The following is a 57,671-nucleotide window of genomic DNA, read 5'->3' on the forward strand; positions in this document are numbered from 1 at the left end:
GTATCGACAGAACCGGGTCGTCGGTTTTCACACCTATGGTGAACAGTTCGGCTCGATGCATGTGAACCAGACATTCACAGGCGTCGCCATCGGCAGGCGGCAGGCGTGACCGAGGCGTGGCAGGATCCTGCGACGGTTGAGCAGCTGCGGCGCGAGACCGCGAAGCTGAAGAAGATCAATGCAGCGCTGATGTCGCGCGTCGAGCGCTCGATGGACCAGCAGCTCAACGCCTTTTCATTGTTCGAAACCGCCATTGCGCTCGACCACAAGGTTCGCGACCGGACCTATCAGCTGCGTGAGGCCTTGCATTCGATCGAACGCGCCAACGAAGGCCTGTATCGGGCCAAGCAGCAGGCGGAGGCGGCAAGCTCGCTGAAATCCTCGGTGCTGATCTCGGTCACCCACGATCTGCTGCAGCCGTTGAACGCGGCGCGCCTGACATTGTCGGCGCTGACGGAGATGATGGAATCGCAGGATGCCGGCCTGCTGATCGATCAGGTCGACCGCTCCCTGCTGACGCTGGAAGACCTGCTCCGCTCTTTGCTGGAGATCGCCAAGCTCGATGCTGGCGCACTCAAGCCCGACATACGCGCGATTGCACTGGCGCCCCTGTTCGAGCAGCTGCGCAACGAATTCGAGCCGATCGCCGCGCGGCAGCGCCTGGCTTTGCACATCTGCACGACGGACCTCGCGGTATCCTCGGATGCGATGATGCTGCGACGGATCCTGCAGAACCTGATCGCGAATGCAATCCGCTATACGCGGATTGGCCGCGTCACCATGGACTGCGGGCATCGCGCAAATCGGGTCTATGTCGAGGTTTCGGATACCGGGCCCGGAATTCCACAAGCGCAGCAGGAGGCGATCTTCCGCGAATTCCAGCGCGGCGACGCCAGCGCCACCGACCAGGCCGGATTCGGGCTTGGCCTCTCCATCGTGCGCCGTTTCGCAACCGTGCTCGGGCACGAGGTGCGCCTGTCATCGCAAATCGGCCAGGGATCGACCTTCACGATCGAGATGGAGCTGGCCGAACGCACCGAGGTCAGCGACGAGGCCCATGCAATCAAGCTCGCGGACCGGCAATATGGCGGGCTCGAAGGTGCCAAGATCCTTCTGATCGAAAACGACCCGTCGGGCTCGGAAGCGATGGCTGCCTTGCTCGAAGGCTGGGGCTGTGATGTCGCCACCACGCGCTCAGGCGCGGACGCGTTGCTGCGCCTCAGCGAGCTCGGCGGCGCGCCGGACGCAGTCATCGCCGATCTCCACCTCGATCACGGCGAGAGTGGCCTGTCGGCCATCGCGGACGTCCGGGAGCATCTGAAGCTCGACACACCGGCGATGATCATCACGGCCGACTACTCCGAAAAGGCCGCGAAGGAAGCGAGCCTGCACGGGCTCGAAGTGCTCAAGAAGCCGATCAAGCCCGCCGAAATGCGGGCCCTGCTGTCATTCCTGCTGAGCTAGGCAGCGCGGGTGATCTTCGCCTCATCCCGCTTGTGGAGGGCCTATCGGCTTGGCCAAGACAAAAATGTCGAAAACAACCCCATGCAAAGTAGGCAGGGCCTGTCACTCCTCCTCCATCGCCTTGATTAAATTGTCGCGGAGCCTGACGACGGTTTTCTGCAACTGCGCGAACTCATCCGGCTTAAGTCCGCTCGATTTCACGAGATTCATGTGCATGCCCTTCTCGCGGAGGCGGCGGCCGGCGTCGGTGAGGCTGACGCGCACCTGCCGCTCGTCGGCGGGATCGCGCTGGCGGCGCAAATAGCCCATCGCCTCGAGCTTCTTGAGGATCGGCGTCAAGGTGTTGGATTCCAGGAACATCTTGTTGCCGAGTTCACTCACGGTTTGGTCGTCCTGCTCCCACAGCGCCACGATCGCGATCCACTGCGGGTAGGTCAGGCCGAGCTCATCGAGGCCCGGCTTGTAGGCTCGTCCATAAGCGAGGTTGGCCGAATAGATCGCAAAGCACAGGAAATCGTCGAGGCGACGTTCGCCCGCAGCCGGGGTCGGCTTCTGTTTGGTCGTTGAATCGTCTCTGGAATCGTCTCTGGAACCGTTTTGCAGGCTCATTGGTGGCAGTCCCTTCCGACACGGACATGTGAAGTCCCGCATGCATATATATCGCATCCGATTAAATCGGAAGGGTTGACATTGACAGCCGGCGGGACTTTATACAGCGCATCCGAATATATCGGACACGATCTAATTCAGGAGAGAGCCATGCCTGCCAAGAATGCAAACGAGACCACCAGAGCGCCGGCGATCGACATGAAGCTCGAGCTCGTCGTCATCCCTGTTTCCGACGTCGATCGCGCCAAGGAATTCTATGCGACGCTCGGATGGAGGCTGGACGCCGATTTCGCGGGGCCTGACGACTACCGCGTCATCCAGTACACGCCGCCCGGCTCCCCCTCCTCGGTCATCTTCGGCAAGAACGTGACCGCGGCGGCACCCGGCTCCGCCCAGGGCCTGTACCTGATCGTCTCCGACATCGAAGCCGCGCGAAACGATCTGCGCGATCGCGGTGTCGAGGTCAGCGAGGTCTTCCACGCCGAAGGCGACGTGCACACCGGACCGGACGAGCCCTATCTGTTCGGGCGACGTCGGATCAGCGGCCTCGATCCCGCGCGCACCAGCTACCGCTCATACGTCTCGTTCAGGGATCCGGACGGCAACGGCTGGCTGTTCCAGGAGATTACCGCGCGATTGCCGGGACGCGTAGAGCCGGCAGGCACGACATTCACCTCCTCGACTGAACTGGCGAGCGCGCTCCGACGTGCGTCCGCCGCACACGGCGAGCACGAGAAGCGGAACGGCGGTCAGCACGATGCGAACTGGCCGGACTGGTACGCCGATTACATCGCCCGCGAGCAGGCGGGCCAGCCGCTGCCGGCCTGAGCCGCGGCCGCGACGTCACCCAATCGAACCAGTGAGGGAGAGTCCAATGCGTGCGCAGTCAAGTTCCAAAGTCATCAACCCGGACCGCCGCCAGCTGTTGCGCTCCGCCGCGATGGGAATTGCCGCGGCGGCTGCCGCAAGCCTTTTCCCCGCGCATCTGGCGCCGGCGGCGACAAGTGACGACATCCACCCCTTCCGGATCAACGTTCCGGAAGAGGCACTGATTGACCTGCGCAGCCGCATCAATGCGACGAGGTGGCCGGAGCAGGAAACCGTCGCCGACGAATCGCAGGGCGTACAGCTTGCGACCCTTCGGGACCTCGCGCGCTATTGGGCAACGGACTATGACTGGCGGAAGATCGAGGCAAAGCTCAACGCCCTGCCGCAGTTCATCACCGAGATCGACGGACTGGACATTCATTTCCTTCATGTCCGTTCGCGGCACGAAAATGCGTTGCCGCTCATCGTCACCCATGGGTGGCCCGGTTCGATCATCGAGCAGTTGAAGATCATCGATCCTCTCACCAATCCAACGGCGCATGGCGCGAGCGCATCGGACGCCTTCCATATCGTGATCCCGTCCGTTCCCGGCTACGGATTTTCTGGCAAGCCGGCCACCAGCGGCTGGGGCCCCTCTCGCGTCGCGCGCGCCTGGGTCCAGCTGATGAAGCGCCTTGGCTACACCCGCTTTGTCGCGCAGGGCGGAGACATCGGTGCTCTCATTTCCAATGCGATGGCCGAACAGGCGCCGCCGGAACTGCTGGGCATCCACACCAACTTCCCCGGCACGATTCCGCCTGACATCACCAAGGCGTTGCAGAGCGGTGAGATGCCATCCGGTCTCTCAGCCGACGAGCAACGCGCCTTCGACCAGGTGAAGGATTTTCGCGCCAAGCATTTTGCCTACGCCGCAATGATGGCGACGCGGCCACAGACGCTCTACGGCTTGGCAGATTCTCCGGTCGGCCTCGCCGCCTGGATTCTCGACCACGGTGACGGCGATGCGCAGCCGGCGGCGGCGATCACTTCGGCTGTGCTCGGACGCACCATCAATGGGCACTCCGCAGGCGACGTCACGCGCGACGACGTCCTCGACGACATCACACTCTATTGGCTGACGAACACCGCGATCTCGGCGGCCCGCTTCTATTGGGAAAACAAGGGAATGAGCGCACTGAACGCGGTCGACATCTCGATTCCCGCTGCTGTGAGCGTCTTTCCAGGCGAAATCTACCAGGCCCCGCGCAGCTGGACCGAGCGGGCCTATCGCAAGCTCATTCACTACAACAAGGTCGACCGAGGCGGACACTTTGCAGCCTGGGAACAACCGCAACTTTTTGCGGAAGAGGTCCGCACAGGCTTCCGTCCGCTGCGCAAATCGATCTGAAAATTCTGACCAAGGAGCACGAAGTGACCAAGCATCAAGTGAAGAGGAAAATCCTGGCGATCGCGGCGCTTGTCGTCGGAAGCGTTCTGGCCTCCAGCGCGGCGCAGGCTCAGCAAGCGGGCGTGACGCGCACCGATCTGCAACGGCACGATCTCTCTGCGCCCGGACGCGAAGCCGTCCAGGTACGCGTCGACCTCGCCCCGGGGGTCGCGTTCGGCAAGCACACGCATCCCGGCGAAGAGATCATCTATGTCCTCGAGGGTTCGCTCGAGTACCAGATCGAGGACAAGCCGCCGATTACCCTGAAGGCCGGCGACGTCCTGTTCATTCCGGCCGGAACGGTTCATGCGGCAAGGAACGTCGGCAACGTCACTGGCAGCGAACTCGCGACCTATATCGTCGAAAAAGGCAAGCCGCTGCTCGCATTGGTGAAGTGACGGCGGCGAGCGACAAAAAGGACCTGACCACCTACGTTCATCGAGGAGCTAAAATGAGCAAGCGGCTCGACTACAATCAGATCGCACCAGCAGGCGTGAAAGCGCTGGGCGGCGTCTACGGCCATGTCATGCAGAGCAACCTTTCGCCTGCGCTGATCGACCTGATCTATCTGCGAATTTCCCAGATCAACAACTGCGCGTACTGCCTCGACACGCACACCCGTGACTTGCTCAAGAAGGGAGTGACGATCGAAAAGCTCGCGCTGGTACAAGCGTGGAGAGAGGCCGGCAACGTCTTCGATGAGCGCGAACGCGGCGCCCTGGTATGGGCCGAAACGGTGACGCGCGTTGCGGAGACCAACGTGCCGGACGAAGCGTATCAAGCCGCCCGTACCGTGTTCGACGAACGCGAACTCGTGGATCTCACGATCGCGATTGGCTTGATGAACGCCTACAATCGCCTGGCCATCAGCTTTCGGAGCACGCCGCAGGCCGTACTCGAGCATCAGGCGTAGCAGCAGTCCGAATTCGTCTCCGCCGGACCTCCTTGGCCTCCAGATCACCTCGACCCGCACGCCGACTCGTAACGGGATGAAAGGACACTGACCATGTCACACCGGACCAACGACAACTCGATCGGCTTCTTCGAGATCAGCGAAGATATCACGCTTCGAAGGATGGTTCTGCGCAGCGCGAGACCGAGGGGGACCGTCCTCTTTCTGCACGGCTTTCCAGAGACCCTTTATGCGTGGAAGGATATCGGCGCGGCCCTCGCCGGGGACTACGAGGTCCATGCCTTCGACTGGCCGGGCTACGGTCTTTCATCGAGGCCCGCGGTCGACAGGTTCTCCTACGCGCCGACGGACTACGCGCATGTTCTGGATCGGTACATCGCGAAAGCAGACATCGACGCATCCAGGCTCACGATCTACGCAACGGACATCGGCGCCCTGCCGGCACTCCTGCTGGCGGTGGAAAAACCCGATATCGCAAGGGCCATCATCGTTGGCGACTTCGCCCCGTTCAACAGGCCGCAGTTCATGGCCGAGAATCTGCAAAATCTGAAGGCGGGGCCTGCCATGGCGCAGGTCCGCGCTATCATGAACAGAAATCGCGACGAGATCCTGGAAAACGTCTTCACAAGAGGCTTGCCCAAGGAGGCGCGGTTCGACGTTTCGCAGGAATTCAGGGACGACATGTCCCGCGGATGGAGTCACGGCGCCATGACGACCGTCGACGCATTCTCCCACTACTACTCGCACTTCACACGAGACCAAGACCACTTCGAAACGCAACTGGCTCGGCTCAAAACTCCGTTGAAGGTGATTTGGGGTGAGAAAGATCTCTACATCAAGAAGGAGATGGGAGCGGAGCTCGCTGAAAGGGTACGCGCGGAATTCACGCTTCTCCCCGGCATTGGGCACTACCCTCACCTCCAACATCCGGAGGGAACCGTCGATGAGGTGCGCGCCTCGTTCCGATGACTGACGTCTGGCTATCCCGAGGGCGGATCGGCCTGCGAACGCTCCCGCTTCGGGCCGGTCCCCTCGGCAGCCAGCGTCGCGAAATCGATCCTGGACATTTCGACGATGGCCTTGGTGCGACTAATCACGTTGAGCTTGCGCAGGATGTCCGAGACATGGACCTTCACCGTAGTCTCCGAGATCTTCAGCTCAAAGGCGATCTGCTTGTTCTGCAGGCCGCGCTTGAGCATTTCGAGCACGCGCAATTGCTGCGGCGTCAGCTCGTGCAGGCGTTTGATCAGATCCTGCGCCGGGCCGGACCCGCGCTGCGGGCGGACGGGCGCGCGATAGGCGGCGGGCACGCAGATCGAGCCGCGCAGCACCTCGCCGATCGACTGCGCCAGATCCTGCTTGGACGACGATTTGAGGATGTAGCCGGCCACGCCGAGCGACAGGGCGCCGGAGATGATCTGCGGATCCTGATGGCCTGATACGATGACGATTGGAATCTTGGGAAACGACTTGCGGATGCGGATGATGCCCGAAAGACCCGTCGTGCCCGGCATCGACAGATCAAGCAGGATGAGATCGAGCTCCGAAGTCGCCGCGACCAACTCGAGCGCCCCGTCGATCGAAATCGCCTCAAGGATCTCGGCCGTCGGCGCCACCATCTGGAGCGCGCCTTCGAGCGCCTCGCGAAACAACGGATGATCTTCGACAATCAAAAATCGCATCGCGCGTGAGCCACTGTGAAGGTCTTGCGGGAAACCTCGCCCGGGATGTGACCGGAACGGATGTTGAATTGCCTCACGTGAGAATGTCCCAGCCGGGCCGGGCCGGCTTGACCCAGGTCAAGAACGACGACCGCGTCATTGCGGCTTCCCGCGATCGACCCGCGCATAGGGACGCCCCTTGGGATCGGGCAGGTCCATCTTGCCGATCTCGATGACCGCCTTGTTGCGGCTGAACAGCCCGAGCTTGCGCAGAATCTCGGTGATGTGCGCTTTGACCGTGGATTCGGCCAGCGCAAGCTCCTGCGCGATCTGCCGGTTCGGGAAGCCTCGACGCAGCAGATCAAGCACGCGCAGCTGCTGCGGCGTGAGCTCGCGCAGCTTGACCTCGAGCGCCTTGCTGGCGTCGGCCCGGCGCAGCCGCGGCCCCGCCACGAAATCCTTCGGCACCGACACCGAGCCGCTGAGCACGCCCTCGATCGATTGCGCGAGCTCACGCTTCGACGTCGACTTCGGAAGATAGCCGGCGGCTCCCAGCGCGAGCGCCTCACGAACGATGTGCTGGTCCTCCTCGCTCGACACGATGGCGACGGGCAGGCGCGGATAGGCCTCGCGCAAACGCAGAAAGCCGGAGAAACCGGTCGCATCGGGCAGTGACAGATCGAGCAGGGCGAGGTCGATGCCCTGCTCGGCCAACAGGATATGCAGCGCGTCCTCGATCGACATCGCCTCGAAGATCCGCGCCTCCGGCAAGGCCAGCCGCACGGCATTGCCGAGCGCTTCGCGAAACAGCGGATGATCGTCGATGATCAGGAAGCTGGTCATGGCGCCTTCCCAGGATCGCGCCGCACAGGCATCCTCCGCGAGAGCGGAAGCGACATATCGATGCGGCACCCGTCCGGCGCCTGGATGATGCCGGACGGAAGCTAGCACATCCTCCCGATCGCGTTTGGTCAAGATCGTTCAGTCGTTGGATTCGGTCTGGACCGTCAGCAGGAAGGAATAAATGTTGTCGAACTGGTCGTCGGTGAAGACCTCTTTCCAGGCCGGCATGCCCTTGGTCGGCCGTCCTTCATGCACGGTCGTCCAGAATGTCTGGCGCATGTCGTCGCCGTAGCGGTGACGCAGCAGCCGCAGGTCGATCTTCCGCTCGCTCTGGATCGCGTCGGGGCCGTGACAATGCGCGCAAGTTCCATTGAAGATTTCCTTGCCCGCACCGACCGCCTCGGCGGCTGGCGCAGCCGCATCGCCCTTGATCTCGGTCGCGGCGACCTTGGCGATCTCAGTGACGTGAACGCCGGTCTGGGCTCCGCTTCCCATGCCAGTCGTTGTTCCCGCAGGCACCGCTCCGTTCACGCCGAAGCGAACCGGCTTGCCGCTCGGCAAGCCGTATTTCACCGCGAGTTCGCCGATCGTCCGTTGAAGCTGTGGCAAGACAGCATCGACGCGATCACGAAGCTCAGTGGACGTCTTCGCGAAGCCGATGGCCGCATCCCATGACAGGCCTTCGCCCTCGGTGAGCTCAATCTGGTAGCGGTCATTGTAGCCGGTCTTGTTCAGCCAGCCGGCAACCGGCCCCCAGATGAAGGCGACGTCGGCCTTGCCCTGGTCGAGCGCCTGCATACCCTCCTCCGGTGACAGCACGGTCACCATTTGGACGTCGTCGCGGCTCGCGAGCAGGTTTTGCGGCGTGCTGGCGTACTGCACGGCGACCCGCTTGCCCCTGAGGCCGTCGATGCCGCCGAGCGCCGGGCCCTTCGCGGCCACGAGGGCATAGCCTTCCTTCGCGAACGGGCTGGAGAAGATCACGGCCGGTCCCATGAAGTCCTCGGACCGCGGCAGCCCGATCATGGCGTCGCATTGCTTGCCGAGCAGCGTGACGCGCACGGTGCGCTTGCCGAAATAGGATTTGTACCAATCATAGGTGATCGGCCGGCCGAGCGCCTGCGCCAGGGCCTGCCCGATCTCGACATAGAAGCCCGGCTGCGACGGACTATCGCTGGAGAACGGAAGATTGGTCGGATCAGCGCAGAGACGAAGCGGCTGCTGCGCCTCGTCGGCGTGAGCCGTGATAACAGGTGCGACCATCGCGGACGCGGCGGCCCATGCGACGAGCCCGGCAATGCTACGGTTTCGCGTCTTGCCACTTCCAAGATGATTCGGACGCATCCTCATCTCCCGCAGTTGGGAATTGTTGGACCGAAGCGCGATGAGATCAGGGTGAATCGTCATCGCGCTTTAGGTTGTTGTTTTGAGCATGACCTATTCGGGAAACCGCTGCGCACTTTTCCGGATCATGCTCCAGGCGTTGCGGCGCGCATCAGCCGAGCCGCAACGATCGTCTGGAAAAAGCGCGCGCGTATCTCGTCACCTCTGAAAGATACGCGCGCGAGTGGTCACTGGACGGAGAACACGAAGAGCGAACCGCCCTCGGGAGCTGCGGCCGTCATCTTCTTGCCCACGTCGCCCAGGAACGCCGGTAGCGAAGCCGTGCGGCCGACGACGATGGCCACGTATTGCTTGCCGTCGACCTGATAGGTCACCGGGCCCGCACCGATGCCGGAGCCGAGATTCTTGCTCCACAGCACCTTGCCGGATTTCGCATCGATGGCCCGGAAGTCGCCATGGATGTTGCCGGCAAACACGAGGCCGCCGCCGGTGGTCAGCGTGCCGCCGTTGAACGGCAGGTCTTCCTTGATCGACCAGACCTTCTTCTGCGCCACCGGGTCCCAGGCCACGAGCTCGCCGAGGAATCCGCCGGGGCCCTCCTTGGTCGGGAATTCGGCGCCGAGATAGAACACGCCGCGCTTGTAGGAGACGTCGCCGACCGACCAGTCCATGCAGACATTGTTGGACGGGATGTAGACGAGGCCGGTCTGCGGGTTGAACGACATCGGCTGCCAGTTCTTGCCGCCAATCAGGTTCGGGCAGATATCCTTGGCAGGATGACCCGGCCCCGGCCGCTTGTCGGGATCCTCGACCGCGCGCATCGTCGCGATGTCCCACTTCTTGGCCCAGTTGGAGAACACGTATTTCTCCGCCGACAGCACCTTGCCGGTCTCGCGATTGGCGACGAAGAAGTAGCCGTTGCGATCCGCCTTCATCAGCGCCGGAACGGTGCTGCCGCCGATCTTGAGATCCGCAAGCACCGCCTCGTTGACGCCGTCATAGTCCCAGGCATCGGCGGGCGTGGTCTGGATGTGCCACTTGATCTTGCCGGTGTTGGGATCGAGTGCGAGCGTCGAGGCGGTGTACAGGTTGGTCAGCTTGCCGAAATTGCCGTCGCCGGTCGAGCGCACCGCAGTGTTCCACGGGCCGGGATTGCTGGTGCCCCAATAGACCGTGTCGCTCTTCGCATCGTAGGAGCCGACCAGCCAGGCGGCACCACCGCCATGCTGAGCCGAGTCACCCTTCCAGCTGTCGCCGCCAGGCTCATCCGGCGAGGGAACGGTATAGGTCTGCCAGACCTGCTTGCCGGTGTTGATATCGAAGGCCTGGAGCGAACCGCGAACACCATATTCGCCGCCGCCGAAACCGGTGATCACCTTGTCGCGTACGACGAGCGGCGGCGACGTGATGACCGAGCCCTGCTTGTAATCGACCACCTTCGACGTCCACAGCACCTTGCCGGTCGCCGCATCGAGCGCCGTCAGCTTGCCGTCGAGACGGCCGACGAAGATCTTGCCGTCGGCATAGGAGACGCCGCGGCTGTTCACGTCGCAGCAGGCATATTGCAGCACATCATCGGGAATGTCGGGCTCATAGGTCCATTTGCGTGTGCCGGTGGCCGCATCGAGCGCGTAGACGTATTTCGGACCCCATGAGCTCGAGACGTAAAGCGTGTTGCCGATCACGATCGGCGAGGATTCGTTCGAGCGCAACGACGCCAGCGAGAACGAGTAGGCGAGCGTCAGCTTGCCTGCGTTCTCGGTGTTGATCTGCTTGAGCGGGCTGAAGCGCGTGTTTCCGTAATCGTGACCGGCAACGGCCCACTGGTTGGAATCGGATTGCGCCCTGATCAGGGAGTCGTTGGCGCGAACGCCTGGTGTCGCGGCGGCCAGCATCGCAATCATCGAAATGCCGGCCAAGAAGCCCTTTGTAGCAAAGGTCATGTATTCCCTCCGATGTTGTTGTGTGCACCGCGTTGGGCGCTCGTGATGCGCAGTTTGTCTGCGACACCATCGACCGGAATTACAACATCGCCGCGCAGCGCTTAGTATGGGCGGAAGGTAGTAGTGCAAATCATTGGCGACTTTCGCTGTGCATCTCCTTGTTGAAGCTTGCGTCTTTGGCTTGTTTTACAGCTCGAAATGGACGTTCGGATTTTTGCAAGGCACAGGACTCGACCGTCGTCCCGGACAAGCGGAGCGAAGCGACGTGCAGATCCGGGACGACGGATGAGTTCCTAGCGATCTTGCATCGTCGGGTGCAGCGATGCTGCGCATCGATCACGATGATGGCGCTACCACAGACGCAAAACTCTCGAAGAAGTTCGCGGCGAGTTTGCGCGACGTCGAATCGATCAGCCTCGAGCCGAGCTGCGCAAGCTTGCCGCCGATCTGCGCCTCGGCCTCGTAGTGCAGGATGGTGACGCCGGGAGATTCCTCTTCCAGCCTGACCTTCGCACCGCCCTTGGCAAAGCCCGCGACGCCGCCGGCGCCTTCGCCGATGATGCGGTAACCATTGGGCGCGTCGATATCCGTGAGCGTCACCTTGCCGCTGAATGTCGCCTTCACCGGGCCGACCTTCAGCACCACGGTCGCGACCATCTCCGTCGGCGACGCCATCTCGAGCGATTGGCAGCCGGGAATGCAGCGCCTGAGAATGTCGGGATCGTTGAGCGCGGCCCACACATCGGCTTTCGACGCGGGGATACGCTGACTGTCGTTCATCTGCATCGCTTCCACCCCTTGGCTGTTGCTTGTACAGCTCGACTAGGCGCGCGCGCGGGTGCGATCAATCGCCAGGAAGTACTAGGGCTGCTTTGCTGCGGCTCATTCATTCGATGTCATTCCGGGGCGCGACGAAGTCGCGAGCCCGGAATCCATTCATCCACCAACCTGCCGTTCGAAGGATTCCGGGCTCCCTCGCGCCGCTCGGGCCCCGGAATGACGTTCGAGTGTTGCGACGCCGACGGCCGTTCCACGCCCCCCAAGCTGGCGGCGGCGCGCTGCATCGCAGCTAACAAAATCAATGACTTAGATCGCCGTCACCTACTACCAAGATCGCGATTACAACGGGCATGGAAGGGTGCTCCTATTCGCACAACGAACAAGGCAGCAAAGGGAGAAACGGCGCGCGAGGAGCCCGACGTCCAAGGCGTGCTTCGCGCGATAAGGTGAGCACGGCAGCCACCGACGAAGCAGCCATCGTTCTCGAAAGCTTCTTGTACGGCCACGCCACGCATTGGCGGCGGCACGGAACATCGTGACCGAATCGCGCACCTGCGGCGACAGTCACAATGACCTTTCCATGACGCGCGATGACTAAAATCCCAGTTGCAAAGTTCCGTTCGCGCTGTCTCTAATTGGAATAACGACAAACATTCGGGAGGTATCACGTGTCTACAGTCAAACTGACGGTGAACGGCAAGGCCGTTGCTGTCGAGGTCGAGGACCGCACGCTGCTGGTCCATCTCTTGCGCGATCACCTCAACCTCACCGGAACCCATGTCGGCTGCGACACCAGCCAATGCGGTGCCTGCGTCGTGCACTTGGACGGCCGTGCGGTAAAATCCTGCACCATGCTGGCCGGCCAGGCCGACGGCGCCAGCGTCACCACCATCGAAGGCATCGCCAAGGGCGACGAGCTGCACCCGATGCAGGCCGCCTTCCGCGACAATCACGGCCTGCAATGCGGCTATTGCACGCCGGGCATGATCATGTCGGCGATCGACATCGTGCAACGTCATGGCGGCCAGCTCGACGAGGGCACGGTCCGTCAGGAGCTCGAGGGCAATATCTGCCGCTGCACCGGCTACCACAACATCGTCAAAGCCGTGCTGGATGCGGCCGGACGCATGAAGGTCTCGCAGGCGGCCGAATAGGGCCCGGCTCGAACGAACGATCACCACTGCAGCTTTCGATGGAAAGCGCAGGCATAGCAATTCCGGTCGGGAGGACCAGACATGGGTGTTGAAGGCATCGGCGCGCGCGTCGTGCGCAAGGAAGACAAGCGTTTCATCACCGGCAAGGGCCGGTACGTTGACGACATCAAGTTGCTGGGCATGACCCATGCCCATTTCATCCGCAGCCCGCACGCGCACGCCAAGGTGAAGAAGATCGATTCGTCCGCCGCGCTGAAGATGCCGGGCGTGGTCGCCGTTCTCACCGGACAAGAGCTCGTCGACGACAAGGTCGGCAACCTCATCTGCGGCTGGGCCATCACCTCCAAGGACGGCAGCCCGATGAAAATGGGCGCATGGCCGGCGATGGCACCGGAGACGGTGCGCTTCGTCGGTCAGGCCGTCGCGGTCGTGATCGCCGACAGCAAGAACCTGGCGCGCGACGCGGCGGAAGCTGTCGTCGTCGACTACGAGGAACTCCCCGTCGTTGCCGACGTCCACGCCGCCATCAAGGCCGGCGCGCCGCAGCTCCACCCCGAGGCCCCCGGCAATCAGGTCTATGATTGGGTGATCGGTGACGAGGCTGCGACGGATGCTGCCTTCGCCAAGGCCGCGAATGTGGTGAAGATGGACCTCACCAACAATCGCCTCGCGCCGAACCCGATGGAGCCACGCTCGGCGGTCGCCGACTACGACGCCGCGGAGGAGCATTACACGCTCTATACGACATCGCAGAACCCGCATGTCGCCCGGCTCGTGCTCTCTGCGTTCTACAATATCGCGCCCGAGCACAAGCTGCGCGTCATCGCGCCCGACGTCGGCGGCGGCTTCGGCTCCAAGATCTACATCTACCCGGAAGAGATGGTGGCGCTCTGGGCCTCCAAGAAGACCGGCCGCCCCGTGAAGTGGACCAGCGACAGGACTGAAGCCTTCCTCACCGACGCGCATGGCCGCGACCACGTCACCCATGCCGAGATGGCGTTCGACGCCAACAACAAGATCACCGGCTTGAAGGTCAAGACCTACGCCAATTTCGGCGCCTACATGTCGCTGTTCTCGTCGGCCGTGCCGACCTATCTCTACGCGACGCTGCTGTCGGGCCAGTACAACATCCCGCAGATCCACGCCGAAGTGATCGGCGTTTACACCAACACCACGCCGGTCGACGCCTATCGCGGCGCGGGCCGTCCCGAGGCCAGCTATCTGGTCGAACGGATGATGGAGACAGCGGCGCGGCAACTCAAGGTCGATCCGGCCCAGTTGCGCCGGAGCAACTTCATCACCCAGTTCCCGCACCAGACGCCCGTGATCATGGCCTATGACACCGGCGACTTTAACGCCTCGCTCGACGCCGCGATGAAGGCAATCGACTATGCCGGCTTCCCCGCCCGCAAGGCGCAAGCGAAGGCGCAAGGCAAGCTGCGCGGCATCGGCGTGTCCTGCTACATCGAGGCCTGCGGCATCGCGCCGTCGAAGGCGGTCGGTAGCCTGGGCGCCGGCGTCGGCCTCTGGGAGTCGGCCGAAGTGCGCGTCAACCCGGTTGGCACAATCGAGATCCTGACGGGCTCGCACAGCCACGGCCAGGGTCACGAGACCACGTTCTGCCAGCTCGTCGCGGAGCGCCTGGGTGTTCCCATCAGCCAGGTCTCGATCGTCCATGGCGACACCGACAAGGTGCAGTTCGGCATGGGCACCTACGGCTCGCGCTCGGCCGCCGTCGGTCTCACCGCGATCCTGAAGGCCATGGAGAAGATGGAAGCCAAGGCCAAGAAGATCGCCGCGCATGCGCTGGAGGCCTCGGAAGCCGACATCGTCATCGAGAACGGCGAGTTCAAGGTGACGGGCACCGACAAGGCGATTGCGCTGCCGATGGTCGCGCTCGCGGCCTACACCGCGCACAATCTGCCTGACGGGATGGAGCCGGGCCTGAAGGAGAGCGCCTTCTACGACCCCTCCAACTTCACCTTCCCGGCCGGCACCTATATCTGCGAGCTCGAGGTCGACGCTGGTACCGGCAAGACCTCCTTCGTCAACTTCGTCGCGGCCGACGATTTCGGCCGGTTGATCAACCCGATGATCGTCGAGGGACAGGTCCATGGCGGCTTGGTTCAAGGCATCGGACAGGCACTGCTCGAGCACGCCATCTACGATGCCAACGGCCAGCCGGTCACGGCCTCGTTCATGGACTACGCCATGCCGCGCGCCGACGATGTGCCCTCGTTCAACCTCTCCCACACCACGACGCTGTGCCCGGGCAATCCGCTGGGCATCAAGGGTTGCGGTGAGGCCGGCGCGATCGGCGCCTCCGCGGCCGTGATCAACGCGATCACGGATGCGATCGGAAAGAACAACCTGGAAATGCCCGCAACCCCTGATCGGGTGTGGCGCACGATCCACGCGGCTTGAGAGGGAGCATCAAAGATGTACCAGACCACTTATCATCGCGCCTCCTCGGTCGACGAAGCCGTGAGCTTGTTTGGCAAGAGCAGCGAGGCGAAGTTCCTTGCCGGCGGACAGACCTTGCTTCCGGTCATGAAGCAGCGGCTCGCGAGCCCCTCGGACGTGATCGACCTCGGTAAGATCAAGGAACTGCAGGGCGTCGAGCTCTCCGGCGACGTGCTGACCATCAAGGCCGCCACCACCTATTACGACATCATGACCAATGCCGATGTGAAGAAGGCGATTCCAGCGATCGCCCATCTCACCTCGGTGCTCGGTGACCCTGCCGTACGCTATCGCGGCACGATCGGCGGCTCGATTGCCAACAACGATCCTGCCGCCGATTTCCCCGCCGCCCTGCTCGCACTCGGCGCCACCGTGAAGACCAACAAGCGGTCGATCGCGGCGGAGGATTTCTTCAAGGGCCTGTTCACGACCGCGCTGGAAGACGGCGAGATCATCACCGCCGTGTCGTTCCCGGTTCCGGCGAAGGCGGGTTACGAGAAGATGCGTCATCCGGCCTCGCGCTTCGCGCTGACCGGGGTGTTCGTGGCACAGACCAAGTCGGGCGAGGTGCGCGTTGCCGCGACCGGCGCGTCGCAGAGCGGCGTGATGCGGGTCCCTGCGATCGAAGCGGCGCTGAAGGCGAACTGGTCGCCGTCGGCGATTGACAGCGTGAGCATTTCGGCAAGCAATCTGCTGGCCGACATCCACGGCACGGCGGAGTACCGCGCCAACCTCGTCAAGGTAATGGCGCAGCGCGCGGTGACCGCTGCGGGCTGAGATCCTACTCTCAGCGTCTCAACACAAATCTTCCGCGGCGCGCAGCAATGCGCGCCGCTTTTTTGATGCGCCCATGCATGAAAAGCGCTTGCCTCGCTGGCGTGAAGGCGAGAAGAGTTAATCAGCCAATTAACTCGCCCCAGAGAGGAAAGTCCGTGGCGACGGCCTGACATCAGGCATTCGCCCGCGACCCGAGGAAACAACAACGTGCTCGATCAACCGGCCCAGCAAAAATCAGAAGACTCGTCCGTCCGCAACTCCGGCCCGCTCGCGGGCTTCCGCATCGTCGAATTCGCCGGCATCGGTCCCGGCCCTTTCGCCTGCATGTTGCTGGCTGACATGGGCGCCGAAGTCGTCACGCTCGATCGTATCGGCGCGAAGAAGAGCATGAAGTCGGTGGCGGGCCGCGGCCGCAAGCTGATCGAACTCGACCTCAAGGACAAGGCGGCGATCGCGCAGGTGCTCGATCTGCTCGCCGGCGCCGACGCACTGGTCGAAGGTTTCCGTCCTGGCGTGATGGAGCGGCTCGGGCTCGGCCCTGATGTCGTGCTCGCGCGCAATCCAAAGCTCGTCTACGGCCGCATGACCGGCTGGGGCCAGGAAGGCCCGCTGGCGAACGCCGCCGGCCACGACATCAACTACATCTCCATCACTGGCGCGCTCGCGGCGATCGGCACTGACGAAGCGCCGGTGCCGCCGCTCAACCTGGTCGGCGATTTCGGCGGCGGCGCGCTCTATCTCGTCGTCGGCGTGCTCGCCGCGCTGCTGGAAGCATCAAGGTCCGGCAAAGGTCAGGTGGTCGACGCCGCGATGTGCGACGGCGCGGCCTCGCTGATGTCGTTCTTCTTCGACATGAAGACGCTCGGACGCTGGACCGAGGGCCGCAACCGGAATTTCCTCGATGGCGGCGCCCACTTCTACGGCGTCTATGAATGCGCCTGCGGCCACTTCGTGTCGATCGGCTCGATCGAGCCGCAGTTCTACGCCCTGCTGCGCGAGCATGCCGGCCTGACCGATGCCGATTTCGACGCGCAGATGGATCCCAAGGCCTGGCCCGTGCTGAAGGAGAAGCTGAAGGCCGTGTTCAAGAGCAAGACGCGCGAGGACTGGTGCAATATCATGGAAGGCACCGACATCTGCTTCGCGCCTGTTCTGACCATGTCGGAAGCGACCGCGCATCCGCACATGGTCGCCCGCAACGTCTTCATCGAGCGCCACGGCGTGAAGCAGCCGGCGCCGGCGCCGCGCTTCTCGCGCACCCGGTCCGCGGTCCGCGAGCCGGAAAGCGCCGAGATTTCCGCCGTGACGGCTGCGTGGAAAGCGGGCCGCTAGGGCGCGCTTGAGGGTTGTCAGCAGGCACCTTTTGCTTCACTTCGCGTTTCACAGAAGTGACACAAGGTGCTCATCCGTGAACCAGACTGACCGTCCGCGTCCCTCCCAAACCATGCGCGTCGGCGCAGCCATACTGGGCAACGCGCTCGAATTCTACGACTTCACCGTCTACGCGGCGTTCGCGGTCTGGCTCGCCAAGGCCTTCTTTCCGGCTGACAATCCCAACACCAGCCTGCTGCTGACGGTTGCGACCTTCGGCGTCGGCTTCGTGGCGCGACCGCTCGGCGGCATCGTCATCGGCGCTTATGCGGATCGCTACGGTCGCAAGCCGGCAATGACGCTGACCATCTGGCTGATGGCGCTCGGCACCGGCATCATCGGCCTGCTGCCGACCTACGATCAGATCGGCCTGCTCGCCCCGGTCCTGCTGGTGCTGGCGCGGCTGCTGCAGGGTTTTTCGACCGGCGGCGAGATGGGACCGGCGACGACTTATCTGCTCGAGAGCGCGCCCTCGCACCGCAAAGGCTTCTTCGGCAGTTGGCAGCTCGCCAGCCAGAACCTGGGCAGCCTGTTCTCCGCGCTGGTCGGCCTTGGCCTCGCCTTCCTGATCACGCCCGGCGCCAATGATAGCTGGGGTTGGCGCGTGCCGTTCCTGCTCGGAATCCTGATCGCGCCGGTCGGCTATTTCATCCGCAAGAATCTCGACGAGACGCTGGATGCCGAAGAGGCCCATGCCAGCGTCGGCGGCGTGCTGTCCGACATCCTGGCCAACCACTGGGGCAAGATCGTGCTGTGCATCCTGCTGATCTCGGGCGCGACCATCGGCCAGTACTTCTTCCTGTACACCGCGACCTACGCCATCAACACACTACACTACAGCCAGGGCTGGGCCATGACGGCCAACTTCGCCACCTTCGTGAGCGGCACGATCTTCGCGCTGCTCGGCGGCGCGCTCGCGGACAGATACAGCCTGAAGACCATCGCCGTGGTGCCGCGCATCATCGTGACGCTGCTGTTCTATCCGGCATTGCTGCTGGTGGTGTCGTCGGGCTCGCCGCTCGTCTACGTCGTCACCGCCGCGGTGCTGATGGCATTCCATGCGATGTCGGGCGGCGCCGGCATCATCCTCATCCCGCTGATCTTCCCCGCGATCGTCCGCACCTCCGGACTGTCGATCGCCTACGCGCTTGGCGTCACCCTCTTTGGCGGCACCGCGCAGCTGGTGTTCACCTGGATTATCGGCACGACAGGCGACAAGCTGTCATGGGTCTGGTACGTCGTCGCGATGGGCGCGGTCAGCATCCTCGCCACGATGGCGATGCGGATGCCGGAGGATCTCGCGCGGCGGCGGGACGGTGCGATGAACGCGGCGGTGGCGCGCTAGAGCGGACGAACGGCAGCGTTCTACGCTGCCGTATCCACCTTCAACACGCCGCGGCGGATCTGATCTTCCTCGATCGATTCGAACAGCGCCTTGAAATTGCCCTCGCCAAAGCCGTCATCGCCCTTGCGCTGGATGAACTCGAAGAAGATCGGGCCGATGGCGTTGGCCGAGAAGATCTGCAGCAGCACCTTGGTCTGGCCGCCGTCGACCACGCCTTCGCCGTCGATCAGGATTCCGTTCTTCTGCAGGCGTGCGACGTCCTCGCCGTGCTTGGGCAGGCGGGCATCGACCTTCTCGAAATAGGTCGCGGGCGGCGACGGCATGAAAGGCAGGCCGGCTGCGCGCAGGCCTTCAATGGTGCCGTGGATCTCGCGGCAGCCGCAGGCGATGTGCTGGATGCCTTCGCCGCGATAGGTCTTCAGATATTCCTCGATCTGGCCGGAATCACCGGCGTCCTCGTTGATCGGAATCCGGATCTTGCCGTCCGGACTGGTCAATGCGCGCGAGAACAGGCCGGAGGCGCGGCCTTCGATGTCGAAGAAACGGATCTGGCGGAAGTTGAACAGCTTTTCGTAGAAGCCGGTCCAGACATCCATGCGGCCGCGGTGAACGTTGTGGGTGAGGTGATCGAGATAGAACAGGCCGGCGCCGACCGGACGCGGATCGCGCGCACCGAGCCATTCGAACTCGGCGTCATAGGCCGAGCCCTTGGCGCCATAGCGATCGACGAAATAAAGCAGGCTGCCGCCGATGCCCTTGATCGCGGGCACATCCAGCGTCTTCTGCGCCGATGTGACGCCAGCCGGCTCGGCACCAAGCGCAATAGCACGGTCATAGGCCGCCTTGGCATCGACGACGCGGAACGCCATCGACGGCGCGCAAGGACCATGCGCGGCGACGAACTCATAGCCGTGAGTGCCGGGCTCCTCATTCACGAGATAGTTGATGTCGCCCTGGCGATAGACGGTGATCCTCTTGGTCTTGTGGCGCGCGACCGGCGCATAGCCCATCAGCTTGAACAGATCGTGCAGCTCTTGCGGATTGGGATGCGCATATTCGACGAATTCGAACCCGTCGGTACCCATTGGATTGTCGGCGCTAACAGTGGCCGGCGGTGCATCGTGCGGAAACGGACCCATTGGCGATTCTCCCAAATTGCTGCTGGCCAGAACTATCCTTCATGGGGCGCGCAATGAGCGTGCAAATGGAACGCGTTTTCGCTATCCTATGCACGATCTGTGCACGAAATGGAAAAATGACGCATGATTCCAGTGGATGCCTTCGACCTCAAAATCCTGGGCGCGCTCCAGGACGACGGCCGCCTCACCAACCAGGAACTCGCCGAGCTTGCAGGTCTCTCGGCTTCGCAATGCTCGCGGCGGCGGATGCGGCTGGAGGAGGAGAAGGTCATCGCAGGCTATCACGCCGATCTCTCCAGCGAGGCGCTCGGCTTCGGCGTGATCGCCTTCATCCAGGTCGGGCTCGCGACCCACTCGCCGGATAATTCAAAGCGCTTCCGCGCGCTGGTCAACCGGATCGACGAGATCCAGGAGGCCTATTCGCTCACGGGCGACGCCGACTACGTGCTGAAAGCCGTGCTGCGCGACCTCAAGGGTCTGTCCAACCTCGTCAACGATATCCTGATGCCGCATCAGAGCGTGGCGCATGTGCGTTCCTCGATCGTGCTCGACCGTCTCAAGGAAAGCTCGAAGCTGCCGCTGAAGGATTTGAAGACTGGCTGAAATCGAGGGAACTACGCCATTCGCGCTGCGCGCGCGATCTGCGATGATCGAGTCCATTCGCGGAGATCCGACCATGGCCCTTCAGCTTCGACCGAACTGCGAATATTGCGACCGCGACCTGCCGCCTGATGCAACGAACGCGCGGATCTGTTCCTATGAATGCACGTTTTGCGCGGATTGCGTCGAGACAAAACTGTCTAACGTCTGCCCGAATTGCGGCGGCGGCTTCGCACCGCGCCCGATCCGTCCGACGCGGGAATGGCGGCCGGGCGTGTGCACGACCAAGCAGGCGCCATCCGACAAACGCGTGCATCTGAAGTACAGCCAGGAGGACGTTGCCGCGCACTGCGCGCGGGTCAAGGACGTGCCGCCGGAGAAGCGATAAGCTCTCTCCGCGCCGTCATTGCGAGCGCAGCGAAGCAATCCAGACTGTCGTCGCGTTGACAGCCTGGATTGCTTCGTCGCAAGAGCTCCTCGCAATGACGGAGGTCGGAGCGAGGGCGAAGCCTACTCCGCCGGCAAGATCGTCCCCTCGACCTCGCCGAAGCCGACGCGATAGCCGTTGCCCTGGCACCAGCCGCGCATCACGAGACTGTCGCCATCTTCGAGGAACGTACGCTTGCCGCCGGGCAACTCCACCGGTTCGGTGCCGTTCCAGCTGATCTCCAAGAGGCTGCCGCGCTGGTTCTTCTCGGGCCCGGAGATGGTGCCGCTGCCGAGGAGATCGCCGACATTCATGGCGCAGCCCGAGGAGGCGTGGTGCATCAGCTGCTGCACCGAGGACCAGTACATGTATCTGAAATTGGTGCGGCTGATGCCGGCGGCCGCATTGGCGCCGGCGGCGCGCAAGGAGACGTCGAGCGCGATATCGTAGTTCTGAGGCTTCGCCTGCTTCAGATAATCCAGCGGCACCGGCTCCTGCTCGGGCCCCTTGAGCCGGAACGGCTCCAGCGCCTCGCGCGTCACCACCCACGGGCTGATCGAGGTCGCGAACGCCTTGGCCAGGAACGGCCCGAGCGGCACATATTCCCATTGCTGGATATCCCGCGCGCTCCAGTCGTTGAGCAGCACGAATCCGAAGATCATCTCCTCGGCCTGAGCTTCGGTGAGCATGCCGCCCATCGGCGACGGTTGCCCGATCACGACGCCCATCTCCAGCTCGAAATCGAGCCGCTTGCACGGACCAAAGCTCGGCACGTCGACATTCGGCGGCTTCAGCTGCCCGCGCGGCCGCTTCACCTTGGTGCCTGACACCACGACGGTGGATGCGCGTCCGTTATAGGCGATCGGCATGTGCAGCCAGTTCGGCTGCAGCGCATTGTCCTTGCCGCGGAACATCACGCCGACATTGGTGGCGTGTTCTTTCGAGGAATAGAAATCGGTGTAGCCGGAGACCGCGAACGGCAGATGCAGCTTTGCCTCGTGCATCGGCACCAACGCCTGGCTGCGCAGCTCGTCGTTGTCGCGCAGCTCCGGATGATCGTGCCGCAACAGCTCGCTGATCCGCGCCCGAGTTTTGCTCCAGATCTTTGGCCCGAGTGCCATGAAGGGATTGAGCGAGGGTCCGGAGAACACGCCGAGCGGACCGACATCGAGCCGCGAATCCTGCTCGAGCTCCCAGAGATCGAGCACGTAGTTTCCGATGGCGACGCCGACCCGCGGCGTGGGATTGGCCGCGGTCGAGAACACGCCATAGGGCAGGTTCTGGATCGGGAAGTCCGAGACGGGATCGATTTCGATGAAGGAGCGGAGGCTGGGGTCGTTGGGATCGGGCACATGGCTCTCCAAAATTGAGACCGTCATTCCGGGATGGTCCGTAAGGACCAGACCTCAGGTGCGCAATTGCGCACCGGGGGAATCTCGAGATTCCGGGTGCGATGCTTCGCATCGCCCCGGAATGACGATTAGAATGATCTTACGGCCTATTCGGATCGAAGCGCTTTTCCAGGCCCTTCCAGCAATCCGCATAATCGTCCTGCAGCGTCGACGATTTCGCGGCGTGCGCCGTGACGCGCTGCGGGTAGCGGGTCTCGAACATGAAGGCCATGGTGCCCGTCAGCTTCACCGGCTTCAACTCGCCATTGCTGGCGTGCTCGAAGGCGTCGCGGTCGGGGCCGTGCGGCAGCATGCAATTATGCAGGCTCATGCCGCCCGGAACGAACCCTTGCGGCTTGGCGTCGTAGACGCCGTAGATCAGGCCCATGAACTCGCTCATGATGTTCATGTGATACCAGGGCGGACGGAAGGTGTTGTCGGCCACCATCCAGCGCTCGGGGAAGATGACGAAATCGATGTTCGCGGTGCCCGCCGTCTCCGACGGCGAGGTCAACACCGTGAAGATCGAGGGATCGGGATGATCGAAGCCGATCGCACCGACCGGCGAGAAGCTGCGCAGATCGTATTTGTAGGGCGCATAATTGCCGTGCCAGGCGACGACGTCGATCGGCGAATGCGGCAAATTGGTCTTGAACAGCGACCCGCCCCATTTCACGTAGAGCTCGGTCGGGATGTCCTTGTCCTCGTAAAACGCGACCGGCGTCAGGAAGTCGCGCGCGTTCGCAAGGCAGTTGGCGCCGATCGGTCCGCGCTCCGGCAGCGTGAAGGCGCCGCCGTAGTTTTCGCAGAGATAGCCGCGCGCCGGTCCGTTCGGGATCTCGACGCGGAATTTCACGCCGCGGGGGATCACCACGATCTCGCCGGGCTCGGCGTCGATGCGGCCGAACTCGGTGACGAGGCGAAGATTGCCCTGCTGGAGCACGAACATCAGCTCGCCGTCGGCATTGTAGAAGTGCTGGTCCACCATCGATTTGGTGATGAGATAGACATGCGCGGCCATGCCGGCCTGCGTATTAACGTCGCCGGCCGTGGTCATGGTCTGCACGCCCTGGACGAAGGTGACGTCCTCCTTCGGCAGCGGTGTCGGGTCCCAGCGCAGTTGCGCGATCGGCAGATCATTTTCGTGGCACGGTGCCGAGCGCCACAGGCCGGCATCGACCTTCTCGAAGCGACCGGAATGCTTCACCGAGGGGCGGATGCGATAGAGCCACGAACGCTCGTTGGTGCCGCGCGGCGCGGTGAAGGGCGAGCCCGAGAGCTGCTCGGCGTAAAGCCCGTAGGCGCAGCGCTGCGGCGAGTTGCGCCCGATCGGCAGCGCGCCCGGCAGCGCCTCGGTCTCAAAACTGTTGCCGAAGCCGGACATGTAGCCCGGCGTGACCTGCGCCGAGCTGCGGATGATCTGATCAGGCGAGGTATTGATGTTCATGACTATCCTCCTCCTTGCAGGGCGGCCCACATTTCCTGGTCGCGCTTGTCGGTCCAGATCACGGGATCGTCGATCCCCGACGCTTCGTCGAAGGCGCGCGAGACGTTGAACGGCAGGCAGTGCTCGTAGATGGCGAAGCTGTGGAATTTCGGATCCATCACCTCGCGCGTTGCCGCCATCGATTCCTTCAGCGTGCGGCCCTTGGCGACCGAAATCTCGGCTGCACCATAGAGCGAGGTGACGAAGTCGCGCGTCATCGCGATGGCTTCGCGCACGGTGCCAACGCCCTTCAGCGCATCGCCGCGGCCCGGGGCGATCGCCTTGGGATTGAAGTTGCGGATCTCGTTCAGCGTCAGCGGCCATTCCCGCAAATGCGCATCACCGCAATAGCAGGCCGAGTGATATTCGATGAGGTCACCGGAGAACATCACTTCCGCATCGGGCACCCAGGCGACGATATCGCCGGAGGTGTGCCCGGCGCCCAGCTGCATCAGCCGTACTTCGCGCTTGCCGAGATAGATCGACATCTCGCCTTCAAAGGTCAGCGTCGGCCAGGTCAGGCCGGGAATGCTCTGCGCATCCTGGAACAGGCGCGGAAAGCGGCCATATTCGGAATCCCAATCCTGCTTGCCGCGCTCCTCGATCAGACGATGGGTCTCCTGCGAAGCGACGATGCCTTGCGCGTGATAGGCGGAGGCACCGAGCACGCGCACCGCGTGATAATGCGACAGCACGACATATTTGATCGGCTTGTCCGTCACCTTTTTGACGCGCTCGATCACCTTATTGGCCATCGCCGGCGTTGCCTGGGCGTCGAACACCAGGCAGCCGTCGTCGCCGACGATAACAGCGGTGTTCGGATCACCCTCCGCGGTGAAGGCATAGAGATCGGTGCCGATTTCGGAGAAGGTGATCTTCTTCTCGGAGAGATCGCCGGTAGATGCGAAATTCTTCGCCATCAATTCATCCTTACGAGGTTATTGTTGTTGCTGTTGTTGCTGCTGGCCGTCGATCATGCGGCGTTTGGCCAGCACGATCGCCTCCCGCAGCACGTCGATGTCGCCGATATGATTGGCGAGGATCAGCACCAGCGCCGCGTCGAAATCGGCGCTCTGCTCCTCGGTGAGGCCGCGATGCGCTTCGACGATGGCGCGGAAGGCGTCATCGGGCCGCGCGAAGTTCGAGCTGGTGGACAATGGCATTGTGAAACCTCAATTCAGACCGGCCGCCCGCGACAGCGCGGCGGCAACGCCAGCGCGCGTCGGATGACGGAAACGAGCGGCGACATAGCCATCGGGCCTGAGCAAATAGGCAGAGCCCGGCTCGGCATCATAGCGCTTCGCAACGAGGCCCTGGGGATCGGCGAGTCCGCCCTCGCCGCCGATCCTGATATCCTTCACGCCATCGGGCGTATCGATCGCTGCGCCATTGCCAAACGAGAGCAGGGTGAAGTCCGTTCCACCCTTGCGGAACGCATCGGTCAGATAGGCCTGCTCGCCTCCGCGCGTCGCAGTGGGCGCATCGAGCATGGAACAGCCCGGCGATGGTCCGCCGCGCCAGGCATCCGCATCGCGCGATGACAGCGGCGAATCATAGCTGCACGGCACCGAAAGGCGTCCGCCATTGACCATGCGCTTGCCAAACTCGGTCTCCTTGGCGAGCGACAACACCGCCTTGCGCAGCCGCGCCTCCTGATGCGAGTTCGGCGCCATGAAATCGGTCGAGCGGGTGGATTCGCGGATGTTCTCGTCGGCCGCCAGGCTGCGCTCGATATGGTAGCTCTCGAGCAGGCTCGCGGGCGACGTGCCGCGCAATACGCGGTCGAGCTTCCAGGACAGATTCTCGGCATCCTCGAGCCCTGAGTTCGCGCCACGCGCGCCGAACGGCGACACCTGATGCGCGGAATCGCCGGCAAAGATCACGCGGCCATGGATGAAGCGGTCCATCCGACGGCATTGGAATTTGTAGAGCGAGATCCACTCGAACTCGAACTTGTCGTGGCCGAGCATGCGCGCGATTCGCGGCCGCACATTCTCAGGCTTCTTCTCGACGACAGGATCGGCGTAGCGATTGAGCTGGAGATCGATACGCCAGACATCGTCGGGCTGCTTATGCAGCAGCGCCGAGCGGCCGGCGTGGAACGGCGGGTCGAACCAGAACCAGCGCTCGGTCGGGAATTCCGCGGTCATCTTGACGTCGGCGATCAGAAACTGATCCTCGAACACCTGTCCGCCAAACTCCGCGCCGACCATTTGCCGTAGCGACGAGCGCGCGCCGTCGCAGGCGATGACGTATTGCGCGTGCAGGCGATAGGCACCTTCAGGAGTCTCGATCGTCAGCGCTACGGAATCGTTGCGTTGCTCGAGCGCGGTCACCTTGTTGCGCCAGCGCAGGTCGATATCTGGCAGATCGCTGATGCGATCGACCAGATAGGCCTCGGCGTAATATTGCTGGAGATTGATGAAGGCCGGCCGCTTGTGACCGTCCTCCGGCAGCAGATTGAACTGATAGAGCTGCGATTCGCCGTGAAAGATTCGGCCGACGCTCCACACCACGCCCTTGTCGACCATGCGGTCGGCGACGCCAAGCCGGTCCCAATATTCCAGCGACCGCTTCGAGAAGCAGATCGCGCGCGACCCTTCGCCGATGCGGTCGGCATCGTCCAGCAAGACGACGCGCTGGCCGCGCTGGGCCAGATCAATGGCGAGCGACAGGCCGACCGGGCCTGCACCGACGATGACGACGGGGTGCTCGGCCGGACTTTGGCCGGGACGATCCTGGTCAGCATGGCGGCGATAGCCGAACTGGATTTTGGCCTGATGCGTATTGGCGTCCGCCATACACTAACCTCGGCTCTGGTCAGGAGAGGACTGATCTGCTAGATAGTCTCATGTGCAACTATTTTGGACCGGAGCCGGCCGGCCGTCAACTGGAATTCGGAGCGCTCTCCTTGGCAAGGACATCAAGCGACATCGCGCTGAAGACAAGGGAAGCTGGCGAGGCTTCCCCACGGCCGAGATCGCGGCTCGATCTGTTCAAGTTCGTGCCATTCCGCCTCAATCGGCTCGCGGCGGAGGTCAGCTCCGCGCTCGCGGTGGAATATCAGGAACGTCACGGCCTCGACATTCCGGCCTGGCGCGTGATCGCAACGCTTGGCTTCCGCAACGATGCCTGTAGCGCGCAGTTCATCTCGCAATGTACTCGCACGCATAAGTCGACGATCAGCCGCGCGGTGACCACGCTGTTGCAGAACGGCTTGATCGAGCGGGTCGAGAACGAAGCCGACCGCCGCGAATTCCGCCTGCAACTGACGAAGAAGGGCCGCGCGCTCTACGAGGAGCTGTTCCCGCAATTGCTGCGGCGAGAAGACGAGATCCTCGCCTGCCTCTCCGCAACTGAGCGCAAGCAGCTCTCGGCGCTGCTTGGCAAGATCGAGGAGAGTCTCGACCTGATCCAGACCAGCGAAGAGGCCGACGCCAAGCAGGCGTATTAGAGCGCGCACGCATAGAGGCGCAGGCGCCTTCATCAGTTGGGAAGGCTTGGTAGGCTCGTGAAGGCACTGGCTTATATCGCGGCGCTACTTGTGGCGTTTGCCGCAACGCGCGCGTACGCCGCTGACATAGGTTGTAGAAACGCATTAGGGCCGCCGACGAATGTCAGCGGCCCTTCCGGGTCAAATGATACCGTGCTCAAATCAGCCCCGGCATTTATTTATTGCCGTCCCTTTTTTGCACGGCCTTGATTCAGCGCAAATTCAACTCTCCTCTTGGGACTGCAATTTGCGCGGTGACGGGCAACCCGCCGTAGCTGGCCTCGATTTCGGAAGCACAACGTAGCTCCCCCACTCAGCGGTTTGGACTTCGGGGGCGATTTTGATCTGGGGAGCGGTCGGCGGAGATGCGGGCAATGCGGGGGCGCAGCTCGGCAAGGTCCAAGAAGACATCAGCTTGTCGGCGAAGCTCGTCTGCAATCATTGGTGACTGGATCTCTATCGTCGAAACCACCGTAACATGGACCCCGCGCCGCTGCACTGCCTCGACCAACGGACGAAAATCGCGATCGCCGGAAAATAGCACCATTTGGTCGAGATGCTCGGCAAGCTCCATGGCATGCACGGCAAGTTCGATGTCCATGCTGCCCTTGGTCTTGCGACGTCCGTTGGCGTCGATAAACTCCTTGGCCGGCTTGGTGACGACAGTGTAGCCGTTGTAGTCCAACCAATCGATCAACGGGCGAATCGAAGAGAACTGCTCCTGATTATCGATGACGGCAGTGTAATAGAACGCGCGAAGAAGCGTCCCTTGGACCTGAAACTCCTCCAACAGTCGCTTGTAGTCGACATCGAAACCAAGAGCTTTCGCGGTCGCGAAGAGATTCGCACCGTCGATGAACAATGCGATGTTGCTTGGCTTAACGGATGACATGAAGCGATACTCCGGCCCTGCGATCGATTGTCGATGCGCATTTGCGAGGTCGATCTGAGTTGAGGCGGGAGCCGCGATTCGCGGCCTATCAAAAAGTCCGGCGCCATCCACCACGCGTCCGGGGAAGCGCGCAGTTCGCCACCGCAAGCAACAGCAACACGCTAACGTGTCTTTCCGCTTGCGAGTCTAGCCCGCACGAAATTGAGCGCGGCGGGCATTTGGTAACAAAGCTAACTAAGTGAGAGTCGTTCACTTTCAAAGAATAGAAGTACGTGACGTTACGCCGCACCAGCCGGCGCTGGAGAAATCGCAGGTCAGCCAAACCACTCTATCACTCAGCGCGTGCGGACTTCTGCTCCTGGCCCGACTCTGACCTTCCGCGATGCTGGTTTGCGCGCTGCTTTCATGAGCACAGCGGACATCGGGGCGCCTGTAAGCTTAAGGCTCACAAGGACACGCCCGGGATTCCGTCACTTCGCAAACGATCGCGTCGGCGGCAGATGCAGCGCCCAGGCATCGACCTTGTCGCTCGCCCGCGGATAGATCTCGGTGACGACAGGATCGTGGCCGGGAATGTAGCGGTCGGGATGACCGGCGAGACGTTCGATCGTCTCCCAGCCGAGTGCCATGTCGCCGACATTGTAGACGATCGGGAATGGGCTCCTGCGCTGCAGATTGGCGTAATAATGCGCGGCATCGGAAGCCAGCACCACCGGCCCGCGCGCGGTCTCGACCTTGACCACCTGCAAGCCGTCGGAGTGACCGCCCACGCGGTGAACGGTCACCCCGGGCGCGACCTCGCCGTCGCCGGAATAGAAGGTGACGCGCTCGCCATAGACGTGGCGCACCATCTGGGTGACGTGCTCGACCGAGAACGGATGTCGCAGCAGTCCGTTGCACATGCAGCGGCCCGTCGCGTAAGCCATCTCGCGCTCCTGGAGATGGAAGCGCGCGTTTGGGAAGCGATCGAGATTTCCGGCGTGGTCATAGTGCAAATGCGTCACGATCACGTCGCGGATACTCGAAACCGGGACGCCAAAGCGCTCCAGCGCATCGACCGGATTGAGCGTCAGCTTGCGCGCACGCAAGGACGCTTCCTCGGCATTGAAGCCGGTATCGACCAGGATATCGCGGCCCTGCCCGCGGATCAGCCACACGAAGTAGTCGAGGTCCTGCGCCGCGCTGTCATGCGGGTCGGGTGCCAGAAAATTCATGCTGGGCGTGCGCGGCGACATCGTCGCATAGCGCAGGGCGTAGATTTCGTAGGCGTTTCCCTCTGGCTTGTTCATGGCTTTGATCCCGGCTTTTGCTTTTCTGAGCGGACCTTGGCGCACCAAGCCATCGCGCGCCGCAAAGGTCAAACCTCGCGGTTGCGGCGAACCCGGCAGCAATGTGAGACCAATCACATTTTCGTCGCGAGTGCCGGCCTAACATGGCAGCCGGAACCCTGAACGAGACCGCGTCGAGTGATGCCGTGAGATCAGATCTATTCCCCTCGCCCCCGGCCTGCGCCTCGCGGTCAATTGTCGCGATAGTGCAGAATCTCCAAGCGGTTGACGCCCCCGCTCCCCGGTTTGATAATGCACTTTGCGTAAGTTAAGGTCGCCGCGGCGCAAGCTGGAACGGCGCCTTTTTGGCTGGACCGCGCTGATTATGAAAACTCGCTTCCTTTTTCTTCTGCCATTGCTTGCCTTGTTCGTCCCGACCGCCGCGTCGCATGCGGCCGGCGACCGCTTCGCGCTGGTCATCGGCAATGCCAAATATCCGGATGCCGACAGCCCGCTGAAGGAGCCGATCAACGACGCCCGCGATGTCGCCGACGAGCTCAAGCGCGATGGCTTTACGGTCGAGGTCGGCGAGAACCTGACCGGCGACGGCATGCGCCGCGCCTTCGACAAGCTCTATGGCAAGATCAAGCCCGGCTCCGTGGCGCTGGTGTTCTACAGCGGCTTCGGCATCCAGTCGGCGCGCCAGAGCTACATGATCCCGGTCGATGCACAGATCTGGACCGAGTCCGATGTCCGACGCGACGGGTTCAGCATCGAGGCCATCCTGGGCGAGCTCAACACCCGCGGCGCCGGCGTCAAGATCGCGCTGGTCGATGCCTCGAGGCGCAACCCGTTCGAGCGCCGATTCCGCAGCTTTTCGGCTGGCCTGACGCCGGTGATCGCACCGAACGGCACGCTCGTGATGTATTCGGCCGCACTGGCATCTGTCGTGTCGGATGCCGGCGGCGACCACAGCCTGTTCGTCCAGGAGCTGCTCAAGGAAATCCGCGTCCCCGACCTGATGGCGGAGGAAACGCTGAACCGCACCAAGATGGGCGTCACCCGCGCCTCGCGCGGCGAGCAGGTGCCGTGGATATCGTCCTCGCTTGCGGAGGATTTCTCGTTCATTCCGAGTCCGAACGGCTCGCGCCCGACGGCGACGATAGCGCCAACGATGCCGCCACCGGCGCCTCCGCCAGCGCCGCCAGCGGTCGCCAACAACCCGCCGGCGCCGCCTCCAGTTCCACCGGCGTCACCGGCGCCGGTAGCTTCGAACAATCCGCCGGCGCCGCCCGCCCCTCCGTCACCGCCGCCGGTGCCGAAGCCGCAGGTGGACGCCGCGTTGCCTCCGCAGCCCCCGCCGGTCAAACCGGCCGAGCCTGCGCCGGCACCGAATGCCGATGGCGGACCAAGCGCGGCCGCGCTGGCTGAGGATCCCACCATCAAGGGCCTGACGGCGAAGATCGCTGCCAACCCCGACGACGTGAATGCGCTGTACCGGCGCGGCCAGGTCTATGCCAGCAAGGGGGCCTATACCCTCGCCATCAAGGATTTCGACGACACGCTGCGGATCAATGCGAAGGACGTCGAGGCCCTGAACAATCGCTGCTGGACCCGCACCGTGGTGGGCGACCTCCAGGGCGCACTCAAGGATTGCAACGAGGCGCTGCGGCTGCGGCCGAATTTCGTCGATGCACTGGATAGCCGCGGGCTGGTGAACCTCAAATCGGGAGCGGTGAAGAACGCCATCGCCGATTTCGACGCCGCCTTGCGGATCAATCCGCGCCTGACCTCCTCGCTCTACGGCCGCGGCGTGGCCAAGCAGCGCAACGGCTCGGCCCAGGAAGGCTCGCTCGACATCGCCAATGCCAAGGCGATGGATCCGAACATCGTGCAGGAATTCGCAAGTTACGGAGTGCGTTGATATTTTTTTGATTCCAGGCAGGCGGCGCCTCGAACCCATGGCGCCCGGCCAAGACTAATCAACGGATGCCGGAGGCCCTGCCGTGGGGCCTGTTGCCGGAATTTGGAACCGCGCGGGCTCGCACAGGAGGGACTGACAATGAGATTGGCTGCAAAGGGACTGACCGCACTCCTCTCCGTCATCACCGTCAGTGCCGCCCTATCGCTGACACTCCCTCCCGCCTTCGCCGGCGACGACGGCAACAGCAAGAACGTCACCGAGGACGAGATTGTCCGTGCCCTGGCACCGCCGCCGAAAAAGCCCCTGACTCGCGGCCTCTCGATCGGCCCGCAGGCGGATCCGGTCCCGAATGCGACGGAAACCAAGCTGATCCAGTCAGTCCGCGGCCGCGCCACCCGTTCGCTCTCCTCGACCGAGCGCGAGGAGATCGCAACCGCCGCCAAGGACAAGCCCAATATCGATCTCGAAATCACCTTCGACTACAACTCGGCCGATATCAGCGCCAAGTCGCTGCCTTCGGTGCAGGCGCTGGGGCGCGCGCTGACCAGCCCCGACCTCAAGGGCTCGACCTTCGTGGTCGCAGGCCACACGGACGCCGCCGGCGGCGAGAGCTATAATCAGGACCTGTCGGAACGCCGGGCGGATTCGATCAAGCGCTATCTCGTCGAGAAGTACAGCATCGCCGCGACCGACCTCGTCACCGTCGGCTATGGCAAGAGCAAGCTGAAGGATCCGAGCCAGCCGATGGCCGAGGTGAACCGCCGCGTGCAGGTCGTCAATATGGAAAACAAGACCACCGCATCGAAGTGACTACGACGTGAATCCGTTGAAGTGACAAGTGCTGATGTGGTGTAAACTATTGGTCCCAGCGCGCGTCCCGCAGCCCTGCGGGACGCCGCTTCGTTTCAGGGATTCGTTCCCGACAACCTCGAGCCAGGCCAGGATGATCCGGCGATGAACATCTCCGAATATCTCAAGCCTGCGGGAACCGTGGCGTTCATCCTTGCGCTCGGCGTCGGCTATTACTGGTTCGAGCATCGGCATCGCCCTGAAGCGAAGGAAACGCCGGGCGAGGCGCTCGTCATCGTGACGAAGTCGACCAATGCCTGCTTCTCCGACCTCGTGCGAGTGACCGGCTTCTTCGTGCCGAGGCGCGAGGCCGTGGTCATGGCCGACCAGGAGGGATCGAAGGTCACCGACCTGTTCGTCACCGAGGGCACCATCGTCACCGAGAACCAGGAGCTGGCGCGCCTCACGGCGCCGCCGCAGATTCCGGGCCAGCCGCAACGGCCGGGGCCTCAGGGTCCGATTTCGCTGAAAGCGCCCGCGCCGGGTCTCATCACGGAAGTGCGCACCGTCGTGGGTGCCCCGGCCTCACCCCAGGCTGGACCGATGTTCCGCATCGCCGTCAACAACGAGATCGAGCTGGATGCGCAGGTCCCGGCCGTGCACATGCCGAAGCTCAGCACCGGCGCGACGGTGCGGATCAGCCGGGACGATGCCGCCGATCTGATCGGCCGGGTCCGCCTGGTCGCGCCCGAAATCGATCGCGCCACCCAGCTCGGCCGCGTCCGCATCAGCGTGACCAATAACCCCTCGCTGAAGGTCGGCGTGTTTGCCCGCGCCTCCATCGACGCCAAGCGAAGCTGCGGCGTCGCGGTTCCCAAGACCGCGATCGACCATCTCACCGTCCAGGTGGTCAAAGGCAATGTCGTCGAGACGCGAAGGGTGCGCGTCGGGCTGACATCGGACAGCCAGACGGAAATCCTCGAAGGGGTCGAGGTCGGCGAGATCGTCGTCGCCGACGCCGGCTCTTCGCTGCATGACGGCGACCAGATCAAGACCATGTTCGCCGATGAACTCGATCGCACGCGGGTACGCTAATGGCTCTCAATATCTCGGCATGGTCGATCCGCAATCCGCTGCCGTCGGTGGTGTTCTCGATCATCCTCTTGATCCTCGGCTGGACCTCCTTCACCAAGCTCGCCATCACCCGGCTGCCTTCGGCGGATATTCCGGTGATCTCGGTCGCTGTCTCGCAATTCGGCGCCGCGCCGGCGGAGCTCGAATCGCAGGTCACCAAGACGGTTGAAGACGCCGTCTCCGGCGTCGAGGGCGTCAGGCACATCACCTCCTCGATCACCGACGGCGTGTCGATCACCACCATCCAGTTCGCGCTGGAGACCAACACCGATCGCGCGCTCAACGACGTCAAGGATGCGGTGACGCGCGTGCGCTCGAACCTGCCGCAGAACGTCACCGAGCCGCTGATCCAGCGCGTCGACGTGATCGGTCTGCCGATCGTGACCTATGCGGCGATCTCGCCCGGCAAGACGCCGGAGCAGCTTTCTTACTTCGTCGACGACGTGGTCAAGCGCGCGCTGCAAGGTGTGCGCGGCGTCGCCCAAGTCGAGCGCATCGGCGGTGTCGAGCGCGAGATCCTGGTCTCGCTCGATCCCGATCGCCTGCAGGCGATGGGGCTGACGGCCGTCAACGTCAGCCAGAGCCTGCGCGGCACCAATGTCGACGTTGCCGGCGGCCGCGCCGAGATCGGCAAGAACGACCAGGCGATCCGGACGCTGGCCGGCGCCAAGACGCTCAGCGACCTCGCCGGAACCATGGTTCCGCTGTTCGGCGGCGGCGAGGTCCGGCTCGACGATCTCGGCACCGTGACCGACACGATCGCCGATCGCCGCACCTTCGCCCGCTTCAACGGCGAGCCGGTCGTTGCGCTCGGCATCAAGCGCTCCAAGGGCGCCAGCGACGTAAAGGTCGCCGAGGCCGTGCAGAAGCGCATCGACGCGCTCAAGGCCGCCTATCCCGATGTCGACCTCAAGCTGATCGACACCTCGGTCGAATACACCAACGGCAACTACGAAGCGGCGATCTCGACCTTGTTCGAGGGCGCTATCCTCGCCGTCGTGATCGTGCTGCTGTTCCTGCGCGACCTGCGCGCCACCATCATTGCCGCGGTCTCGCTGCCGCTGTCGATTTTCCCGGCCTTCTGGGCGATGGACATCCTCGGCTTCTCGCTCAACCTCGTCAGCTTCCTCGCCATCACGCTGTCGACGGGTATCCTGGTCGACGACGCCATCGTCGAGATCGAGAACATCGTGCGGCACATGAACATGGGCAAATCGCCCTACCGTGCCGCACTGGAAGCCGCCGACGAGATCGGCCTCGCCGTGATCGCGATCTCGCTGACCATCATCGCGATCTTCGCGCCCGCAAGCTTCATGTCTGGTATCGCCGGACAGTTCTTCAAACAGTTCGGCATCACCGTCTCGGTGCAGGTGTTCTTCTCGCTGCTCGCCGCACGCTTCGTCACGCCGATGCTGGCGGCCTATTTCCTCAAGCACGGCCATCACGAAGAGCCGCCGCCCGGCCGCATCCTGCGGACCTATCACAGCCTCGTCTCGTGGTCGGTGAAGCACTATTTCATCACCGTGCTGATCGGCTTCGGCATCTTCGCGGCCTCGATCTGGAGTATCACGCTGCTGCCGCAGGGCTTCCTGCCGGCGCAGGACAGCGCCCGTTCCCTGCTCGCCCTCGAACTGCCTCCGGGCACGCAACTCGCCTATACCGAGAAAGTCACCGAGGACATCGTCGCGCGCCTGCGCCAGCGGCCCGAAGTGAAGAGCATCTTCGTCGACGGCGGCCGCGTTCCACCGGGCACGCAGGAGGTCCGGCGCGCCTCCCTGATCATCAATTACACACCCAAGAACGACCGCAAGATCACCCAGCGCGAGCTCGAATTTTCGATCAGCCAGGAGCTGGAGAACGTTCCCGATATCCGTTTCTGGTTCCTGGACGAGAACGGCCTGCGCGCGATCTCGCTGGTCGTGACCGGTGTCGACCCCAACATCGTCAACAACGTCGCCAGCGAGCTCGCGACGCAGATGAAGCGGATTCCGACCATCTCCGACGTCATCTCGGAAACCTCGCTGGAACGTCCCGAGCTGCGCATCGAGCCGCGCGCCGATCTCGCCGCGCGGCTCGGCGTCTCGACCGAAAGCCTGTCGCAGACCATCCGTGTCGCGACCATCGGCGACGTCGGGCCGGCGCTCGCCAAGTTCGACGTCGGCGACCGCCTGGTGCCGATCCGCGTGCAGCTCGAGGATGCCGCCCGCGGCAATCTCAAGACGCTCGAGCAGCTACGCGTGCCGCTCGGGGAGCACGGCGAGAAGGGCGGCGTGCCGCTCGCCGTCATCGCCGATGTCAAGCTCGATCAGGGCCCGACCAGCATCAACCGTTACGATCGCGAGCGGCAGGCCACCGTCGCCGCCGACCTCGTCGGCTCCGCGGCGCTCGGCGATGCCACCAAGAAGATCTACGAACTGCCCGTCATGAAGAGCCTGCCGAAGGGCGTTAAGGTCTCCCCCTCGGGCGACGCCGAAAGCCTCAACGAGCTCTCCGACGGCTTCGCCACGGCGATCACGGCCGGCCTGATGATGGTCTATGCGGTGCTGGTGCTGCTGTTCGGCACCTTCCTGCAGCCGATCACCATCCTGTTCTCGTTGCCGCTCTCGATCGGCGGCGCGATTGCAGCGCTGCTCGTCACCGGCAAGCAGCTCACGACGCCGGTGTGGATCGGCATCCTGATGCTGATGGGCATCGTCACCAAGAACGCGATCATGCTGGTGGAGTTCGCGATCGAGGCGATCCGCGACGGCAAGCCACGCGACGAGGCGATGATCGACGCCGGCATGAAACGCGCCCGCCCGATCGTAATGACCACGATCGCGATGGCCGCCGGCATGATGCCGAGCGCGCTCGCGGTCGGCGCCGGCGGCGAGTTCCGTTCGCCGATGGCGCTCGCGGTGATCGGCGGTCTGATCTTCTCGACCATCCTGTCGCTGGTGTTCGTGCCCGCGATGTTCATGGTGATGGACGATGTCGGCGCGCTGATCTGGCGCTTCGGCAAGCGGCTGATCGTGCACAGTGCGGATGCAGAGACGGACGACCATCACGGCGCCGCGCCGGCGGAAGCGCCGCCGATGCCGAAGAGCATGGTCCATCCGGCGGCGGAGTAGAACTCAGCGAGAGCGGAACACGGTTGCCGTGGTGATCCGTATCCCGAATGGCGAAAGAGCTACAGTCGACATTCGGAAGATCGAGGATTACTGCCTAAATCCCTTGCATCCGCATGGCCGACACAAGGCAAGAGTTTTCCGGCACGCACTCGATCTCCAACGGGGCGACGCACAATGGCTTCGCGATGCGCTGCTTGACGCTGCAGCTTCTGGCGATGCGTCCGAGACTACGGCAGATCGCTGGGGCAGCCGCTGGCGAATGGACGTCTTGCTCAGCCGACATCGGAAGCAGGCGCCGGTAAGATCTGCCTGGATCATAAGGGCCGACGACGACCGACCGACATTCGTCACCTGTTGGGTACTATGATGAGCGCGACAAGCGGCGGAAGTAGCCTAGCTGCCCCTACTCGTTCCGCGCGATCGCCGTCAGCTTGGTCATGTTCCTGAGCAGGATCCGCCCGCGCTGGAGATCCAGGATCGCTTCCTTGCGCCAGGCCTGAAGCTGGCGGTTGACGCTCTCGCGGGCGGCGCCGACGAAGACGCCGAGTTGCTCCTGCGAGATGTGCACCTCGGAGCCGAAATCGGCGGCAAGCGCGCAGAGCCGCCGCGCCAGCCGCACCGGCAACGGCTGCAGCATCGACTCTTCCATGCGCTCGCTCTGCCAGCGGATGCGCTGGCACAATAGCGCGATGATCTTGATCGCGACCTTCGGCTCGCGCTCGAGGAAGGCGAGGAAGTCTTCGCGCCGCAGCACGAACAATTCGCTCACCTCGCCCGCGGTCGCATCCGCTGTGCGGCTCTGGCCGTCGAGCACCGCGACTTCGCCGAACAAATCGCCCGGACCCATGAAATTCAGCGTCAGCCGACTGCCGTCGGAGGCGCCTGTCTCGATGCGGACCTGGCCGCGGCGCACCCCGAACAGGGCGTCGCCCGGGTCACCCTTCTGGAACAGCACCTCACCATTCGCCAGATGCTGGGTGTGGCAGAGGTTGGACAAACGCTGGAGTTCGTCCACGCCGAGATCGGCGAACATGGCATTCATTTTCAGAATGACCGCAAATTCGGCCTGCTTGCTCATTTCAACGTCCTTGTGAATTTACTCGTCAATTGCCAGGGCAAATCGCTTGGAAGCATGAACGTCAGAATCGCGTAAAACCGCGCCGGAGAAGTGTGTCATAAGTCACATAACTTTGCAGCACCTCCCGATTATTTTTAGTCGCTTGGAGCGGCTTCCCGTCCCGGGATAAACTCAGGCGCAAAGGACGGGTCATCCGCCGGTTGCGACGCCGCCCGTCCGTGGTTGGAAAGTCGACATGAGAGCAGTGAAATTCGCCGGCGCGGCGGTGGCCGCGATCATCATCGTGATCGTCCTCCTGCTGGTGATCGGGGTTCCCTCGGGCTTTTTGACTGCGACGATCGCCTCGCGGGTCGAGCAGGCGACCGGATATCGGCTGTCGATCGACGGAACCACGAAGATCAGCCTGTGGCCGACGCTGAACGTCACGCTGAACGACCTCACGCTTGCCGATCCCAAAGACCGCAGCGGCATTGCACGCGTGACGATCGACACCGTGCAGGCCGACATGTCGCTCGCAAGCGTGTGGTCGGGTCATCCCGAGATCAGCGAGATCATCGTCAGCCATCCTGTGCTGTACCAGCCGCTGCTGCGTGAGCGCCTGCCCAATACGGATGCATCGCCAAAGCCGCTCGCGCTCGACACGGACGGCGCAACCATCAACCGCGTAAAGATCGTCAATGGCGAAGTCGCATTCTCGCGCGCACGCGATCGCGTCGAAGGCCGCATCAGCGCGATCAACGCGGACATCGTCGCCGGTCAGGACCGCAAGGTCAATATCGCAGGTACCGCGCGCGTTGGCGAACACCCGACCAAGTTCGACATCAAGGCGACCACCCCGGCGCCCCCGATCGAGCGGCAGACCGTCCCGGTGGATTTCGCCGTCGACATGCCCGATGTGCTGAAGTCGCAGCTGGCCGGTCACGCCGAGCTGCGGCTGAGCGGCGCAGTCGTGATGATCAACAGCGTCAACGGCACGCTCGGCGATGGCGCCTTCAACGGTTGGGCTTCGGTCGACACCGCGAGCAAACCGCTGGTGAAGCTCGATCTCGATTTCCAGCGCCTCGCAATCCCGCTGGCGAAATCGCCTGATGGCGCGGCCGGGCAGCCCTGGAGCGATGCGCCGATCGACGTATCCGGGCTCAACTATGTCGACGCGCAGGTCAGGATCTCGGCCAACGAAGCCGTCATCGGTGATGCCCGTCTTGCGCCGCTGGCGCTCGATGCAAAGCTCGCTGGCGGCATCCTGAAGGCTGGCACCGCCAATCTCGGCGCCTATGGTGGCCAGGTGTCGGGCGAGGTGATCCTCGATGCCACTAGCGGCGCGCCGAGCTTTGCCATGCATTCCGACTTGGTCGGCGTGCGCGCGCTGCCGCTGCTCCAGGGCCTCGCCGAATTCGACCGGATCGACGGCAAGCTGCAGGCCAAGCTCGCGCTGCGCAGCGCAGGCACCAGCCAGCGCGCGCTGATGGCGAACATGCAAGGCACCGCCTTCGTCAATTTCCAGGACGGCGCCATCCGCGGCATCAATGTCGCGCAGATGATCCGCTCTCTGACCTCGGGCACGCTGACGGGCTGGCAGGACAACCAGAGCTCCGGCCAGGAGCAGAGCACGGATCTGTCGCAGCTCTCCGCCTCCTTCCGCATCGACAAGGGCCAGGCGGTGACGACCGATCTCAACCTGATCGGCCCGCTGGTGCGCGTCACCGGCGCCGGCACCATCGCGCTCGACACCAAGATGATGGGCTTTCGCGTCGAGCCGAAGCTGGTGATGACGACGGAAGGCCAGGGCCGCACCTCCGAACCTGTCGGCTTCGGCATTCCCGTGATGATCACGGGCGCCTGGTCGCAGCCGAAGATCTATCCTGACATGGCCGGCGTGCTCGACAATCCTGAAGCCGCCTATGCCAAGCTGCGTGAGATGGGCAAGGGCCTGTTCGGCCCCGACGGCGCCGGGCTCGGCAACATCCTGAACAGCTTTGGTCTCGGCGGCGCCGTGCCGGGCGCCGGCGGCAGCGCGGCCAGCAATGCCAATCCGCAAGTCCAGCAGCCGGGGCAAGGGCAGGGTCAGAACAATCTGCTCGGCGGCCAGCTGGGCGAGGCGATCGGCAATCTGATCCAGCAGGGACTCTCGAGTGGCGCCGGAAGCGGCACCGGCCGAAGCCGCAGCCTGCCGGGCAGCCCGACCACACCGGCGCCGCAGGCTTCGCCCGCCCCTCCGACCCAGGATCCGCCTCCGGCGCAGCAGGACAGCCAGCCGATGAACGACGTGATGCGGCAGCTGTTCAATCGGTGATTGGCGGACCAAGGCGTCGAACTCCGCGCGCAGCCATACACCGCCGCCCCGTCCGCTTCTTCATCCGAACGGAGGAGGGAGCCTGCCGGCTGCGACAATTCACCGCCCGGCCGGCCGTTCCAGGCATTCCCCGACGAGTAACCACACCAGCCCGTTCCTCGCCCCCTACCCGTCCAAACACCCAAATTGTGGTAGAAGGGCCATGGGGGCCGTAGGGCCCTTAGCGCCGGCGTCGGTCGCGGCGCGAGAGGATCGGGATGGCGGGAGCGAAAGACAAGACCTGGGTTCTGCGCGAGGGCCTGTTCGCCAAATATGTCGTCTCCCTCGTCGGCCTCGTCGTGTTCGTGCTCGCGGTCAACGGCGCGATGGAGACCTGGATCTCCTATCGCGCCACCAGGACACAGCTGACAGACGGGCTCGAAGACAAGGCGCAGGCCACCGCCCGGCGCATGGAGCAGTCGATCTCCGAGCTCGAGCGCCAGATCAGCTGGGTCACGGCGGCCAGCCAGGACACGCTCGAAAAGCGCCGCACAGGCTATGCCCAGCTGCTGCATCAGGTCGCGGTCGTCACCCAGCTCTACCAGCTCAACGGCGAGGGCCGCGAGGTGCTGCGCGTCTCGCGGCAGTCGACCACGACCGGCGGCAATGCCGACCTCTCCCGCGACATGCGTTTCACCGACACGGTGGCGCGCGGGGTGAGCTACTCGCCGGCTAGTTTCGTCGATGAGAGGCCGGTGATGTCGATCTCGGTGGCCCATTCCGGCTTCAATGCCGGTGTCACCGTGGCCGAGGTCGATCTCAGCTTCCTCTCCGACTACCTGTCGGACAACCAGGTCGGCAAGGCCGCCTTCGCCTATGTTGTCGATCCGCACGGCCGCGTGCTGGCGACATCGTCGAAGGGGCCCGATGTCGGCACGGACGTGTCGAAGCTGCCGCAGGTCGCAGCAGCCATCGCGCCCGGCCGCGAGCCCGACACGTCGGGCACCGACTTCAACGGCCATTCTGTGCTGACAGCCGCGAGCACGGTGCCCAAGCTCGGCTGGACGGTTTTGTTCGAGCAACCGACCACGCAGGCCTTGATGCCGATCCGCGACCAGCTCGTGCGCATCGCGCTTTTGATCGGCATGGGGCTGCTGGTCGCGATCCTCGCCGGCACGCTGCTGGCGCGTCGCATGATCATCCCGATCACCGCGCTGCGCGACGGCGCGCACAAGCTCGGCGAGGGCGACTTCAGCCACCGCATCGACGTGCATACGTCGGACGAGCTGGAAGATCTCGCCGGCCAGTTCAACCGCATGGCCGGCCAGCTCCAGGAGACCTATACGGATCTCGAGACCAAGGTCGAGGCGCGCACCCGCGACCTCGCGCAGTCGATCAACGAGCTGAAGGTGCTGGAAGAGGTCGGCCGCGCGGTCTCGTCCTCGCTCGACCTCAACGCCGTGCTGCCGACGATCGCCGCCCGGGCGCTGGAGATCAGCCATGCCGATGCGGTGCTGATCTACGGCTATGAGGCCGAGCTGCGCCGCTTCAACCTGGTCGAGGCTGACGGCATCGACAAATCGGCCGGGGGCGACCATGTCAGCATCGACGAAGGCGCGAACAATTTGAGCGATGCCGCCAAAAGCGGTGAGCCGATCGCGATCGCCGATCTCGACGATGCCGCCGAGCAGCCGCTGCGCGACGTCGCGGTCGCCGCCGGCTTCCATTCGGTGCTGGTGGTGCCGCTGGTCGATCAGCAGGGCACGCTCGGCGCGCTGGTGGTGCTGCGCCGCTCAAGCGGCGAATTCGAAGGCAGCCTCATCGGCCTGATGCGCACCTTCGCCAACCAGGCCGTGCTGGCGATGCGCAATGCGCGCCTGTTCACCGAGGTCGACCACAAGAGCCACGCGCTGGAGACGGCAAACGAGACCGTGCGCGCCCAGGCCGACCAGCTGCGCGAGCAGACCGAGCAGCTGAAGAACTGGAACAAGTCGCTCGAAGAACGTGTCGCGACCCAGCTCGGCGAGATCGAGCGCATCCGCAAGCTCGAGCGCTTCCTGGCGCCGCAGGTGGCGCAGCTGATCGCGTCCTCCGACAGCCCGGAGGGATTGCTCACCAGTCAGCGCCGCGAAGTCACGGTGGTGTTCTGCGATTTGCGCGGCTTCACCGCCTTCACGGAAGCGACCGAGCCGGAAGAGGCGATGAACGTGCTGCGCGAATATCACGCCGCGCTCGGCAAGCTGATCTTCAAGTACGAAGGCACGCTGGACAAATATGCCGGCGACGGCGTGATGATCCTGTTCAACGCGCCGATCCAGTTCGAGGACCACACCGCGCGCGCCGTGAAGATGGCGGTGGAGATGCGCGACACCATCGGTCCCTTGACCGAGCGCTGGCGCAACCGCGGGCACAGCCTCGGCTTCGGCATCGGCATCGCGCTCGGCTATGCCACGCTCGGCCAGGTCGGCTTCGAGCAGCGGCTGGAATATGCCGCGATCGGCAGCGTCACCAACCTCGCCTCCCGCCTCTGCGCCGAAGCCAAACCCAACCAGATCGTGGTCAGCCGCCGCGTCTACGGCATGGTCGAGCAATGGGTCGAGGCGCGCGCCCTCGACGATCTCCAGCTCAAGGGGTTCAATCATCCCGTGCTGGCGATGGAGATCTTGTCGTGGCGTGATGAGGTCGACAACGTCGTCGACGCGACAGCGGCACGTCGGCGAGGGTAATCATCGCCACGGAAGTCGAAAACAACCCCATGCACAGTAGGTAGGGCTCGGGCGATACAGCGAATTTTCGATGCGACTACGGATTTCGCGAATTTCCCTTTGACGCGTCGGGCAAAACACTGGCATAATGGCATCATCGGGCGTTTGCGCCTGATCTCCCCACGCGCTGATGTGTGTCCGTCGGGTCAACCGATCCCGCGATGACCATGCTGTTGCGATCTGCCTCTCTCACGAACCACATCGCGGCTCACCGCGACTAACCCAGGCTTCAACGACGAGGCGGAGTTCGGATGGGAGACGGCTTGTGGTGTTTGCCTTGCCTTCGCGCGCCTATGATCTGCAGATGCAGGACCGTTCCGCCGATCGCGCACGCGACCATGGCTGGGTCTTCGGCCTGCCGCCGGGCATTGAGAGCGAGCAATGGCCACTCGATCCCGTCACCGGCTATCCGCTGATGCACGGCTTTACGCTTCTGCTGCCGGACGATTATCGCGTGCATGGCGAGGACATCGTCGCGGTGTCGTTCTTCGCGACAGCGCCCGACCACAATGACGGCGGCGCGCCTGACGATCCTGAAATCCGCGAGGCGGTGGCGGCACGCGCCTCACATCCGCGCCTGTCGCGCATGACCGACATTCTCGATTACGAATATGCCGCGATCCTTCTGACCAAAGCCGAATATGACGGCGCATTCGCAACCCCGCCGGCGCCGCTCGCACTTGCGACCGCGGAGCGGCCGCGCTGGCTCGATGTCGGCGCTGCCTGCGCCTTCCACGAATCCGCAGCCCCTTACGCGAAGAAGCTGCTGCCGACGACGCCGCGCGCCGATCTCGCCGAGAACCGCGCCATCGCGCTGACGGCCCGCGCTGAGGATCCCAACGCCGGCAAGGGCCCGCAGGATACGCATGTGAAGCGAGGGCCGCCGACCGGATATCAGCCCTATTATTACTATGTCGACGGCGTCGCGAGCCGCGACAATTTCCGCCTGCACGATTGGGGCAAGGATCACGCGCCGAACCATCTCGGCGGCACCATGCGGCCCTGCCAGGCCGTGCCCGAGATGAGCCCGTTCTACATCGAGTTCGAGGAATATTTCGGCGGCTACAATTTTGGTGGCGGCAATGCGCAGCTCGATTTCAGGGATATGAAGTTCGACTGGGCGTGTGGGTGAGGTTGGCAACAACCGAGCCGGATCTTCCACTGTCATGCCCCGCGAAGGCGGGGCATCCAGTACGCCGCGGCCTTTCGATTCCATCACTGCCGTCTCGGAGTACTGGATCGCCCGCCTTCGCGGGCGATGACAGCGGAGCGTGCGGGTGATCACATCCCCCGCTTCGGCCCCATCGCCTCGAAGGCTGCCTTCTGCTCGTCACTGAGATCCGCTTCGAAATCGTCGAGCGCATCGCTGACGCCGCCCACCGCCTGCTGCATCGTCTGCAGCCGCAGCTTCACGGCGGCGAGGCGAGCTTGCGGTGTCGCTTCCGCCTTCATCGGGCAAGAGCTTAGCGTTTCCAGCGTGCGCAGCGTGGTGTCCTGGAGCACGTCGAGCCGGGCGCTGCCGGTGTCGTCGAGCTTCAGCGTGGACACGATGTCGGCGGCGGGCCATTGCTGCTGCACGAGCTGTTCGTACTGGTGCTGGGCCTGCACATCATAGCGGGGATCGTAGTTCGGATCGCAGGCTTTGGATGCCTGCGGCGCCTGGGCCGCCTGTGCATCCTTGTGCTGGGCGGCTGCAAGCGCGGCGCGGCGTTCGTTCGCGAGGGATTCGAGCTTTGCTTTCTGGCCGTCATCGAGGAGGCCAACGAATTTATCCAGCGGCGCTGCCAGCGCATCCGTGGCCTTGATCATCGCATCCAGCCGCGCCTGCATCACACCGAGGCGTTCCGCGGCGGTCATCGGCGCCTGCGCCGGGCACGAGGTGCGGATGGTGTCGCGCGCTGCGGTCCAGGCAGCGGCGAGTTCATCGAGCGCGGTGCGCTGCATCTCGTTCGGCTGCACGGCGCTCGCGATGCGATCGACAGGCAAGCCACCGGTGTCGCTGCTGTCGCAGACGGCCTCGACGGTCGGGACTCGTCGCGCGCGGCGGCCTTGCGGCGCGGTGTAGGCCGCGAGCTCGGGCGCTGCATAGGGCGCGAAGATCGCGGCATAGATATCGCCATAGCCATAGAGCGAGAGACTGGTCGTGTCGCCGAAGACGATTGCGGTGGTGAGATTGTCATGCGCGAACGGCCAGAACACCGGACCGATCCAGCCATAGCTGCCATCAGGATGACGCCACCAGCCTTGCGGGCGGCGGCCGCCGTGCCAGCCCGATAGCGCAGCCTGCGCCGTGAGCGCGGCGCGCAAGACGTAAGGGTTGGCGGGCCGGCCGCGTTCACCGCCCCTCGGATCCTGAGCGCTCATGGCAGCGGACCGATAGCGGCTACCGCGCACCGCCATGCGCGAATGGCGCAGCCGCGACAGGCCGATGACATGGCCGACGGCAAAGCGGGCAACGCCGAGCGGGCCGCCGCGCAATCCGAATTGCGCATTGGCTGTATCAGGCAGCAGCACTGTCACAATCGCAAGGACCGCGCCGACCAGCGCCAGTCGCAAGTGTGATCTCGACCTGACCACTGAGCTGACCACTGCGTTGTCCTCTCAAACACGCATCTCGTCTCAGGGAGAAGACGCGCCGGGGAACCAAATGTTCCGGGGCGAGACGGGCCAAAGCGTCGCGGATCGAGGGGCGGCAGTGGCGGCGAGCCCAATCGCTCGTCATTCCGGGGCGCGCCCCTCGGCGCGAACCCGGAATCCATCGAGCGACGGTGACGGTAGGACAATGGATTCCGGGTTCGTCGCTTCGCGACGCCCCGGAATGACGACGCCTCACTGCGCCTTTTGCGGCACCAATACGGTCTGGCCGGGATAGATCAGATTCGGATTGCGGATCTTTTCGCGGTTGGCATTGAAGATCACCGCGTAGCGGGCGCCGTCGCCATAGGCCAGACGGCTCAGGGCCCAGAGGCTGTCACCCTTGGAAATCACCCGGCTGCCGCTGGCCTCCGCCGGTGCCGTGTTGAGCACCTCTGCGGGCGAGGCCGCCGCGACAATCGCAGATGTCGCAGGCACCCTCGCCATGGACTTGGGTCTGGACGGACCCATCATCCGCGGCCGAGCCGCGGACCGTTCCGGCGTCGAGGCCAGACGCGGCGCCGGAAGCGATGCGACAACCTCCGGCTTGTCATCAGGTTTTGCTTCTTGCGGCTTTGCCTCGGGCTTCGCGGCCACAGCGACACGCGCAGGCGGCGGTGCGGCTTCAGCAATCGTCACCGGCATGGTGCGGCTGGATTGCGTGACGCTGCCGTCGGGTGCCTTGGCGCGCAGCGCCAGCTCATAGTTGCCGGCGGGAAGCTTTGGCGGCGTCATCACGAACTGGCCCGACGCATCGGCCACCACGCTGTCGAGCGGTTGGCCGTCGCGCAGCAGCTCGACCTTGGCGCCCGGTGCAGCCTGGCCCGCGATCACCGCGGCCTCGCCATGATCGTCGACACGGGCGACATCGAAGCGGGGGCCGGTGTCTGCAACAGGCGGCTGCGGCTTGGCCGGAGCGACATCCGCCAGCGCGGCGATCTGCTTCTGGGTCTCGGCCAGCGCGCCCGCCTTCGGCGCCTCGGTCGTCGCCGGCGAGGCGGACGGCGCGGGGGCGACCGTGGCGAGCTTCGGCACTTCGGCCTTCGGTTGTGGTTTGGGTTCGATCTTGGATTCGGTCTTGGGTTCGGTCTTGGCCTCAACCTTTGGTTCGACCTTGGCCTCGGCCTTGGGTTCGACCTTGGGCCGGATTTTCACCTCGGGCTTGCTCTCGGGCTTGCTCTCGGGCTTTGCGACCGCGGCCATTTCGGTCTTCGTCCCACCCGGCAGCATGTGGCGCAGCTCGGTCGGGCCGATCACCAGCACGGTGCCGCCCACGGCAAGCAGACAGAACGCAATGAAGGCCTTGGATGCGGTGATCATCAGTCCTCAAACCTTGATCAAAAATCTCTGGGTCGCAAATCAGCCCCGGCAAATTGCGCCGTTTTGGCTGCGGCAGCAAGACGTTCGAAGGGATGAACCGCGCCGGCCCTGTCCGCGTCAAACCAGCGAGGCCGCATCAAGCCCATTTTTTAACGGCCATTTTCCTGGGAATTTCACCATGACCGCATTTTGCCGCGCCGCGCCATGGCTGGCGCTTGCCCTTACACTCGCCGCAGCTCCCGCGGCTGCCGCCTCCGGCCCGCCGCCGGGGTTCGTTCTCACCGACGATGCCGACCTCGCCTTCACCTCGCCCGACGGCGCCACCAAGCTCGAGCAGTACACCAAGGACCCCGGCACTTTTGACGTCAAACGGCAGGTCTGGGCCCGTCGCGGCGATCAGATGACCGAGCTGAAGCCGGAGCAGGGCTATGGCGCCGGCTTCCGCTTCACCGCAGATTCGCAATGGCTGGTGCGGATGCAGAAGACCGGTTCAGGCGAGCAGGACCTGTTTCTCTATCATGCCGAGAACGGCACCTTTGTCAGTGCGACCAGGACAAAATCGCTCAGCGATCTCGCCTGGGCCTATTTCTACGGCCGGCCGGAGACGAAGACGTTTGCCAAGCTCGACTTCCACATCTCGGCCAATCTGTTGAAGGGGACCGAAGAGGCCTATCACTGGCTCGGCGTGGATTGGCCCAACAACCGCTATCTCGTGATCAGCCTCGCCGGCCAATACGACAAGCATCCGAAAAACACCGTCATGAAGGGACTGGGCGGCTGGCAATGCCGCTATGACCTGAAGACCGGCAAATTCGACGTGCCGCCGATGTTCGCCAAGGAGAATGCGGAAGCGCTGAAATGGGAAGTGAAGCGGGAGTGATAAGCAGCTCCAGAACCGCCCCGCGTTTTGGAGTTCCCAATAGCCGTGCCAACCCCCTGATTTTGTTCCAGTTCACACTTCGCTAACCCACAATGGTAACGGGGTCTTGGCGTTTTTGGCGCATTCTGCATCCCAGGGGAGGGCAGGATGGGCGCATCAATCCGATGGACCGCGCGATTGCGCGTGCTGCTTCGCCAGTGGCGCGGCGCGCCGCTGACGTGGTTGATCGTCGGCGGCTTCGTGCTCATGGCCGCGACCGCCATCGGCACCGGGCTCACCGTCGACCGCTTCCGGCAGAACGCCATCGAGAGTGGTCGCGACAGCCTTGAAAGCTCCGTCCGCCTGCTGGCCCGTCATTTCGATCGCGAGTTCGCGGATTTCGCGGTCCTCCAGAAGAGCATCATCGCGGAACTCGAAAGCCACGGCATCGCTTCCCCCGAACTGTTCCGCAGCGAGATGGCGACGCTCGCCATGCATGAGGTGCTGCGCGCCAAGGCGAGCGGCTGGTCCGACATTGCCGGCGCCAATGTGTTCGATGCCGAAGGGCGGCTGATCAACTCGTCGAAACGCTGGCCCGTCGCCGATATTTCGGTGTCCGATCGCAACTATTTTATCAGGCTCAAGAACGATGCGATCGCCCAGGAAGAGGTCGAGGTCGTGCCCGGCCGGTTGGGCAAGGGTCCGGCGATCGTGCTGGCGCGACGCGTGTCAGGTCCGCACGGTGAATTCCTCGGCATCGTCACGCGCGCGATCGCGCCGGAGCAGATCGAATCCTTCTTCGCCTCAACCGGGCTCGGCGAGGATTCCTCGGTCGCGATGTACCACCAGAGCGGCCAGCTCTTCGCGCGCATTCCGCATGTCGACGCGATGATCGGGCAAAATTATCGCATCGGCTCGGCGGAGCAGAAGGCCGTGTTCGATCGCACCTCCGTCTCGACGAAGCTCACCAGCCCGATCGACGGCAAGGACCGCATTGTGGCCTCCCGCCTGCTGACCGGCGAGCCGCTCGTGATCATCGCCACCAGGTCGCTGGATGCAGCGCTCGCCACCTGGCGCACACAAACTAAGTTCTTCGTCACCGTCGCCGTGCTGTCGATCGGCTTGCTCGTGCTCACCCTGTTCCTGATCTTCCGCCAGGTGACCAACCGAGTCTCGCTGGAGAAGCAGCGGCTCGACACCGCCATGAACACGATGACGCAGGGCCTCTTGATGTTCGACCAGGACGAGCGGCTCATCGTCTGCAACCGCCGCTACATCGACATGTACGGGCTCTCGACCGCGGTGGTGAAGCCCGGCGTCAATTTCCGCGACGTGATCCAGCATCGCGCCGACACCGGCTCGTTCGACGGGGACGTCGACGCCTATTGCGACAGGATCCTGAGCCAGGTCGGACTGACGCAGAGCCGCATCGTCGAGACCTCCGATGGCCGCCTGATCGAAATCAAGAACCAGCCCAGCGCGGCCGGCGGCTGGCTCGCCACCCATGACGACGTCACCGAGCGCATCCGCGCCGACGAGCGCATCGCGCATATGGCGCATTACGATGCGCTGACCGACCTTCCCAACCGCGTGCTAATGCGCGGTCATCTCGAGCGCCGCGTGGCGGAGCTTGCCCAAGGCAAGCCGTTTGCAATCCTCTATATCGACGTCGACGAGTTCAAGGGCGTCAACGATTCACTGGGCCACGAGGTCGGCGACGAATTGCTGCGTCAGGTCGCGAACCGCCTGCGCGCCTGCGTCAGCGGCAACGATCTGGTGGCACGTCTCGGCGGCGACGAATTTGCTATCATCAAGGCCGGGACCTGCGACCAGGCGGAGCTGGCGATGCTGGCCGAACAGATCCTGGCATCGCTGCGCATGCCGGTCGATTGCAAGGGCCAGGAGATAGCGTCCGACGCCAGCATCGGCATCGCGATCGCGCCCGACCACGGCGACGTCATCGACGACCTGCTCAAGCGCGCAGATCTCGCAATGTATGCGGCGAAGTCAGAGGGACGCGGCACCTTCCGCATCTTCGTGGGCGAATACGACGCCAAGGCGCGGCAGCGCCGCCAGCTCGAGCTCGATTTGCGCCAGGCGCTGGCCCGCCGCGAGTTCGAGGTGCATTACCAGCCGCTGGTCGATCTCTCCGCCAATGTCGTCACCGGCTGCGAGGCGCTGCTCCGCTGGCGCCATCCGGAGCGCGGCATGGTCTCGCCTGCGGACTTCATCCCGGTCGCCGAGGACACCGGCATGATCGGCGAGATCGGCGAATGGGTCTTGAGGCAAGCCTGTCTTGAGGCGGCAAGCTGGCCCGGCGACATCCACATCGCGGTCAACGTCTCGCCGGTGCAGTTCCGCTCCAAGACGCTGGCGCTGAAGGTTGCGGCTGCGCTCGCCGAGTCGGGCCTGGCGCCGGGACGGCTCGAGCTCGAGATCACCGAGACCGTGCTGATCCGCGACGACGAGGAGGCGCTGACCATCCTGCAGCAGCTGCGCGAGCTCGGCGTGCGCATCGCGCTCGACGATTTCGGCACCGGCTATTCGTCGCTGAGCTATCTGCACCGCTTCCCCTTCGACAAGATCAAGATCGACCGCAGCTTCATCAGCGATATCGGCGAACCTGAGGATTCCTCGCCGATCGTGCAGGCCGTGGTGCACATGGCCGCCGCCCGCCACATGGCAACGACCGCCGAAGGCGTCGAGACCGAAGCCCAGCGCGAGGTGCTGCGCCAGCTCGGCTGCAGCCAGATGCAGGGCTGGCTGTTCAGCCCCGCCGTGCCGGCGGCAAAACTGAAGCAGCTGTTGTCGAAGCAGGCGGCTGCGGCCTGAGAGTTTTTCCTCCGCGCCTTGCATTTGCACGGAGGTCCCATATCTCATCGGCATGATGAAGCTCACACGCATTCAGGACCACGCCATTCAGGCGCTCATGGCCGGTATCGTCGGCGCCGAGACGTTCGATCACGTCTTCGCGGGTATTCGCTTCGATGAAATCGAGGGCACGATGCTCTACGCCTTCGCCAGGAACGAGGACGTCGCCTCCGACATCGAGGACAGCTATTCGCCGCTCATCGCCGCCGTCGCCTCGCGGGTGCTGAACAAGCAGGTCGATGTCGTCGTCGTGATGCCCAAGGTCCTGCAGTAAGGTTTTGCAATAGCGTCTTGACGCAACCCACCGCCTGCGTGGGCGGGGCGTGACCTCGCGATATTTCCGCGTTACCCTCTTGGGGCAAGAACAAGAGGAAACGCCAATCGTGTACGACTACATTATCGTGGGCGGCGGCTCGGCAGGGTCCGTGCTGGCCCACCGGCTCTCCGCCAGGAGCGCCAACAAGGTCCTGCTGTGCGAAGCCGGGCAGGACACACCACCCGGCAACGAGCCCGCCGAAATCAGGGACAGCTATCCGGGCACGGCCTATTTCGATCCGCGCTTTCACTGGACCGAGCTCAAGGTCACGACCGAGGTCGTCAGCCACAACAATCCGAACGAAGCGCGTCCGCCTTTGCGCAAATACGAGCAGGCGCGCGTGCTTGGCGGCGGCTCGTCCATCAACGGCCAGATGGCCAATCGCGGCGCGCCGACCGATTATGACGAGTGGCAGGCGCGTGGCGCGGAAGGGTGGGCGTGGGACGACGTGCTGCCCTTCTTCAAGAAGGTGGAGCGCGATCTCGATTTCGACGGACCCTATCACGGCAAGGACGGAAGGATTCCGGTGCGCCGCATTCCACGCGAGCACTGGACGAAGCATTCGCAGGCGTTCGCCGACGCCTTCGATCAAGCCGGCCATCCCTACGTGGCCGACCAGAACGGCGAGTTCGTCGACGGCTATTTTGCGGTGACGCATTCCAACCAGGCCGAGCAGCGCGTCTCGGCCGCGATGGGCTATCTCGATCGCGACACCCGCAAGCGCACCAATCTCACGATCTCCACCAACACGCAGGTGAGAGAGCTGATCTTCGAAGGCACGCAATGCGTCGGCGTGAAAGCAGTGATCGACGGACGCGAGCAGGAATTCCGGGGACGCGAGATCATCCTCTCTTCCGGCGCGATCCATTCGCCGGCGCATCTCTTGCGCGCCGGCATCGGTCCGGTCGGCCACCTCAAGGACATGGGCATTCCGGTGCTGATGGGGCTCGCCGGCGTCGGCCAGCGCCTGATGGACCATCCCTCGATCTCTCTGTCGTCCTTTGTCCGCCGCGGCGCGCGCATGAACGAGCATACAAGGCGGCATATGCAGCTTGGCCTGCGTTACTCGTCAGGACTTGAAGGCGTGCCGAAGGGCGACATGTTCGTCGTCGTGCTCTCCAAATCGGCCTGGCACGCGGTCGGCGCGCAGATCGGCTCGCTGCTCACCTTCGTCAACAAGACCTATTCCGAGACGGGGCAGGTGAAGCTCGCCTCGCGCGAGCCCACGGCTGAGCCGATCGTCGAGTTCAATCTCTTGTCCGACCGGCGTGACCTCGACCGCCTGATGAGCGGCTTCCGCAAGATGGCCGCCATTCAGATGAGCGATATCGTAAAGAAGGTGACGGACAAGCCGTTCCCGGCCGCCTATACCGACAAGGTGCGCAAGATCGGCGTGGTCAACACCCAGAACAAGATCCTGACCAGGATCGCCGCGACCATGATGGATGGGCCGGCGGCGCTGCGCCACTATCTGATCGACAATTTCGTGGTCGAGGGCTTTACCTTCGATGACGTGATCAACAATGACGAGGCGCTGGAAGCTTTCGTGCGCAAGGCCACCATCGGCGTGTGGCACGCCTCCTGCTCATGCCGGATGGGCCGGGCCGACGATCCGATGGCCGTCGTCGACACGCAAGGCCGGGTCAAGGGCATTCAGGGCCTGCGCGTCGTCGACGCCTCGATCTTCCCGGTGGTGCCGTGCGCCAACACCAATTTCCCGGTGCTGATGTCGGCGGAGAAGATCGCGGCTGCGATGATGCAGTGACGTGCCGCGTACTACTGGACCTCGGCGATCTTCGGTCCGGATGATTGCATCTGGGCAGCGGTTGCCGGAAGCACGATCACTTTCGCTCCGACTTTCACCCGCTCGTAGAGGTCCACGACGTCATCATTGGTCAACCGGATACAGCCGGACGAGACCCGCTTGCCGATCGTATCGGGCTTGTTGGTGCCGTGGATCCTGAATTCGGTCTCGCCGAGATACATCGCCCGAGCGCCAAGCGGGTTGCCGGGACCGCCTGCCATGAACCGCGGCAGATAAGGCTGGCGCACAAGCATCTCCGTAGGTGGACGCCAATCCGGCCATTCCGTCTTGCGGGCCACCGTCTGTTCGCCGGACCATGTGAAGCCTTCACGGCCAACACCGATGCCGTAGCGCAGCGCCTGCGTGTCGTTCAGGACGAAATAGAGGAATGTGTTCTTGGTATCGACGATCACAGTGCCCGGCGTCTGGTGGCTGGCGTAGTCAACCACCTGCCGAACAAAGGCTCCGGGACCCTCAGCGGCTTTTGGTGGCTCGACCAGTGGCGCCGGGGCTGGAGCTGGAATCGGCGCCGGAGCTGGCACCGAGACATGAGCTGGTGTTGCCACGTAAACCGGAGACGACGACGCCTGGGCCTGGTGCGGCGACGGCTTCTGTTGCGATTGCACACCCGCCGGGCGAGACAGCAAACTGTAGCCCACGATGGCGACGGCTACGGCGCCAATTGCAACTCTCGCGGCCTTTGGTAGTGCGAGCGTCTCCGCTTTTCCACGTTTGGCCCGCTTACCCATTACTTTCCCCGGATCAGTTGTCAGGGAGAGGTACCCAGCAAAATTTAAGAAACTTCAAAGCGATTTGGCCTCAGCGCGGGAACCGTTAACGGTGGTTAACCGCGGCTGAGCTTGGGCACGGCGAGCGTGGACGAAGCGTCCTACGCCGCCCGGAGATCGCCGACAAAGCGGTCGACGTCGCGCTTGAGATCATCAGACAGGCGCGCCAGCATCTTGGCGGAATCGAGCACTTCGCCGGCGGCGGCGCCGGTCTGCCCGGCCGCCTGCGAGACGCCCGAGATATGCCGCGAGACGTCGTTGGTGCCTTGCGAGGCCTGCTGCACGTTGCGCGCGATCTCGCGCGTCGCGGCGCCCTGCTCCTCGACAGCCGCCGCGATCGCGGCTGCGATCTCGTTGACGCGCTGGATGGTGGTGCCGATCGACTGGATCGCCGTCACCGACAATTTGGTGGCGCCCTGGATCGCGGCGACCTGGCCGGTGATTTCCTCCGTCGCCTTCGCGGTCTGCGTGGCGAGGTTCTTCACTTCCGATGCGACCACCGCAAAGCCGCGACCGGCTTCGCCGGCGCGCGCGGCCTCGATGGTGGCGTTGAGCGCCAGCAAATTGGTCTGCTCGGCAATGCCCGTGATCAGCGCGACGACATCGCCGATGCGTTGGGCGGCATCGGCCAGCGCCTGCACCTCGGTGTTGGTGCGATCGGCTTCGCTGGCAGCGGCGCCGGCTATGCTGGAGGATTCCGCGACCTGGCGGCTGATCTCGCTGATCGAAGCCGACAGCTCTTCCGTCGCCGCAGCCACCGTCTGCACGTTGGAGGAGGCATCGCCCGACAGGGTCGCGACCGAGGCCGCCTGGGACGAGCCCTGCTCGGCGGTCGAGGACATCGACTGCGCCGTGGCATTCAGCTCGCCCGAGGCCGAGGCCAGTGTGTGCAGCGATTCCGTGACAGTCTTTTCGAACTGCTCGATCAGCCCGTCGATGGTAAACTGGCGACGCTCCTTCTTGGCCTGCTCGGCGGCCTTTTCCTCGCCGAGGCGGTCGCCCGCGATCATGTTCTCCTTGAACACCGACACGGCGCGCGACATTTCGCCGATCTCATCGCCGCGCTCGATGCCTGCGAGCTCGATCGCATAGTCGCGCTCGGCGAGCTTGCGCATCGCCTGCGTCAGCTTCCGGATCGGCGTGCTGACGCGGCTTTGAACCAGGATGAAGCCGAACACCGTGATGGCGAGCGCGACCAGCATCATCGCGCCGTTGAAGACGAGGCTCCATATCGCAGCCGTCTTCTGCTGTCCGGCACGGGCGACCATTTCGGCCAGCGCCGCCTGACCGGCCTCGACATAGAAATTGAGAATGGCGGTGTTGAGCTTGGCAAGCTCGACGCCCTTGATGTCGATGGTCTGGTTGTTGCTCAGCGCCTTGATGAGGCCCTGCTGGCGCTCGACCATGGCAACCGCATCGCCCGCCTTCGATCGCGCGATCACGTCAGTGAGGCTTGCGGGGGCGTCAGTGCGGCTGGCGGTATCCCGCACCTGGCTCCAGGCCTGCTTGGCGCGGCCGGCATCCTCAGCCGCCCCGACGATGTCGGCGGCGGTCCAGGGCTTTGCAGCGGCACCCGCTGCCTCGAGACGGATCGCGATGAGGCCGCCGAAATTGCGCGCGGCCCAGGCCGACTGCTTGACGCCGAGGAGATGATCGACCACGGGGTCGGTGAGCTTGAGCGCATTCTCCAGCTCAATGGTGAGCGCGAGGATGGCGTCGAGATAGTCCTGCGCCGTCTTCCTGAATTCGTCGGCTGCCTTGGTGTCGCGCGCAGCTTTGGGCTGGTGGATCAGAGATTCGGCCTTGGTTCGCAGCGGCATCAGCGCATCATGGAGCGCAACGAACTTGCCCATGACCCCGGCAAGGCGGGAATCGGCCACGCCGTTGAGCCGTTCGAGCACGCTCTTGTAGGCCGTTTCAGACGATTGCCGGTTGGATGCGATCCGGTCATCGGCAGCGGCATTGGCCGGCTCTTCCGCGACCAGCGCCGACAGGAAAGTGCCGCGCTCGATCCGGAAACCGAGCAGGGCCGTGAAGAGCTGCTGGTCAGTGCCGGCATAGCGCTCGACCTTCTGCGCCGCGCCGTTGCGCTCAACCGCACCGAGCAGCCCGGTTGCGAGCTGCCCGACCAGGAACAGGCCGAGGACGCCGATGATGGCGCCGAGAACAGAACGAATGGAAGGATTGCCGAACAATGCCATAGGGAGCGCCGGGTCTCTGAATCGGAAAAAGATGCAGAAAAGTACCGCGCTGCCCCTAAGATTTGGTTCACCAAGGGCGTCCACGCGCGAGGCGAGTCGAATGGCACCCGCGCAGATGGATGTTTCAGACCGTCGTCAGGCTATTGCGCCTGGACTGTCACTGTCGTCCGGCGCGGATCTCGGCGAACTCGGCGTCCGGGTGGGTCACGATCGTGGTGAACATGATGCCGCTGATGATCAGCGACCAGGCGGTGTCCCAATAGATCCAAAACACTTCCAGCCTCCGTTTTGCCAGCCTCCGTTATGTCCTCGGCTTGCGGGACCGGGGTAACGGCGCGAAGGGACTGCCGTTCCCTGACGATTCGCGTGGCCGGGGCCTGCGACTTAAGCAATAGCAGGCAAAGCTTAGCGCTTTCGTGTGTTGGTCGGCGAGACCTTGCGGCCGGTTTGATCGGTGTGGCGCTTTGCCACGACATCTTCATCGTGCCCGCCTTCGCGCGGACGCGACGGCGGCTTGGGCTGGCCAGCTTGGCCGCCGTGCTTGCCGCCCATGTCGGGCTTGCCTTCGAGGTCGTTTTCGCGGGGCATGCCGGATCAATGCACACCGCCGGCAATGGTTCGTAATTTTGCTCGCGCGCCATGTGGCTGTGAACGAGTTCACAGCCGGGTCGCTTTTTGCGGTGCACGATGGCCAGCGTGCACCGATCCTTCGACCCGACGGATTTGGCCTGATGCGGAAGCAACTCGTCGCCTGGACCATCCTGACCTCCGCCATTGTGGCGATCGCCGTGTGGAGCGTGCTCGGGCCGCCCGACCATGTGGCCGGCCCGCATCTGCCCTCGCGCGACCTGACGGCGTCGGTGCGCTAGCGGCGGGAAGAGGAAACGATACAATTTAGGCATCGATCAATCCCATCTGGATTTTGGTGCCGGGCAATACGAGCCGCTATCCTCTGCCGCAAAACAACAACGCCACACCGGCAGGAGGACGCCCTTGATCAAACCAACACGCCAAATCACATCGAAATCGCCGCGCGCTGCGATCGCCACCACTCTTGTCACCTCTCTTGCCCTCGTCTTGGGAGCCCGTGCCGGCATGGCCGAAACTTTCGCCTATGTCGGCAATGCCGACAGCAACGACATCAGCGTGTTCAAGATCGCCGAGAACGGCGAGATGACGCCGGTGCAGACCGCCGCCTTCGCGGGCGTCGAAAAGCCCGGCGCCTCGACGCCGCTCGCGATCACGCCCGACCATCGCGTGCTGATCGCGGGCGTCCGTTCGCAGCCGTTCCAGGCCGTGAGCTTTGCGATCGACCAGAAGACGGGCCAGCTCAGCCATATCGGCAACGGGCCGCTTGCCGACAGCATGGCCAACATCGCCATCGACCGCGGCGGCAAGGTGTTGTTCAGCGCTTCCTATGGTGGCAACAAGGTCGCGCTGAATCCGCTTGCCGCGAACGGCGTCGTCGGCGAGCCGAAGCAGGTGATCCCGACCGGACTGAACGCGCATGCCTTCCTGCCCTCGCCCGACAACCGTTTTGTGTTCGCGACCAATCTCGGTTCGGACCAGGTTCTGCGCTTTGCGTTCGATGCCAGCGCCGGCACGCTGACGCCGAGCGATCAGCCTGCTGTCAAAACGCCGGAGAAATCCGGGCCGCGGCACTTCGTGTTCCACCCTGATGGTAGGTTCGTCTATCTCATCCACGAGCTGAACGGCGACGTCGCGGCGTACGGCTATGAAGCCAAGAGCGGGGCCTGGAGCGAGATCCAGCGCACGACCACGCTGCCGGAAGGTTTCACCGGAAAGGACTCTGGTCAAAAGCCCTGGGCCGCCGACATTCACATCACCCCTGATGGCCGCTTCCTCTACGCCTCCGAGCGCACCACCAACACGCTCACCGCCTACAAGGTGGATGGAACGAGCGGGAAGCTGACCACGGTCGGCAGCGTGCCGACCGAGAAGCAGCCGCGCGGCTTCAACATCGATCCGACCGGCCGCTACCTCGCCGCGGTCGGCGAGCTCTCGGACGGCATGACGGTCTACGCCATCGATCAGGCCAGCGGCGCGCTCAGCAAGCTGAAGTCCTACACCACCGGCAAGAAGCCGAACTGGGTGGAGTTTTTGGCGTTGAAGTGAGCGGGCTTTCTGGCCCTCCCCTGGAGGGCAGGGGAATCGCGAACCTCTTCGCT

49 protein-coding genes (1 of these 49 running past the window's edge) are annotated in these 57,671 nt (G+C 63.8%); 29 read left to right on the forward strand and 20 right to left on the reverse strand.

Going from position 1 to position 57,671, the window contains the following annotated elements:
- Together L6639_RS25015 and L6639_RS25020 are read left to right on the forward strand one after the other, a co-directional pair.
- Positions 1 to 109 carry the end of an FIST N-terminal domain-containing protein gene (locus tag L6639_RS25015; protein ID WP_237864291.1) on the forward strand. It extends 1,061 nt beyond the left edge of the window, so 109 of the gene's 1,170 nt are visible here — the last part of the coding sequence; its start codon lies beyond the left edge, outside the window; its stop codon occupies positions 107 to 109.
- On the forward strand, positions 106 to 1,464 hold the full coding sequence (locus L6639_RS25020) for a hybrid sensor histidine kinase/response regulator (protein WP_237864292.1): 1,359 nt from the start codon (positions 106 to 108) through the stop codon (positions 1,462 to 1,464). The genes L6639_RS25015 and L6639_RS25020 overlap by 4 nt, the downstream gene beginning before the upstream one ends.
- Positions 1,465 to 1,566: 102 nt before the next feature.
- On the opposite strand, the gene L6639_RS25025 is transcribed toward L6639_RS25020, so the two are convergent.
- On the reverse strand, positions 1,567 to 2,073 hold the full coding sequence (locus L6639_RS25025) for a MarR family winged helix-turn-helix transcriptional regulator (protein ID WP_237864293.1): 507 nt from the start codon (positions 2,071 to 2,073) through the stop codon (positions 1,567 to 1,569).
- A gap of 150 nt (positions 2,074 to 2,223) precedes the next feature.
- On the opposite strand from L6639_RS25025, the gene L6639_RS25030 reads away from it, so the two are divergent.
- The 5 genes from L6639_RS25030 (at position 2,224) to L6639_RS25050 (ending at position 6,209) form a co-directional block, all read left to right on the forward strand.
- Positions 2,224 to 2,901: a VOC family protein gene (locus L6639_RS25030; RefSeq protein WP_237864294.1), complete on the forward strand. Its 678-nt coding sequence runs from the start codon at positions 2,224 to 2,226 to the stop codon at positions 2,899 to 2,901.
- 46 nt (positions 2,902 to 2,947) lie between these two features.
- A complete protein-coding gene (locus L6639_RS25035; RefSeq protein WP_237864295.1) occupies positions 2,948 to 4,288 on the forward strand; it encodes an epoxide hydrolase family protein in 1,341 nt (446 codons plus the stop codon).
- A gap of 23 nt (positions 4,289 to 4,311) precedes the next feature.
- On the forward strand, positions 4,312 to 4,725 hold the full coding sequence (locus L6639_RS25040; protein ID WP_237864296.1) for a cupin domain-containing protein: 414 nt from the start codon (positions 4,312 to 4,314) through the stop codon (positions 4,723 to 4,725).
- 53 nt (positions 4,726 to 4,778) lie between these two features.
- Positions 4,779 to 5,240, forward strand: coding sequence for a carboxymuconolactone decarboxylase family protein (locus tag L6639_RS25045; RefSeq protein WP_237864297.1), 462 nt, complete (start codon positions 4,779 to 4,781; stop codon positions 5,238 to 5,240).
- Between the two features lie 93 nt (positions 5,241 to 5,333).
- Positions 5,334 to 6,209: an alpha/beta fold hydrolase gene (locus L6639_RS25050; protein WP_237864298.1), complete on the forward strand. Its 876-nt coding sequence runs from the start codon at positions 5,334 to 5,336 to the stop codon at positions 6,207 to 6,209.
- Positions 6,210 to 6,220: 11 nt separating this feature from the next.
- Here L6639_RS25050 and L6639_RS25055 read toward each other — a convergent pair whose 3' ends face one another.
- The 5 genes from L6639_RS25055 to L6639_RS25075 form a co-directional block, all read right to left on the reverse strand.
- Positions 6,221 to 6,922 (reverse strand): response regulator, encoded by a 702-nt coding sequence (locus tag L6639_RS25055; protein ID WP_237864299.1) that lies wholly within the window; start codon positions 6,920 to 6,922, stop codon positions 6,221 to 6,223.
- Positions 6,923 to 7,057: 135 nt separating this feature from the next.
- Positions 7,058 to 7,744: a response regulator gene (locus L6639_RS25060; RefSeq protein ID WP_237864300.1), complete on the reverse strand. Its 687-nt coding sequence runs from the start codon at positions 7,742 to 7,744 to the stop codon at positions 7,058 to 7,060.
- 138 nt (positions 7,745 to 7,882) lie between these two features.
- Complete coding sequence (locus L6639_RS25065) at positions 7,883 to 9,088, reverse strand: c-type cytochrome (protein ID WP_333909351.1); 1,206 nt, start codon at positions 9,086 to 9,088, stop codon at positions 7,883 to 7,885.
- Between the two features lie 227 nt (positions 9,089 to 9,315).
- The gene (locus tag L6639_RS25070; RefSeq protein WP_237864302.1) at positions 9,316 to 11,031 is read right to left on the reverse strand and encodes a PQQ-dependent methanol/ethanol family dehydrogenase; all 1,716 of its coding nucleotides are present in this window, start codon (positions 11,029 to 11,031) and stop codon (positions 9,316 to 9,318) included.
- Between the two features lie 336 nt (positions 11,032 to 11,367).
- Entirely contained in the window at positions 11,368 to 11,817 is a 450-nt protein-coding gene (locus tag L6639_RS25075; RefSeq protein ID WP_128949285.1) for an SRPBCC family protein, read from the reverse strand.
- Positions 11,818 to 12,479: 662 nt separating this feature from the next.
- Here L6639_RS25075 and L6639_RS25080 point away from each other — a divergent pair.
- From L6639_RS25080 to L6639_RS25100, 5 genes are all read left to right on the forward strand, one after another.
- The gene (locus tag L6639_RS25080; protein ID WP_237864303.1) at positions 12,480 to 12,965 is read left to right on the forward strand and encodes a (2Fe-2S)-binding protein; all 486 of its coding nucleotides are present in this window, start codon (positions 12,480 to 12,482) and stop codon (positions 12,963 to 12,965) included.
- 81 nt (positions 12,966 to 13,046) lie between these two features.
- Positions 13,047 to 15,389, forward strand: coding sequence for a xanthine dehydrogenase family protein molybdopterin-binding subunit (locus L6639_RS25085; RefSeq protein WP_237864304.1), 2,343 nt, complete (start codon positions 13,047 to 13,049; stop codon positions 15,387 to 15,389).
- A gap of 15 nt (positions 15,390 to 15,404) precedes the next feature.
- Complete coding sequence (locus L6639_RS25090) at positions 15,405 to 16,205, forward strand: FAD binding domain-containing protein (RefSeq protein WP_237864305.1); 801 nt, start codon at positions 15,405 to 15,407, stop codon at positions 16,203 to 16,205.
- Positions 16,206 to 16,412: 207 nt separating this feature from the next.
- Entirely contained in the window at positions 16,413 to 17,537 is a 1,125-nt protein-coding gene (locus L6639_RS25095; protein ID WP_237864306.1) for a CaiB/BaiF CoA transferase family protein, read from the forward strand.
- A 76-nt stretch (positions 17,538 to 17,613) separates the two neighbouring features.
- Positions 17,614 to 18,921, forward strand: a complete 1,308-nt coding sequence (locus tag L6639_RS25100) for an MFS transporter (RefSeq protein WP_237864307.1) — start codon at positions 17,614 to 17,616, stop codon at positions 18,919 to 18,921.
- Between the two features lie 20 nt (positions 18,922 to 18,941).
- Here the strand turns inward: L6639_RS25100 and hppD are convergent, their stop codons facing one another.
- Positions 18,942 to 20,060 carry a 4-hydroxyphenylpyruvate dioxygenase gene (gene hppD / locus L6639_RS25105; protein WP_237864308.1) on the reverse strand — a complete coding sequence of 373 codons (1,119 nt, stop codon included), beginning with the start codon at positions 20,058 to 20,060 and terminating at the stop codon, positions 18,942 to 18,944.
- Between the two features lie 123 nt (positions 20,061 to 20,183).
- On the opposite strand from hppD, the gene L6639_RS25110 reads away from it, so the two are divergent.
- Complete coding sequence (locus tag L6639_RS25110; protein ID WP_237864309.1) at positions 20,184 to 20,663, forward strand: Lrp/AsnC family transcriptional regulator; 480 nt, start codon at positions 20,184 to 20,186, stop codon at positions 20,661 to 20,663.
- Between the two features lie 73 nt (positions 20,664 to 20,736).
- Positions 20,737 to 21,048, forward strand: a complete 312-nt coding sequence (locus L6639_RS25115) for a DUF1272 domain-containing protein (RefSeq protein ID WP_237864310.1) — start codon at positions 20,737 to 20,739, stop codon at positions 21,046 to 21,048.
- Between the two features lie 122 nt (positions 21,049 to 21,170).
- On the opposite strand, the gene fahA is transcribed toward L6639_RS25115, so the two are convergent.
- From fahA to L6639_RS25140, 5 genes are all read right to left on the reverse strand, one after another.
- Positions 21,171 to 22,439 carry a fumarylacetoacetase gene (gene fahA / locus L6639_RS25120; protein WP_237864372.1) on the reverse strand — a complete coding sequence of 423 codons (1,269 nt, stop codon included), beginning with the start codon at positions 22,437 to 22,439 and terminating at the stop codon, positions 21,171 to 21,173.
- 139 nt (positions 22,440 to 22,578) lie between these two features.
- Positions 22,579 to 23,925 carry a homogentisate 1,2-dioxygenase gene (hmgA, locus tag L6639_RS25125; RefSeq protein WP_237864311.1) on the reverse strand — a complete coding sequence of 449 codons (1,347 nt, stop codon included), beginning with the start codon at positions 23,923 to 23,925 and terminating at the stop codon, positions 22,579 to 22,581.
- Between the two features lie 2 nt (positions 23,926 to 23,927).
- On the reverse strand, positions 23,928 to 24,884 hold the full coding sequence (locus L6639_RS25130; protein ID WP_237864312.1) for an MBL fold metallo-hydrolase: 957 nt from the start codon (positions 24,882 to 24,884) through the stop codon (positions 23,928 to 23,930).
- Positions 24,885 to 24,902: 18 nt separating this feature from the next.
- Complete coding sequence (locus L6639_RS25135) at positions 24,903 to 25,127, reverse strand: DUF2783 domain-containing protein (RefSeq protein ID WP_237864313.1); 225 nt, start codon at positions 25,125 to 25,127, stop codon at positions 24,903 to 24,905.
- A 9-nt stretch (positions 25,128 to 25,136) separates the two neighbouring features.
- Positions 25,137 to 26,765 (reverse strand): FAD-dependent oxidoreductase, encoded by a 1,629-nt coding sequence (locus L6639_RS25140; RefSeq protein ID WP_237864314.1) that lies wholly within the window; start codon positions 26,763 to 26,765, stop codon positions 25,137 to 25,139.
- 110 nt (positions 26,766 to 26,875) lie between these two features.
- Between L6639_RS25140 and L6639_RS25145 the strand changes: the two genes are divergently transcribed.
- Positions 26,876 to 27,418, forward strand: coding sequence for a MarR family winged helix-turn-helix transcriptional regulator (locus tag L6639_RS25145; protein WP_237864315.1), 543 nt, complete (start codon positions 26,876 to 26,878; stop codon positions 27,416 to 27,418).
- A gap of 352 nt (positions 27,419 to 27,770) precedes the next feature.
- Here L6639_RS25145 and L6639_RS25150 read toward each other — a convergent pair whose 3' ends face one another.
- Together L6639_RS25150 and L6639_RS25155 are read right to left on the reverse strand one after the other, a co-directional pair.
- A complete protein-coding gene (locus tag L6639_RS25150) occupies positions 27,771 to 28,349 on the reverse strand; it encodes a LabA-like NYN domain-containing protein (RefSeq protein ID WP_237864316.1) in 579 nt (192 codons plus the stop codon).
- A gap of 470 nt (positions 28,350 to 28,819) precedes the next feature.
- Positions 28,820 to 29,638 carry an N-acyl homoserine lactonase family protein gene (locus L6639_RS25155; protein ID WP_237864317.1) on the reverse strand — a complete coding sequence of 273 codons (819 nt, stop codon included), beginning with the start codon at positions 29,636 to 29,638 and terminating at the stop codon, positions 28,820 to 28,822.
- A gap of 364 nt (positions 29,639 to 30,002) precedes the next feature.
- Here L6639_RS25155 and L6639_RS25160 point away from each other — a divergent pair, with 364 nt between their 5' ends.
- From L6639_RS25160 to L6639_RS43505, 5 genes are all read left to right on the forward strand, one after another.
- Positions 30,003 to 31,541 (forward strand): caspase family protein, encoded by a 1,539-nt coding sequence (locus L6639_RS25160; protein ID WP_237864318.1) that lies wholly within the window; start codon positions 30,003 to 30,005, stop codon positions 31,539 to 31,541.
- Positions 31,542 to 31,679: 138 nt separating this feature from the next.
- Complete coding sequence (locus L6639_RS25165; protein ID WP_237864319.1) at positions 31,680 to 32,351, forward strand: OmpA family protein; 672 nt, start codon at positions 31,680 to 31,682, stop codon at positions 32,349 to 32,351.
- Positions 32,352 to 32,495: 144 nt separating this feature from the next.
- Positions 32,496 to 33,425, forward strand: coding sequence for an RND family efflux transporter (locus tag L6639_RS25170; RefSeq protein ID WP_237864320.1), 930 nt, complete (start codon positions 32,496 to 32,498; stop codon positions 33,423 to 33,425).
- Positions 33,425 to 36,574: an efflux RND transporter permease subunit gene (locus L6639_RS25175; protein ID WP_237864321.1), complete on the forward strand. Its 3,150-nt coding sequence runs from the start codon at positions 33,425 to 33,427 to the stop codon at positions 36,572 to 36,574. The genes L6639_RS25170 and L6639_RS25175 overlap by 1 nt, the downstream gene beginning before the upstream one ends.
- Positions 36,489 to 36,941: a DUF6883 domain-containing protein gene (locus tag L6639_RS43505; RefSeq protein ID WP_377802786.1), complete on the forward strand. Its 453-nt coding sequence runs from the start codon at positions 36,489 to 36,491 to the stop codon at positions 36,939 to 36,941. The genes L6639_RS25175 and L6639_RS43505 overlap by 86 nt, the downstream gene beginning before the upstream one ends.
- Positions 36,942 to 36,977: 36 nt before the next feature.
- On the opposite strand, the gene L6639_RS25180 is transcribed toward L6639_RS43505, so the two are convergent.
- Positions 36,978 to 37,652: a Crp/Fnr family transcriptional regulator gene (locus tag L6639_RS25180; RefSeq protein WP_237864322.1), complete on the reverse strand. Its 675-nt coding sequence runs from the start codon at positions 37,650 to 37,652 to the stop codon at positions 36,978 to 36,980.
- A 235-nt stretch (positions 37,653 to 37,887) separates the two neighbouring features.
- Here L6639_RS25180 and L6639_RS25185 point away from each other — a divergent pair, with 235 nt between their 5' ends.
- From L6639_RS25185 to L6639_RS25195, 3 genes are all read left to right on the forward strand, one after another.
- Positions 37,888 to 39,945, forward strand: a complete 2,058-nt coding sequence (locus tag L6639_RS25185) for an AsmA family protein (protein WP_237864323.1) — start codon at positions 37,888 to 37,890, stop codon at positions 39,943 to 39,945.
- 257 nt (positions 39,946 to 40,202) lie between these two features.
- Positions 40,203 to 42,650 carry an adenylate/guanylate cyclase domain-containing protein gene (locus tag L6639_RS25190; RefSeq protein ID WP_237864324.1) on the forward strand — a complete coding sequence of 816 codons (2,448 nt, stop codon included), beginning with the start codon at positions 40,203 to 40,205 and terminating at the stop codon, positions 42,648 to 42,650.
- Positions 42,651 to 42,954: 304 nt separating this feature from the next.
- On the forward strand, positions 42,955 to 43,821 hold the full coding sequence (locus L6639_RS25195) for a hypothetical protein (protein ID WP_237864325.1): 867 nt from the start codon (positions 42,955 to 42,957) through the stop codon (positions 43,819 to 43,821).
- A gap of 149 nt (positions 43,822 to 43,970) precedes the next feature.
- On the opposite strand, the gene L6639_RS25200 is transcribed toward L6639_RS25195, so the two are convergent.
- Positions 43,971 to 45,239 carry a Spy/CpxP family protein refolding chaperone gene (locus L6639_RS25200; RefSeq protein WP_377802861.1) on the reverse strand — a complete coding sequence of 423 codons (1,269 nt, stop codon included), beginning with the start codon at positions 45,237 to 45,239 and terminating at the stop codon, positions 43,971 to 43,973.
- A gap of 279 nt (positions 45,240 to 45,518) precedes the next feature.
- Entirely contained in the window at positions 45,519 to 46,643 is a 1,125-nt protein-coding gene (locus tag L6639_RS25205; protein ID WP_237864327.1) for a LysM peptidoglycan-binding domain-containing protein, read from the reverse strand.
- Between the two features lie 178 nt (positions 46,644 to 46,821).
- Here L6639_RS25205 and L6639_RS25210 point away from each other — a divergent pair, with 178 nt between their 5' ends.
- The 4 genes from L6639_RS25210 to L6639_RS25225 all read left to right on the forward strand — a co-directional run bounded on the left by L6639_RS25210 (position 46,822) and on the right by L6639_RS25225 (position 52,454).
- Positions 46,822 to 47,523 (forward strand): hypothetical protein, encoded by a 702-nt coding sequence (locus tag L6639_RS25210; protein WP_237864328.1) that lies wholly within the window; start codon positions 46,822 to 46,824, stop codon positions 47,521 to 47,523.
- Positions 47,524 to 47,670: 147 nt separating this feature from the next.
- Entirely contained in the window at positions 47,671 to 50,334 is a 2,664-nt protein-coding gene (locus L6639_RS25215) for a bifunctional diguanylate cyclase/phosphodiesterase (protein ID WP_237864329.1), read from the forward strand.
- 52 nt (positions 50,335 to 50,386) lie between these two features.
- The gene (locus L6639_RS25220; RefSeq protein WP_237864330.1) at positions 50,387 to 50,647 is read left to right on the forward strand and encodes a hypothetical protein; all 261 of its coding nucleotides are present in this window, start codon (positions 50,387 to 50,389) and stop codon (positions 50,645 to 50,647) included.
- A 109-nt stretch (positions 50,648 to 50,756) separates the two neighbouring features.
- A complete protein-coding gene (locus L6639_RS25225) occupies positions 50,757 to 52,454 on the forward strand; it encodes a GMC family oxidoreductase (protein WP_237864331.1) in 1,698 nt (565 codons plus the stop codon).
- Between the two features lie 11 nt (positions 52,455 to 52,465).
- Here L6639_RS25225 and L6639_RS25230 read toward each other — a convergent pair whose 3' ends face one another.
- The 3 genes from L6639_RS25230 to L6639_RS25240 form a co-directional block, all read right to left on the reverse strand.
- The gene (locus tag L6639_RS25230; RefSeq protein WP_237864332.1) at positions 52,466 to 53,242 is read right to left on the reverse strand and encodes a L,D-transpeptidase; all 777 of its coding nucleotides are present in this window, start codon (positions 53,240 to 53,242) and stop codon (positions 52,466 to 52,468) included.
- Positions 53,243 to 53,382: 140 nt separating this feature from the next.
- Entirely contained in the window at positions 53,383 to 55,482 is a 2,100-nt protein-coding gene (locus tag L6639_RS25235) for a methyl-accepting chemotaxis protein (RefSeq protein WP_237864333.1), read from the reverse strand.
- Positions 55,483 to 55,887: 405 nt separating this feature from the next.
- On the reverse strand, positions 55,888 to 56,070 hold the full coding sequence (locus L6639_RS25240; RefSeq protein WP_237864334.1) for a hypothetical protein: 183 nt from the start codon (positions 56,068 to 56,070) through the stop codon (positions 55,888 to 55,890).
- 143 nt (positions 56,071 to 56,213) lie between these two features.
- Between L6639_RS25240 and L6639_RS25245 the strand changes: the two genes are divergently transcribed.
- Positions 56,214 to 56,351, forward strand: coding sequence for a hypothetical protein (locus tag L6639_RS25245; protein ID WP_237864335.1), 138 nt, complete (start codon positions 56,214 to 56,216; stop codon positions 56,349 to 56,351).
- Between the two features lie 124 nt (positions 56,352 to 56,475).
- Positions 56,476 to 57,618 (forward strand): lactonase family protein, encoded by a 1,143-nt coding sequence (locus L6639_RS25250; RefSeq protein ID WP_338076554.1) that lies wholly within the window; start codon positions 56,476 to 56,478, stop codon positions 57,616 to 57,618.
- Positions 57,619 to 57,671 lie beyond the last annotated feature (53 nt).

The sequence above is a fragment of the Bradyrhizobium zhengyangense genome (genome assembly GCF_022012555.1).
GTDB classification, from domain to species: Bacteria; Pseudomonadota; Alphaproteobacteria; order Rhizobiales; family Xanthobacteraceae; genus Bradyrhizobium; species Bradyrhizobium zhengyangense.

Excerpts from the sequence above, each read along its gene's own strand:
- L6639_RS25220 (WP_237864330.1), top strand. The coding sequence starts at position 50,387 with ATGATGAAGCTCACACGCATTCAGGACCACGCCATTCAGGCGCTCATG.
- L6639_RS25130 (WP_237864312.1), bottom strand. The coding sequence starts at position 24,884 with ATGGCGAAGAATTTCGCATCTACCGGCGATCTCTCCGAGAAGAAGATC.
- L6639_RS25050 (WP_237864298.1), top strand. The coding sequence starts at position 5,334 with ATGTCACACCGGACCAACGACAACTCGATCGGCTTCTTCGAGATCAGC.
- L6639_RS25160 (WP_237864318.1), top strand. The coding sequence starts at position 30,003 with ATGAAAACTCGCTTCCTTTTTCTTCTGCCATTGCTTGCCTTGTTCGTC.
- L6639_RS25185 (WP_237864323.1), top strand. The coding sequence starts at position 37,888 with ATGAGAGCAGTGAAATTCGCCGGCGCGGCGGTGGCCGCGATCATCATC.
- L6639_RS25210 (WP_237864328.1), top strand. The coding sequence starts at position 46,822 with ATGACCGCATTTTGCCGCGCCGCGCCATGGCTGGCGCTTGCCCTTACA.
- L6639_RS25150 (WP_237864316.1), bottom strand. The coding sequence starts at position 28,349 with ATGTCATCCGTTAAGCCAAGCAACATCGCATTGTTCATCGACGGTGCG.
- L6639_RS25065 (WP_333909351.1), bottom strand. The coding sequence starts at position 9,088 with ATGCGTCCGAATCATCTTGGAAGTGGCAAGACGCGAAACCGTAGCATT.
- L6639_RS25045 (WP_237864297.1), top strand. The coding sequence starts at position 4,779 with ATGAGCAAGCGGCTCGACTACAATCAGATCGCACCAGCAGGCGTGAAA.
- L6639_RS25135 (WP_237864313.1), bottom strand. The coding sequence starts at position 25,127 with ATGCCATTGTCCACCAGCTCGAACTTCGCGCGGCCCGATGACGCCTTC.
- L6639_RS25030 (WP_237864294.1), top strand. The coding sequence starts at position 2,224 with ATGCCTGCCAAGAATGCAAACGAGACCACCAGAGCGCCGGCGATCGAC.
- L6639_RS25060 (WP_237864300.1), bottom strand. The coding sequence starts at position 7,744 with ATGACCAGCTTCCTGATCATCGACGATCATCCGCTGTTTCGCGAAGCG.
- L6639_RS25245 (WP_237864335.1), top strand. The coding sequence starts at position 56,214 with ATGCGGAAGCAACTCGTCGCCTGGACCATCCTGACCTCCGCCATTGTG.
- L6639_RS43505 (WP_377802786.1), top strand. The coding sequence starts at position 36,489 with ATGCAGAGACGGACGACCATCACGGCGCCGCGCCGGCGGAAGCGCCGC.
- L6639_RS25075 (WP_128949285.1), bottom strand. The coding sequence starts at position 11,817 with ATGCAGATGAACGACAGTCAGCGTATCCCCGCGTCGAAAGCCGATGTG.
- L6639_RS25090 (WP_237864305.1), top strand. The coding sequence starts at position 15,405 with ATGTACCAGACCACTTATCATCGCGCCTCCTCGGTCGACGAAGCCGTG.
- L6639_RS25165 (WP_237864319.1), top strand. The coding sequence starts at position 31,680 with ATGAGATTGGCTGCAAAGGGACTGACCGCACTCCTCTCCGTCATCACC.
- L6639_RS25180 (WP_237864322.1), bottom strand. The coding sequence starts at position 37,652 with ATGAGCAAGCAGGCCGAATTTGCGGTCATTCTGAAAATGAATGCCATG.
- L6639_RS25170 (WP_237864320.1), top strand. The coding sequence starts at position 32,496 with ATGAACATCTCCGAATATCTCAAGCCTGCGGGAACCGTGGCGTTCATC.
- L6639_RS25215 (WP_237864329.1), top strand. The coding sequence starts at position 47,671 with ATGGGCGCATCAATCCGATGGACCGCGCGATTGCGCGTGCTGCTTCGC.
- L6639_RS25240 (WP_237864334.1), bottom strand. The coding sequence starts at position 56,070 with ATGCCCCGCGAAAACGACCTCGAAGGCAAGCCCGACATGGGCGGCAAG.
- L6639_RS25085 (WP_237864304.1), top strand. The coding sequence starts at position 13,047 with ATGGGTGTTGAAGGCATCGGCGCGCGCGTCGTGCGCAAGGAAGACAAG.
- L6639_RS25235 (WP_237864333.1), bottom strand. The coding sequence starts at position 55,482 with ATGGCATTGTTCGGCAATCCTTCCATTCGTTCTGTTCTCGGCGCCATC.
- L6639_RS25175 (WP_237864321.1), top strand. The coding sequence starts at position 33,425 with ATGGCTCTCAATATCTCGGCATGGTCGATCCGCAATCCGCTGCCGTCG.
- L6639_RS25230 (WP_237864332.1), bottom strand. The coding sequence starts at position 53,242 with ATGGGTAAGCGGGCCAAACGTGGAAAAGCGGAGACGCTCGCACTACCA.
- L6639_RS25140 (WP_237864314.1), bottom strand. The coding sequence starts at position 26,765 with ATGGCGGACGCCAATACGCATCAGGCCAAAATCCAGTTCGGCTATCGC.
- L6639_RS25190 (WP_237864324.1), top strand. The coding sequence starts at position 40,203 with ATGGCGGGAGCGAAAGACAAGACCTGGGTTCTGCGCGAGGGCCTGTTC.
- L6639_RS25110 (WP_237864309.1), top strand. The coding sequence starts at position 20,184 with ATGATTCCAGTGGATGCCTTCGACCTCAAAATCCTGGGCGCGCTCCAG.
- hppD (WP_237864308.1), bottom strand. The coding sequence starts at position 20,060 with ATGGGTCCGTTTCCGCACGATGCACCGCCGGCCACTGTTAGCGCCGAC.
- L6639_RS25205 (WP_237864327.1), bottom strand. The coding sequence starts at position 46,643 with ATGATCACCGCATCCAAGGCCTTCATTGCGTTCTGTCTGCTTGCCGTG.
- L6639_RS25055 (WP_237864299.1), bottom strand. The coding sequence starts at position 6,922 with ATGCGATTTTTGATTGTCGAAGATCATCCGTTGTTTCGCGAGGCGCTC.
- L6639_RS25115 (WP_237864310.1), top strand. The coding sequence starts at position 20,737 with ATGGCCCTTCAGCTTCGACCGAACTGCGAATATTGCGACCGCGACCTG.
- hmgA (WP_237864311.1), bottom strand. The coding sequence starts at position 23,925 with ATGAACATCAATACCTCGCCTGATCAGATCATCCGCAGCTCGGCGCAG.
- L6639_RS25155 (WP_237864317.1), bottom strand. The coding sequence starts at position 29,638 with ATGAACAAGCCAGAGGGAAACGCCTACGAAATCTACGCCCTGCGCTAT.
- L6639_RS25025 (WP_237864293.1), bottom strand. The coding sequence starts at position 2,073 with ATGAGCCTGCAAAACGGTTCCAGAGACGATTCCAGAGACGATTCAACG.
- L6639_RS25070 (WP_237864302.1), bottom strand. The coding sequence starts at position 11,031 with ATGACCTTTGCTACAAAGGGCTTCTTGGCCGGCATTTCGATGATTGCG.
- L6639_RS25035 (WP_237864295.1), top strand. The coding sequence starts at position 2,948 with ATGCGTGCGCAGTCAAGTTCCAAAGTCATCAACCCGGACCGCCGCCAG.